Consider the following 57,671-nt stretch of genomic DNA (forward strand, 5'->3'; position numbering starts at 1 on the left):
ATTCTCGTTAAAAGTTCATCTGAATCAGAGCTTGACAGCGCAGAAGCGATGTTATTTGGAGAAAAACCTGATACCTCTTTTATTGGATTTGAGTTGGATTCTGCGTATCAAGGGCAAGACGGCATGGAGATGGTACAGAAGTCGCTGGATGCCAATTTACCCTATGCAATGGCTTTCATAGACATGCGTATGCCACCCGGCTGGGATGGTGTTGAAACCACGGAGCGTCTGTGGCAACTAGACCCAAGATTGCAGATCGTTATATGTACGGCTTATTCCGATTATTCCTGGGAAGAAGTATTAAACCGTCTGGATACACGCGATCGCTTATTGATTTTAAAAAAACCCTTTGACTTGATTGAGGTCCGGCAGTTAGCCAATACCCTAACCGCCAAGTGGGTAAGCGGCCAGCAAGCAGCATTAAAAATGGATCACCTGGAGCAGATTGTTCAGGAACGAAACAGTGAAGTATTGCTCGCAAACAGATTACTTGAAAACGAAATCAATGAACGGAAACTATTGGAAAGCCAATTGATTCAATCAGAAAAATTAGCGTCTATTGGCCAATTGGCAGCAGGCGTCGCACATGAAATCAACAATCCTATCGGTTTCATATTTTCAAATTTCAGCACTCTGGAACTTTATCTCGAACGTTTATTCGAAATGCTGACCGCATATGAAAATGCCGAACATCACATAACTTCGCCATCACTGATTACGGAAATAAGAAATCTACGTGAACGTATTGAATTACAGTATTTAAAGGAAGATATTCCATTTCTTATCAACGAATCCAAGGATGGAATAACACGTGTCAGTAAAATTATCCAGGACCTGAAGGATTTTTCTCGAACAGATACAGCTCAGAAATGGGAATGGGCTGACCTTCATCAAGGTATAGAGTCTACGTTAAATATAATAACTAGTGAAATCAAATACTCTGCAGATGTAATTAAAGAGTATGGCTCTATCCCCGAAGTGGAATGTCTGCCATCTCAAATCAATCAAGTGGTGATGAATCTCGTGGTCAACGCAGCGCATGCATCTGGATCGAAACGAGGCCAAATAACTATCCGCACAGGAACCGCGGACGAGCAGGTCTGGATAGAAATAGAAGACAAGGGCGACGGCATTCCTGAAGATGTTCTGCCACGAATTTTTGACCCTTTCTTTACGACCAAACCGATCGGTAAAGGCACGGGACTAGGTTTATCTTTGTCTTATGGAATCATACAGAAACACAAAGGCCATATCGACGTGAGTACGGCAGTGGGACGTGGAACAACATTCCGTATAATTTTACCAATCACACATATTGGCAATCTTGACGACTGACAGCTAGCTGTCGTACAAGACTTCTTCATCCAACGGTTGAACGTACAAATGCTAAGAAGCTGTTGAGAATCAGTAGCAATGTTCTGTCTTTGAGTGTATCGCAATCATCCAGAACTCATTTCATCAATAGGGGCGAGATGCGTTTGCCAAGGACTGACCACCGCATGGGTGGCCAAAGCAATTGGTACTGCCTATAAGGTCTCAATACAAGTTGATTTATTCAATGTATTTTCCTCAGAGCCTGCATATTCAATCCGATTGCGCCCCTGCTCTTTCGAGCGATATAACGCCTGGTCTGCGAGGTCAATCAATTCAGATGAGGTTTTTGGATGGCCAGGATTGAATGCAATCACGCCGAAACTGGCTGTCACGGTAATCGCTGGCTGTCCCTTGATCTGTATGGGCTGTGACCGTATGATCTGATGCAAAGCTTCAACACGCCCCTTTCCCTTTTGCAGGTCCAGGCCGGGCAATAACACCAGAAACTCTTCCCCACCGTAGCGCCCTACTGCATCGTATGGCCGCACGACGGTTTCCAGTCGCAACACCACTTCCTGCAATACGGTATCACCAGCGGGGTGTCCATACGTATCATTGATGCGCTTGAAATGATCCAGGTCCAATAATATCAATAGTAAGGATGTTTGTTGCCGTGAGGCTTTTACCAGTTCCTTGTCAAGGATTTCTATCAAGGCAGAGCGATTCCATGCTTTGGTTAATCCATCTCTTAGCGCACGCGCACGCAGCTCTTCCCTCGAAAGCTCAAGCTCCCGTGTGCGTTCGCTTACGAGTGCTTCCATTTCCAACTGTCGTGCTGTCAACTTGCTTAGCCGATAGCGATGGAGAGTGAGCAAGAAAACGACTGCCACAACACTGCATAATATATAAAATGAAATCGTCCTCCACCACGGAGGTTGTATCAGCAGCGCCTGCGACATTAACGGAGATACTGCTTGAGCCTCGGTATTGCTTACAAAATATTCCAACTGGTAATTACCCGGTGGTAAGGCGGTAAACCTTAGGTCTGGCGCAAACGACTCCGACCAGTTGTTCTCCAGCCCAGCCAAACGATAATGGAATTTGAGTGCTGCCCGGTTCTGGAAATTCAGGCTGGCCAATGTCAGCTCCAGAGGTTCGGGGGACCAGGGCAAGTACAATGAATTGTTTACCGGATATGATCTACCATCCCGACTGACGCTTTCGATTAACACGTTCAATTGTGGCGGCGTGAATAGTCGCTCTGGTTGAAGCAGGTGTGAGATCCCATTGCTGGTCGCAATCCACATCGATCCATCTGTATCTTCATAAAATGCCCGGCCGTTTATATCGTTCCACACCAGGCCATGATTCTGGTTAAAGATGCGCCATTGTTTTTTATTCCATACGGCAATTCCCGCATCAGTCCCCACCCACAGCCAGCCGCGAAGGTCTTCATGTAAAGAAATGATTCTCTTGCCATGTAATAGCGGGACATCTTGTCGAATGACCTGGATACCATTTTTACTGGTCACCACTTGCCACAGGTTTTGCTCACTACCCAACCACAAGGTCCCGTCTCTAGCACAATTGACGAATCCCATAGCCGCACCATCTCCTTCTATGCCCACACGAAAACTGTCCCAACGAACGCCGTCGAAGCGCAATAAGCGATGTTCGGAAACGAACCATATATCGCCGCTTGCATTCTGGCATAGGTCAAAAAACTGTTCGCTCTTAGGACCCAGCACCGCTTTGAGTGCTGCAGATTGCTGCACCGCTTTGCCAGGCGAATGCGTATCAAATGCAAATATCCCTTTTGCTGTTGCCAGCCAAAGCATGCCATTGCGGTCGGCGAGCATGGTCGAAATCAAAGACAGCGCTGTGACTTGAATATCCTGGTCAGTTGCAGCATCATATCGCATCAACATGCCCGAATAAGTGGAACCCCATACTGTCCCATCCTTGTCTGATACCAGGCTTGACCATTGGTGATTATTGTAACCATGCTCACTTTTGCCTGGTACAAATCGCCTTTCTCCTTGCTTCATACTTGCTGGTCCAGAACGTGTACCAATATGTAGCATGCCTGTCTGGTCCCGCACAAAAGATAGAACCGCATCATCCGGCACCCCTTCTGTGGTAGTCCAATTTTCCCAATTTCCATAACCCAGCCAATTGATCAGACCGTGCCCGCGTGCCCCCATCCACATACCGCCATCTCTGTCAAATAGCAAGGCATTGAGACCGCCTCCTGTTCTCAAACCATTCCGCGCGTCAAATACTTCCCAGTGGTCTTTATTCCAGCGAATTAAACCCTGGTCGGAATTGCTAAGAATTCGGTCTTCAGAATCTACCGTTAACGGTGTTGCCAGCACAATTTTTTGGAGAATATTGCCAGGTGGGGTACGGTCAATGAAGCGAACAGCCTGCGATGGCAACGAAACCATGTGATGACTTCCACGCACCCACAACTGTCCTCTGTTGTCTCGGACAATGCTGTTCCATTGGTCATCGGGTACACCCTGTGTACTGTCCCAGACTTTAAGCCCTTGCGGCCCATATTGACAAAGCGATTGCTGACACCCCATCCACAACGTCCCGTTCGCGTCAACATGGATGCCGAAAATATCCTTTAATGCCGGCTGTTGCCGAATCTGTTCATCTGTAAAAAAAGGATGTGCCTGCGGCTTGCCATCAAGCAGTGTGAGCGAATACAGGTGCAGATTGTCGATGAGAAGCAGTGCGCCATCAGGTAAGGATGCGAAATTTTGTCCAGGCCATATGCTCATTTTCTTTCCGGCATTCAAGACAGGAACAAAACGTTCGCCTGATCTGAGATATAAATTATCGTAACTTCCAACCCATAGCCGGTCTTGCTTGTCAATATGGACGTCCGTCACAAATGGCTCTGTCAGCCCGGCATCTTCCGAAAAGCGTTGAAAGCCAGCACCGTTAAAACGAAATAAACCATTTTCAGTACCTGTCCAGAGATAACCCGTTTTATCAAAAGCCATTGCACTAATCGACAGATTGCTGAGACCGTCGTGCTGCGTATAGTATCGCAAGGGCATTTGCTGCGCCCACGCAAAAACGGGCCACAAGATCAGACTGATGGCGAGAATGCGAAAGTTGACGAGCATATGAAAAACCATATCAAAAGGTACTCGAACGAGGCAAGGTATAAACAAGCCGCAGGCCCAGCTGTTTAGCTCGGCTAACATGGTTTTTTGGGAAAGGGAGAAAAATTGTTCTCAAGGATATTACAGGCGAGATTGCAGGATATTGCGAAGGTCAACAGAAAACTCAGCAAACTGACCAAAACGAAACAGTAATGGATATTAGTCTAGCATGTGGACATATTGAAATATGTTGCCATAAAGCATAATTTTGGAGATTTGCCACAAAAAGTAGCATTTTTTCACAAAAAATTTGTGCTCAAAAGTATATGAGTTTTTACAAATCAATTTAAACCAAATAGAACTTACGCAAAATTGCACCGGCAAGGTTATCGGTTTAGGAAACCGCCCTTGCAGGGGAGGTTTGTTACGTCGGCAGACAATATGTATAGTATGCAGCTCCTATTGGAGGAGCGGCAACGCAGCTGGGGCAGTTTTGCGTAAGTCCTACTCAAGCTTAATTATTGTGATACCGCTCCCCCATGCCAGGTACGCAATACCCTGAATATCCCATGGTATGAATCTACCCCAAGCAATTGCCCACCATGGCTACCATAGTGTTGATCGGGGCGAAAGCCAATTTCACCAAAATCTGGAACTGGAAAATCTCTGAGATTGTCCAGTCGCTGCAGTAATTCAGCGCGACCAAGCTGACGACCAGTGCGCTTGAGTGCTTCGACCAATACCTGACCTGAAGCGTAGGCGGCATCACTATAAGCAGCAGCCAGATCAAATGACGTGCTCGTCGTACTCCATGGCAAAAGCAGGCGCAAGCGCCCAGCTCGTGCCGGTGCCAGGCGCAATGCTGCCAGGCCAACGTGAATGGCGTTGGCATACACCAGTCCATTACCACCAGTCTCAAGCAACTCACGTAAATGGGTGCCGCTGCCGAGAAAAATCACCGCTTCACCTGGCTTGAATGTTTTGAACGGCCAGGCTCGTTCCCGCAGGGGTTGATGAAGCAATCGCGCCTGTTCGCGCAACGCGTCCACCAATCGCTGCAAAGCGGGATCATTGCCATCGTCATATACCAGCATCACATGTTTTTTTGCTTTTTTTCCCGGAAAATCAAGCTCTGCTTGAGTGAGCAAAGCCATGGCTTGTTCACGTATTGAGGGTAACAGGTGAAACCTGTCTGGCAAAGCAAGGTCTGAGAAATTGGCAATACCAGGGATGGGCATGGGGCCGATGACAGGTGCGTGATTACCTTCTTTAGTAGTATTGCTTGCAGTATCCGGTTGCAGACTGGCGACCTCGACCAACACTTCATCCGGCGGCGGATTGATGACCAACTGCAGCCGACGTCCATACACGACCTGATCAAGTGCCTTGTTCAAGCCTGCCTGTATCGCTGCGCCGTACTCTGTCGGCGGCAAAACAACACCGATACGCAGCACCGATTCACTGACACCTGGTGTATCCCTACCTATCACGTTCAGATAGGCGAGCAAATCATCCAGGGTCGCTGCATCAACTTGATAACGAGGCATCAGCGGATGCAGAATTTTCCCCGTACTGCCCAGTCCATCAAGCATGGCACGCTGCACATCCAGCCGGTCTGGATTGCCTGCCAGGGCGGGGGCACGCAAGCCCCCCTCTTCACGCCCTTCCCCACGACTACCGTGGCAGCGCAGGCAGGCAGCTTGTCCATTCCAACCATTGCGGTACAGAGCCTGTCCGCGTTGCCAGGCTTGATCATCTGCGGTTACAGCACTGGCAAGACCTGTGCATAGCAGCCACGACAGCCACAACAATTTGCTGAAAAAGTTAGTCCATGACCATGCCATCATCGGACTGGAAACAGTTTCCCTACGGCGACGGCAATTTCTTCCGGCCTGGCTGTTGCATGTAATTTTTTCCAGTCACCAGTCTGTAAATTACCTGCCAACAAAATAGTACTATGGGCGTCTTTATCTGCACCACCGCCCCCCAATTTTTGGCAGACTGTTGCAATATTTTCTGCGCTACCTGTCAGGAACAGCCAACCTGGGTGTACCTGAAATTTGTTGGCAAATTCTTTCAACACTTTCGGTGTATCGGTTTCAGGATCGACGGTGATACTGACCATTTGCACCCGGGGATCCAGCAAGGCCTGCACTTTGGCCAAATTGGCGGTCATGGGCGAGCATATACCCGGGCAAGAGGTGTAAATAAAATTAATCAACACCACTTTGTCTTTGATGACATCATCAAAGAAATGCACGGTTTTTCCGTCTTGCGTCTGTAAAGGTAAATTGGGGAAATAACGCCCATTCGCGACCTGCAAGGCAGGATCAGGTCCGGCCACCTGTTCTATGGCATTCAAGATGAGTTTGGCGTCAGGCAGGCTTGCTAATTGTTGCCAGGCGTTCTTTTTTTCATTGATGACCAATACCAGTCCACTGTGATTGCTTTTATCACTCACGCCAGCGTTTAATGAACGCAACAATTTATCGATGACAACCTTGTTCCCAGTCAAAAACTGCCAGCCAGGGCCAACCTCAAACTGTTGTGCAAAAGCTTTCAGGCGTGCCGGTTTATCAGTGTTAGGGTCAATGCTGATGGAAATGAAAACGACATCACGCCCGACACGCGTCCCCAGGTCACGTTGCACCTGGCGCAAGGTGGCAGTCTGCGTTGGGCAAATCATGGTGCAGGAAGTAAAGATGAAATTAAGCACGGCAGTCTTGCCTTGTACAAGATCACGATAAAAGGACACATTTTTGCCATCCTGATTGATCAATTGGGCTTCTGGTATGGTGCGGGTGGCTGCCTGCGCAGATAACGATGCCAGCAGCAGGAACGGAGCACAACACGCTACGAACCTCAGTGCCTTGCTCATCATGACAGACAGGTCTTTCATCACTTGTTTCATATTGATCCCGATTCTGGAAGAAACTATTTCACGGTCAACACCAGTTGTGCTGCCTGGTTCCAGCTCATGCCCAGCGATGTCGCTTGAAAGTAGACGTAATAATTTCCACTTCCTTGTGGAGCAAACGTAATGCTGTAGTCACCATTTTTTTGTTCATGCGCATCCAGTTGTAGTTGCTGGTTGTTTGTCGTGTTAAAAAGCAGGACCTGCAAATCGGAGACGCCAGACACGGCCTGCCCGTTGACAGCATCACGGATGGCAAATTGCAGATTCTGGTTCGTGCCCTTGCTCAAGGCAGGCACGCTACCAGCCAGTGTCACAGCATACCGAGTTGATGGTGGTTTGGCTGGATCAGTTTGCACATTAATGGGAAAGCAATGCAACATCTTGGGTGAGTCGAGATAAAACACCAGTTGGTAATTGCCAGCCCTTGGCAAGCGGGCATTGGCCTGATATTTGCCGGGCAGGTGTTCTTGCAGGCTATGGTCTAACACCAGCACAGCACGTGGTTCGTGGCCGTAATTGCGAAAGCTGCCTGCGGGTGCGCTCATGCCTTCCTGGTAATAATAAATGGTGCGGTCCGCTGGATTAGCCAGCAAGGCTGCTGCACCGTTGGGAACTATCACTGTCGTGTCTGCCAGACTACCAGTGCTGCGCCGCTTGTCAAAGGCTTTTTGCCCGTTGCTAACCGACGCTAGCGCCAATGGCTGCCCGGCCTTCCCTATTGCATCCAGCGGAACAAGTTGCACGATTTCACTATGACGTCGCCGGATGTATGCCAGGCGATCAGAAAACGTAACCTGATCCGGCCCATGCGAAATGTCCGCACTTTGCACGATCTGATTGGTGGCAACATCGAGCAAATCGAGCTTGTTTTTTTGCGGATTGAGAATAAAGCCATAGCGCCCATCGGGTGCAAACCGGATAATGGAGACACCCGGTAAGCTCTTGACACTTGCTGCTCGTTTTCCTGCAACATCAAAGGCAATAATCTGGCCATCACCTTCGTGGACAACATACAGCAATTGTGCTTTGGATGACCATGCCATGGCCACGGGATTCATGCCACCAGCCAGGTCAGCGGTTTTCCTGAGATTGCTCGTGTCTATCAGACTGATGTTGTTGTCAGCGGCATTACTGACAAAAACGCTCTTACCGTCATCACTAAAAGCGATAGTGTGTAAGCCTTGTCCAGTTTTGATCGTTGCCAGCAATTGACCATTTGATGCTGCCAAGACTGCCACACCATCGTCAGTTAATACCCATATCTGTTGTGCGCCTGGGCGCAAGGCCAATTGACCCGGGTGACCGGGCACAGGAACATACGTCTTGACTTGCCAGGTTTGGGTATCCACCAGCGCTACTTCCCCAACTTGCGGCTGGCTTACCCACAAGCTTTGCTCAGGTGTCAGCAACCAATCTTGCCCTACCCCATGCAGCATCACCAAGGTCAGTAATTTGGAGCCACCAAATCCGGTTTGCGGATTGATGACGGAGATAGAATTATCTTCATTCAATGCCAGCACGTAATACGCATTCAAGCTGAGTGCAGGCGCATGCAGCAAATCGCCACCTATGAAATTGGCTACCTTGCGACGGCAAGCCTGCTCGCTGTTTTCTTCTCCCTTGGTTTGCCCGTCGACCCAGGCAATCGGACGCGCATTGCGGATCGGATTTAAGCTTGCGGCATCGCGCAGGCTTAGAGTAAAGCGCGCTTCTGCCCCCTCTTGCATGAACTCAGACATCTCCAATTGCAAGGAGACACCATCCTTGATCACCTGATTTGGCGCGGGCTTAAGTTCTGCTGCCAATGCTGCACTGGCGCTGCCTGCAGAAATAGCTGGCTGTGCAGTGACCAGCGCAGTCGCCAGCACCAGCCCGGCCACGGCTTGATGCCAGCTATTACGTGCATAGGCAGGCTCGTTAAGTATCGCGTACCCCATTAACGCTTCCGTCGTTCTATTTTTTCCAGTGGCAGCACAGGTGGTTCGACCTGCTTGTCGACAGACTCTATCGCATTATTAGTCGCCGTCATGATAGTCGCCGCCGGTCTGATCTGTGCCAGTCCGCCAAAAGAAGAACGCACTTCCAGCATGGTGGGCTTTGCTGCATTGGCCTTGAATTTCCAGCGCCCGGTCTGGTCAACTGCGACCTTGCCCAGCTCTTTGCCGTCCACCACGATGGTGACAGTGTCAGCCTGCTCCCATTGCACACTGCCGGGGCGCATCGTGACACTACCGGAGACCTCAAGAATGCCTTCTATGGTCACTACCTTGTCAATCACGACGACATCGGCAAACACCTCCTGCACTGCCACCGCCGCTGTGACTGCTACGGTAGCACGCGCTTGAGCAGGACTGACACGGAACACCCCCCAGCCACCGGCACTATATTGGCCATTGGGCCAACTGCGGTATAAATAGTCGCCTGGCACTGCGAATGATCCACCAGCCTTATCGACAACAACATCAAAATGTGATGTCGTGCCATAGCCGGACTGCGTGCCCGTTGATAGTGATGCCGGGTTACTGCCTATCCTTCTGGAGTTATCGGCATACGGTTCAAACTGCCATTGATGACCAGTCAGCTCAAACACATTCTGGTTATCAGCCAGCCCCAGTGGGCCAAACAGGCGGAAGCGTACTGGCGTGCCTGCATTGGCGCGGAAGACAGGTGTCTGTGGATCACCATTCACCAGAGTATTTGATACCTCAGCGGTGGTGTCGATAGCGGCCAGTTTCAAATCGGTCTTGGTACCATAACGATAAAAGAAAGGCTCGGTACGGTAGTTGACTGCCATCAAAGGCAAGCCCGCGCTGTACAGTGATGTACCCTGATATTGCATGGCGATATCGGTTTGCATGAAGACCGCAAAATCACGGAAAAGCTTGCCAACCGCAGGTGATACCGTGCTGGAGATATGCGTGCCTGGATCGTCTTGCCATTTCGCGCCGATTGGCTCGATGATCATGCCGCCAAACAGGCCATGGTAAGCCTGCATCAACGGGTCGGCAGGTGCCAGGTTGAGGGCACCAAATTCTACCGGTGTAGCCCTGGTGACGCCGTTCTCGTTTTGCAGGGTACCGGCATACCAGGTGTAGATGATGGATGGCGGCGTGCCGGTGCAAGGTGCAGGGTTACAGGCGGCTACGGTTTGTACTGGATTGTTGCCGACGTTCATGCCATCTGCATTGCTGACATCCATCGCCAGCAATTGTGGATGCAAGCCTGCCTGGGTGGAAGGCAGCAGATTGATGTTGGCGTAAGCTGCAGTAAAACCAAGATTGGGCCGTGCGGCAGATTCAGGCGTGGTAAATACAGGTGCCTTGGCATTGACACGGTTGGTCAGTTGCAGCCGGATGACATCACCGGCAGCGGCGCGCAAGGCCAGTGGTTCAATATTGAGTCCGGCTTTCAGGGTGCCGTTGGGATTCAGGTCCTGGTCTTGCACATACACGATGGCATTGGGGTCGTTCAGGGTTTGATCCGAGAACTTGCCATTCGTCAGCTTGGCACCACGGCTGTTGTAGAGTAGCGGGCTATTGGAACCCAACAGTTGTTGTATGGTCGTGGCCGATACCTTGAACTGGCGCACGCAAGGGCCGCGCGCAGTGCAATCGGTGGGCAGGTTGGGCATGGTGGTGGCAACCGGCCTGATGTTGGAATTGCCTGGCAAAGGCGAGAGCCATGACACCTGGTTGTTATAACTGCGTATCAGGCTCCAGGCACCACTGACATTACCATCATAGGCATTGCTGGTGTTGACCAGATAATCGAGCGACTGGGCCTTGCCGGTTTGCGGGATAGTGAACAGGGTTTCAAAATGCTCGGACAAGCTCATGGTCTGGCTGTTGCGATAGCCAGAATTGGTGTCGAAGGGCTCGAACAACCATTTATTACCATTCACAGTGACGGTATGGTTGCCCACCAGTGCACCATCGATGACACGCAATTGCACAGGGTCATTTTCATAGACATGCAATATGGGCGTGAAAGGGTCTGTACCACCCATCTGTGCACTGACTGGCTGCCTTGGGAAGGTGAAGCAATTATTCGTGGCAGTTTTTACGCAAAGCGGATTGATGTTGGCACCGCCCGCGGGTTGCACGTTCAGTTGTGCATCATTACGTAAAATGGAACTGTATGAGCCTGCCAGGTCCGTGCCTGAATTGACTGCACCATTGCTGGACGCCACCCGTAAGGCCAGGGATTCATTACGGTAATTAAGTACCGATACACCGACACCAAAACCACCAATGATACTTGGCGTGGTGGTAGGCGGAGTCGGTGGATTGACCGGATTGCTGATTGCCACTGGCAAGCAGCCAACGCAGTTGATGCCATTGAGCGGATCAGCCCAGCCAGTGTAAGTGCCGTTCACACTGCGCTTGCAACCACTGTATATGGGGTCTTGGCCGGGGTAACAATCAAAGCTGCTACGGCTGGCAGGCAGATAAGCAAATTGTGAGTCTGCAACTGCAAGCGCAAATTCACGGTATGCCTTGCCCTGGCGCGGCACGATGTTGGCTGCATAACTGGTGGGGCCACCATCATTGCGGTTACCCAGCAAGGTTTTACCATCAATCGAAGTCCAGCGCGAGTCTGTTGGCTCTACCACCAGTCCGGCATACAGGCCCACCATCTGGTGGGTAGAAGGACCAAAATGGTCATGTGTAAATACCGTCAGCAGGGTGCGGTCGGCTTTTTGCTTATCCATTACCGGGTCAACCCACCAGCGCTGCACTGTCGCCTGTGCGCCCACCCATTGCATGCTGCCGGGTGTAGGGCCATTGCCAAAGGTGGGTATGGCTTTGGGGGTCAGTCTGACTTGTTTGCCATTCACGGCAATGCCACCAGCCTGGTTGATGCCAGTGATGCGGCTGCGTACTTCGTCCGGGCTGAAGGTACCGTCCTCATAATTGAAGCCATTCGCGGCACCGTCGGATGCAAGCACATCAAACTTCACCAGATGAATGTGCTGGCCGATGATGTCGGTGGGCGTGCGTACCTGGAAATCATCCAGCTCATAGTAACTGGGCACCAGGTTGGCATGCCAGTATTCAACCACGTCATTGCTATTGGCGCGGAAGAACAGGGGTTCAGGTGGTTTGTCACCATTCAATATCGGTTTCACATCCTGCCACAAGGCCAGTATGCGTTGCTGCGGGAAGTGCCAGCCTTTTTTATTGAGCACAACGTCAGTCTGCATGGCAGCGCCCTTGTAGATGCGTACTGGCGGCGTGACGGTGGCACCTCTGGCAGGATTGGCAAACGGCGCACCAGGCGCCCGTTGCAAACCATTCATGGCGAATTGTGCGAGGCTGCCGTCCGGCATTCTGGTGGCAACTGATTTTTGTTCATGCATGGACATCGCTGCCTGCTCTGTGGGCGTGCCCTGCTCTGGTAATTCTATGGCATTGATGCGACCCATTTCCTTGGTAAAGTCAGTCTGCGTGTATTTATCGATAGAAATCGTGCCGCCGGTAATCAGATGGCGTGGCAAGCCGCCATTCAGTTCTACGCCATTTTCCACCGCAAAATCATTCGGCGGATGCGGCGCACGGTGCCCGGCGACACCCGGTACAAAAAAGGGATAACCAGGGTTGCCCGCGCCAGTCACTTTGACCTGGCCTTTATCGATATGCACTGCCGCTGGCAATGGTGCCATGGCGCGAGTTGGCAAGGGTACTAAGCCGGGGATGGGTGTGCCGGCCAAAATCTCAGCATCAGGCAGCGCCCGTGAACCGGCCCTGGGCTTGCCATCTGAGCCAAGAGGCGTGCCCAGTTCCAGCACATCATGTACGCGGAACAAGGCCCACATGCCGCTGGCAAAATGAGGATAGAAATGGCAATGGAAGATAGAGTCACCCGGCGTCAGGTTGCGGTTACCGCTGCCCTCGTAGACCAGGTCCATGGTATAAGATGAACCCGGGCCTATGGTCTGGCTGTCGAGATAGCTGCTGGTATCACTGTCCGGCGAATACAGCCACTGATGTGCATGGTGGTGATGCACATGGAATATTCCCTGCCCTGCATGCAAGACACGGAAGCGCGCACGATCGCCCTGATAAGTGTGATACACATTCGATGGGTCATCCGGGTAGAACGCCACGGTTGCTTTGGCTGGGGTACAAGGCTGGGGTGAGCATGTCAGATTGGCTGGATTATCGACCACCATGGCAGGGTCACCACCCGCCCACGAGCTCAGGAAAAATTCTTCAAATTTGCATTCAGGGCAATCAGCAGTCGGCCCGACCTTGAGCCGGTTAGCAAGAATTTCGGCAGAAATGCCTGCTGAACCATAATTGATGGAAAACGCATCATTGGCACCGCTGAGCACATTATTTGAGTCCGCCACTTGAGAAAATGCCTGTACCAGTGTGAAAGACTCATGGTACATCACCGTCACTTCACGGTATGGTGATTCTGGATTGGGGTAAGAGGGGTTGCGTGCGCCGCTGACGGTGAAAGGGCCATGGTTGGGCCCGGTGACAATGGCCGTCAGATCGCTATGAACAATATTATTTCTCGCATCCAGCATTTTCAGCACTGGTTTGCTACTACCGGGTACCAGCGCATCATAATTAATCACTGGGTAACCCGTAGCACCGGTAACCGACGCCTGTTGCATTTCAGCCTGCGTGACCTGGCTGCGATACCATTCTGAACCACGTGGCTGCACATTGACGGAACCAAACAAGCCATATGTCAATTGCTCTTGCCCGGCCAGGCTATACAGCAGAAAACTGCCCTCTTCTGCCGCAAACAGACGATAGGTGATTGCTTTGCCAGGCTGGATAATGCCACTCGCATAGTTTGCTGTAGACACCGCATTATTACCTACAAAGCTGCCGTCATCGGCGATGGTCTGCACCAGCTCCATACCGGCCACATGCACCGATGCATTGCGCGTCGCAGGCGGGTTGGAATTGGAATGAGGACGATTGAGCCAATTCTGGAAATTGACCACCAGGCAGTCACCCACATTCGCCCGCAAGACCATGGGCCGCGGGCGTTTGCCTGGCCGCAATTGCGCATTGCCCGGCCCAGGCGTGCTGCCGCTGACAGCAACCACATCCCCCCGCAACGCGTACACCATGCCGCCCGGTTGCGCCGTGCCCAGGCGGTTAATCATCATGGCCTGCTCTATCGCCACCACGTCCGCCGTGACGGTGCGTTCACAACGTCCATTACTCTCGTTACTCTCATTACTCGCTGGCGCCGCATGAGCCTGAGTCACAAACATCAATGTCAGGGTACAGCCAATCCAAGGGAAGATTTTCATACCTGTTCCATATCAAGAAAGTGGGATGTCTCAAGCCCTGGTCGGGCAAATCAAGGCTGCTTGCCATGCATTTGATGGGGCAAGGGTTATGGTTAATATCGTGGAATTACTATACTCCTGATCATTAAATTATTGATAATTAAAGTAGAAATTTTTCCAACAAATTAAGCACATGTTGTGTTTTTAATACAAATTAGACAATACCTAATTATTGTCCTCAGTATCTATTTGATTCAACGCATTCAAGATGAAATTAAAGGTGAGCTTGAGCTGGATTGAAGTAGTTCGACGTGTTTATTGCCGTAACGAATGTAAAACCAAGTAAATCAAATTTTCATTTTTCAGTGAAGCGATAAGATTACTCAATGATATGAAATTCAAATGTGTTCAAGGCATGAGCAATTAACTTTTGATCATATTCATTACTGACACGGGCATTGAAACTAATTCTGCGTAAAAAATTTAAAATAATATGTCCTCTTTTACTTACTCAAAAAGACTCTTGCTAAGCTGGGCTTTCGTTTGTCTTCTGCTTAGCGCATGCGGCGGTGGCACAACATCAGAAAACACCGCGACCGTAAGCACATCAATCGCAAATACAAGCACTGCAACCACTGCTACAACAACGACTACAACAACCACGGCGACCACAACTACGGCAACCACATCTTCGAGTTCATCATCGAGCACGGCAAGTGCGCTTACCTGCAGTTATAGCCAGCTATCAATACTTACCGTAGGTGCCAATCCGCGTGCTATTGCCAGCGGCGATTTTAACAAGGATGGGTTTCTTGATCTGGTCACCGCCAATCTGGATGCTGGCACGATCAGTGTACTGACCGGCAAGGGAAGTGGCACCTTCGGTGACCCCGTCACTTACAGTGTGGGCAGTAATCCGTATCAAGTAGTAGTCGCTGATTTTAATGGCGACGGTTATCCCGATATCGCTACTGCCAATTTTGGTGGCAGCGAAATAAGTGTTCTACTGAATAAAGGTGACGGCACTTTCGCTGCTGCCGTCAGCTATATCACTGGAAGTAAGCCGCGCGCTCTGGTGGTAGCCGACTTGAATGGCGACAATATCGCAGATATAGCGGTAGCAAATTCCACTGCCAGTTCTGTCAGTGCCTTATTGGGAAATGGAAATGGCTTATTTAAAACTCAAATCGCTACGTCAGCAGGTTCCGTACCACATGGCATCGTCGCTGCCGACTTTAATGGCGACGGATATATGGATCTGGCCATCGTCAACAACGCCAGTACTGGCAAGGTTACGCTGTTGCTTGGTGCAGGAAATGGCAGCTTTACCAGTGGTACCACGCTGAGTGTCGGAGCCAATCCATTTGGCATTGCAACAGGTGATTTTAATGGCGATGGGCTTGCGGATCTGGTCGTCGCGAATCAGGGCGACAACAGTATCAGCGTTTTTCTGGGTAAAGGCGACGGCAACTTTGGTACGGTACAGACCTACGCCAGCTCAGGTCCGGCAGTCGCGGTAACTGTCGCGAAACTGCGCGGCAGCATAACGGACATCCTGGTTCCCACATTTACTGGCAATACTGTCGATATTTTTACTGGCACAGGTACAGGCACATTTACACGTAGCATCAGCCTTAACAGTAGCGGTGCTTATGCGGTTACAGCCGGAGATATCAACAATGACGGTGCGCTCGATATTATCGTAGCAGGCAGTGCCGGTGTGAGCTTATTTAAAGCTGCTTGCTTTTAATTCGGCATCGACTCACAAGTGTCACCAATTTACGCACGTAGGATAAATCGCGCCTGCTTCCATGGGTTCAGTTTTTTAAGGTAGAAAAATAGAAAATGCGAATTCGACGCAACAAAATTAGTTTAATTCTGTAGCAGCCCCATCTTATTTTTAAATTTTTGAGAGCTTTGTCATGACCGTCAGAAAACATTCAAGTCTTACAAAACAAAATAACGCGCCTGTGTCAGAACAAGTCAATGATATGCAGTTTCCACGACCATCACGTCGTGCTGCATTAACTGCATTGAGCGGCTTAGGTGCTTTGAGTGTCATGACCCTTACTTCTTGCGGCGGTAATTCCTCAACTACAAGTACAGCCTCTACCGATGCAACACTCAGCGGCCTGAGTTTATCTAGCGGCAGCTTAACGCCAGCGTTTGCCAGCACAACCATAGCCTATACCGCAGCGGTCAGCAACAGCACTACTCAATTGAGCCTGAGTCCGACAATTGCAACTGCAGGTGCCACTATTAAGGTAAATGAAGTTATAGTGAGCAGCGGACAAAGTTCGACTGTTTTTTCTCTCAATGTAGGAAATAATAATTTCAATGTCGTTGTAACTGCAGCAGACGGCAGTACTACCAAGAGCTACCTCATTGTGGTGACACGTGCAACAGCCAGCGTATCCAGTGACGCCACCTTGTCTGCACTCAGCGTATCCACTGGCAGTCTGTCACCCACTTTTTCAAGCTCGGTAACCAGCTACTCAGTCGTAGTAGGAAACAGTATCAGCGCAATAACCCTGACACCTACGACCACCAATAGTAGTGCTACTGTCAAAATTAATGGTACAGCCGTATCAAGTGGCAGCGCATCCGGCTCCGTCGCTTTAAACACTGGCAACAACACAGTTATAGTAACGGTCACTGCGCAAGATGGTGTCACGACGAATACAATCACATTAACGGTAGTGCGCCAGGCACTCACTTTGTCAGCAGATGCCACTTTAAGCAGTCTTTCCTTCTCGTCGGGCACTTTATCACCGGTTTTTGCATCTGGTACCTTGAGCTACAGTGTTACCGTACCCAATAGTGTCAGTACCGTCACTTTGACGCCCACCACCACCAATGCAGGTGCAAGTGTTAAAGTCAATGGGGTAACCGTGACAAGTAGTAGTGCGTCTGCATCACTGTCTCTCAATGTAGGCAGCAATACGATCAGTGTAGTTGTCACATCGCAAGACTCAACTACCAGCAGCACTTATACAGTAGCAGTCACACGTACTGCGACGCTATCCAATGTTGCCACGCTAAGTGGGCTGACATTATCAACGGGCAGCTTATCGCCGACGTTTAGCAGCGGAACTCTGAGCTATGCCACGTCAGTTGCGAACACTATCAGCTCCGTGACTATCACCCCTACCACTACCAGCAATGCTGCAACAATCAAAGTAAATGGTGCCACCGTCAGTAGCGGAGTTGCATCATCTGCCTTGGCGCTGGCAGTGGGAAGCAATACCATCACCATAGTGGTTACCGCCCAAGATGGCGCTACTACGAGCACAACAACCATCATCGTTACCCGCGCTGCCGTGAGTGTATCGTCAGATGCCAGTCTTAGTTCATTGAATGTATCTACTGGCACCTTGTCACCAAGTTTTGTAACTGCCACAACCAGCTACACAATAGCTGTCGCAAACACTGCCACTTCCATCACGCTAACACCAACCTCAACCAACAGCGCCGCAACGATCAAAGTCGCCGGGGCGACGGTCACCAGCGGCAGCACATCTGGGACACAGTCCTTAAGTGTAGGGAGTAACGCAATCACCGTGGTAGTGACTGCACAAGATGGAGCAACCACGCGCACTTACACAATAACAGTCACGCGCGCCGCAGCCAGCGCTGGTTCTTGCGTAATCACGGCACAAGAAACACAAGGCCCCTATCCTTTGCTGACGATACTATCAAACACCACCATGGTTCGTAACAACATTGCCGAGAGTAAGACCGGGGTTCCATTGACAGTAAAACTGGCACTTACCAGCGTGTCAAGTAGCTGTGCACCTATCTCAGGTGCTGCAGTTTATATCTGGCATTGTGATAAAGATGGCTTGTATTCCGGTTATGACGTCACCAATAATACCGGACAGACTGGGCTTACCTATCTGCGCGGTATTCAACTCACCGATAGTAATGGTGAAGTTACTTTCACAACGATTTATCCTGGCTGGTATGCGGGGCGTATCACGCATATCCACGTACAGGTATACCTCAATAATAATCTCGCAGTTACGGCTACAGCAACGACACAAATGGCACTGCCAATTGATGTAACGACAGCTGTATATAATTCGTCGTTATATACAAAGGGACAAAACAGTTCAGTGACGAGTTTTTCTTCAGATAATGTATTTAGCGATGGAACCAGTACCGAAATGGCTTCTGTTACCGGCAGCGTGAGCGCTGGTTATATTGCCACTTTAAATATTGGAATTGTTTAAAATTTGATCGATGATGGCACAGTCATGCGTGATGCAGAAATCAAAACGCTATGGCTGTGTCGTTTGAAGACATACTGGATTGGATAATTTCATGAAAAAGCCCAGCAGACAATGTTTGCCGGGCTTTCTTTGACTACATGTTAAATATCAGGCACCTAGCTTTTTATACTTTTAGCGAGCCACCCTTATATGGCTTAACTAAGTATTAAACTAAGCATCAGAACGATGTGCGCATTGACAAAGTATAAGATGCTCCTGGCTTGTACTCATCAAACACGGCATTGCTGAACTGTGTGTAGGACTGGCTGATTGCTTTGTTTGCATTCCATACACTCAGGGTCAGATCTGTGTTGTATGGGAAATTGAACAAGCGCTTCAGATTGGCACCTACTGACAGATCAACTTGCGTACGATCCGTTGTATAAGCATAAGCCCCACCAGGTACATTCAAACCTGTGCTGGTATTAACAACATGCGAAGCGGTATACTGGCGCGAAACACGGAAGTTCAGGCCATTACGCTCGTAGTACAAAGTAAGGTTACTGGTGCGTGGTGGCACGCCGGCTACTGGCGGTGCGTTGAGTGCTTCATCCTTTTGGTTTGTATAAGTGTAATTGGCAGTAAAACCAAAACCCTTTACCGGCAACATATCCAGCGGTTGTTGCCAGGTCAGTTCGATACCGCGTACTTTTAACTTGGTGTCGATATTGTAAGGTTCAGTAATTTCGACCAAATGCTTGTCGCGACCACCGCTGGCATCTACTGACTGCTGCTGTGCGGCTGTCAGCCCCACTGGCCCGTATATCGAATCCAGTTGTGACAGAGTATAGGTGACGATACGCTGCCCAGGGCGGCTCACAATATCTTTGGCAAAGACACTTGCCGAGACGTAGGCCTCGCGGGTCATGTAATATTCCAACCCCAAATCCAGATTATTGGCTCCGAATGGTTTGAGATTTGGGTTGGTCACGTTACCCTGGCGTGCACCCTGGTCACCAATGGTCAGCATTGTCTGCCTCAGGTCAGCCGGGTTGGCACGCGTCAGTGACTTGGACCCCGAAGCACGGAAAATCAACTTTGGCGTGATGTTATAGGCGATGGTTGCAGACGGCAATATATTGGCGTAGCTGGTGGTTTCATAAGCCCAGACGCCAATGTTGTCATACAAGCCGCCATTCTTCAAAGTGGCATTGCGTGGATCGGATACGATACTTAACGCACCAATCGTTTGTTTGGTATTGGCGTAGCGCACACCAGCGTTATAACGCAGCGTGCCATCAAACAATTTGAAACGACCATTGGCTTCGGTATAGAAAGCATCCACTACCTCACGAATATATCCTCCGCTGCCACTAGTGAAATCTTTGTAAATATTGTCCCGGAAATATTGATAATCCGTATCCTGAGCAAATTTAGGCCAATTTACACTGATAAATCCGTGGTTCGTGGCATAAGCATAATTCGGCACACCAGCATTGGTGACCACAGATCCCTGATAAGTCAACGGCGTCGTTGCCCCTGCCGTAGAACCAGTGCCATAACCAGGGTAGGCAGTGGCAGCATCCGTTACCACGCCTGGTGTACTACGACCGTCACAGCCTGGATTACGGATCTGTGTGTTCGGCGCGAAGAAACGATAGTTGACGTTATTGCCGCAAGCAACGTTCATCCAGGCATCCGCTGCAGAGTAGTCCTGGTAACGACGCTCAATATCGTCGTGCGACACGCCGGACTTGATACTGAAATTGCTATCACCCCAATTGACATTCAGACGTGAGCCCTTGGTCGTATTTTCCCGTTGATACAGGTCCATACGCAAGCCGGACAAACCCTGCCCTGCCTGATTCCAGCCGAAGTTTTTGGGGTCGTTGATATTCAGGTTGGCACCATAGGTTGGCGACTGTCCTGGAACAGAGTTGTCATAGGTAATGACAGAGTTTGGCGACGTAGTGGCCAACAGCACTGAAGGCATGTCGCGGAAGAACTTGCTGCTTGTAAAGTTAACATGTCCATCTATTGTCCACTTGTCGTTGGGACGGTATTCGAAGCCAGGATTGAAACTGCGAAACAGCGTCTTTTCTTCCATAGGCCGGTATTCCAGGGACCAGAATGTATTGGCGAAAGTAGCTTTTGTCAGTACACAACCTATCGTGCAATCACTGCGATCAAATTGCATGCCAATAGGGATCACGGTGTTAGCACGCGTACCTGCATTCATCCCTTCATAAATCATCTTGTTGCCCTTCTGGGCGAATATCATGTCCATATAGACATCCAGCTTGTCGCTTGGCTGCCATTGCAGACTGACGACCTCGCCGTAGCGCTTACGCTCACCTTCATAGATCAAATGTCGCCCAAGACGAGCCATCAAAGCATTGTCAATTTGCTGAATGGTGGCACCTGGATTCAGCGCCAACAACATGGCACGATCAATTTGCTTACCGGGCACCAGAATCGAACGCGCAAAAGCAGGCAAATCGTTAAGTGCCAGCCCAGATGGTACTGTGTCCGGGGTGGACTGTGAGCCGCCACCAGTACTATTAGGATTGTCAGCCGCATTGGCCTGGAAGGACTTTAACTGGAAGTTACGCATGTCGACCGATTGGAAACCTTCAGTCTTATACTTGGTATCACCAAAAGCAGCGCCGATCAGAACACCGAATTTACCAAGGCCGGTATTCCAGGTGTTGCTAATCAAACCTGAGCCCGTAGTACCTGTTTTACCACTTTGATCGCGATAGTTGCCGCTGAGCGTAATCGCTGAACGCAAACCATCTTTGTCGAAAGGCCGCACACTGCGCATGTCCACTGTGCCTGCAATGCCGCCCTCAATCACACTCGCCAGTTGACTCTTGTAGACGCTGGCACTACGGAACAACTCCGACGGCAGGAAGTCCATATCAACTTCACGATTGGCACTGATGTTGCCACCCCAGCTACCAGCCGAGGCAGATGCCATAGGAGCGCCGTTCAGCAGCACACGAGTGAAAGCCGGACCCATGCCGCGAATGGAGACGTTCAGGCCTTCGCCATCGATTTCTGCACGGGTGACTTTAACCCCGGGAATCCTGCCCAGTGCATCAGCAATATTGGGGTCTGGGAATTTACCCATATCTTCAGAGAACACCGTGTCACTCAAACCCACGTTCTCGTACTTCTCGTTGGCAGACAGGGCGAGCGAGCTTCGATAGCCGCTGACCGTCACCGTCGGAGTTGGTTTTTCTTTCTCCTTTTCTTTTTCCTGCTCAGCGGTTGTTGCTGGGGCCGGAGCCGGGGTTGGTACTGATTGCGCGTAAGCGCTGGAAATCAGGCCGGCAAGAACGGTAGTCACAAAGACCTCGCTCCCTGTACCCAATCGACGCCGTACGGCCCCTTTCGTTTTTTTGTTCATGCATGTCTCCTGTTATGCGGCATCTTGTGCCATTGTTGTTTGCACCTTTATTGGTGCTTCGATATTTATTTATTACGAGAAACAGATTGTGGTAACGCAAACAAAATCCTCATATTCAACATATGATTTGTTGATAAAAAACTGCCTTATCAATGAGCATCTCAGCTAGATTTTCCCTCTGACTTCGTGTCTGGATGCTCTATTTTTTGTTTGCGCATAACAACGATGATACTGCAATAAATAGCGCTACCATTTGCATGGTCGCCCTTTTGTAATTGCGCGTCAATAGCCTTTATCACTTGCGTTGTTACGCGGATACGAATTTCCATCATAATTGTTTGCGCTAACATTTTTACTTGCTGAACAAGCAATAAATAAAGTGGCATCTATTCACCAGCCAATTGCAAAGGGACTGCAGTCAATGCAAAAAAAGCGAAACTGCACCAACCTGCGAAGATTGATGCAGCTCAGGAACCGCCCTTTATCAGATTCATCTAATTATCGGAATAATCTAAGGTTGATTAGTAAAGCGAAACGCGTCCACATCGATGTAACCCTGATCGGGTCGCGGGTTGTAGCAAAACAAAGCGAACTGCTGCCCTTGGAAAGTTCCAGTTCGCCAGTCATAACCCATTTCAAAATTACCGCCAAGCACCTTCCAGACCTTGCCATCCAGACTATAGGCAAGCTCAGCCTGGTTCTTTATAAAATCCATATCGGTGCGCAAAAAAATCTTGCTGACGTTAATTTGCAATGAGGGGACCCGCACTTCAGTCTGCCGCCCAATCGCAGTATCTTCAATGACCTCCATACTCAGGAACAGTTTATCCGTCGCATCACGCTGAACCGTAATATGACCGTTGAATTTACCTAACGTACCAAACCCACATACGTCGCCAGCCTGCACGTTACTGACATCAATTTCAACTTCGCCTCGACTCCAGGGGCCTTGCCCCTTCTGAGTCAAGGTGTTTCGCGCAGCCCAGAATTCGTTGGCCTTAGTCGCCTCCAGTCGCAAGAAACCACGTCTCTCGCGCAGCGACCAGTGATCATCGTCGGGATTGTGATTCCATTGCCATTGCATACCCAAAGTCGTTGCGCTGAAGTCGTCCGAAGTTGCCAGCTTCATGACAGGTTTGCCCAAGATGGGTTTGGGAGCAACTGACGGCACTGAACCCGGAACTTCTTTGGTACCCCACACTGGCCAGTCATCGTCCCAGAAAATCGGACTGATATTGGTGACGCGACCGACCGGACCGGCATCGCGCATTACAAAGCCATACCAAGTACCATCCGGCAAATCAACGATCCCGCCTTGATGCCCGCCACTACGATCGCCAATTTGCGTATGCGATTCCCACGGACCGAACAAGCTCCTGGCACGTGATACGATCAAAGTCAGACTGCCCGGTAGCGCGTTAAAGAGATAATAATATTCCCCACGCTTGACGAGCTTCGACCCCTCTGCTCCTTTGTAGTAATGAATCTTGCGTGCATCAGTCACCTTCGAATAGTCGCCATTCAGACTTAATAAAGTGATCGTACCGTCCCAAGCACCAGATGTCGCAATATACCCTCTACCATCTGGCTCAATGAACAAGGCCGGATCAAACGCCGCGCGATCAAGCTCACGGTAAGCCCACGGCCCCTTGATATCTTTACTATAATATATGCGCGTATTCTGCTTGACTGGCGTGACCACTGCGTAGAAAGTACCCTGGTGATAACGCAGGCTGGCAGCAAACAAGCCACCTCGATAGGCGTTACCATTCTTCAGATCATATTGCTCCATCCCCTCCAATTTTGGCACGATGTGAGAAGCAAATTCCCAGTTGACCAAATCTTTTGAATGAAGGACAGTCAAGCCCGGACTATTGGCAAATGTTGTGCTGACAAAATAAAAATCTTCCCCGACGCGGATAATATCCGGATCAGGATAATCGGCGTACAGTGGTGGATTGGTATACGTACCATCACCATTGTCTGCAGGTCTGGCTTGCGCCACAACAGATACGACGGAACCAAACGCACATAAAGCCGCAATCAATACTTTTGCTATGCGCCACATGAAGTGATTTCGCATGAAGTGTCTCCTTCTTTTTTAATTGGCACTTTGCCTTTTATTGAAAACCCATCACTGTGACTGACTGCGGTGCCAGTTTCAATATCATCTTATGATTGGAGACAGCAGCTTTCACTGACCTCAGACTGACTGTCTCAGGCGCGTCAAACGTATTGACAGCATCAATGCGCGGGGCCGTCAAGGTTTCGCCCAATGCCACGCTGTCAGTCGAGCCGGACAGGTTGACCGTGATATCGACCGCAGTATTTGGATCAATATTGGTCAGCGCCAGCCACAGCTTGCCATCCTTGTCTCTAGCAGCAATAGCATCCACACGTGGCAAACGTATTTCGCCAAAAGCATAGGTGCCGCTATCGATACTGACAGGTACCAGATGCGCGTCCTGAAATGGCACATACATCTTAAAGACATGGTAGGTTGGCGTCAGCAACATGCGCTGCTTGTCAGTCAATATCATGGACTGCAACACATTGACCATCTGCGCGATATTAGTCATCCGAACCCGGTCTGCATGTCGAGCGAAAATATTAAAATTGAGCGCGACAAGGATGGCATCCCTCTGTGAATTTTGCTGCACCAGGAAACCTGGCTTGCTGCCCGGTGTAGGCGCGAGCCACGAACCCCACTCATCAACCACCAGCGCAATTTTCTTGGCCGGATCATATTTATCCATGACGGCCGAATGCGTCTTGATAAGATCATCCATGCCCATCGTCTCTTTGATAAAACTGGCATACTCCCTCTCACCAAAACCAGTTGCTTTCATTGCGGGCGGCCAGCCATTGACTGTATATGAATGCAGGGACAAACCATCAATATCCCAGCTCCACACCTTGTCGCGCCACGCCTTCATGATCGTCTCGGTGTATTCGGTTTTAGCGCCGTCCGGACCGACGGCAATCTGCTGCATTTTCTGGCCCTTGAAATAATTCCGGCTGAAGCGGGAATAGACTTTGAGCTGATTCACGTAGTAGTCAGCACTCATAGCGCCACCACAGCCCCAGCTTTCGTTACCTATACCCCAGAACGCCACCTTGTATGGCGCAGAATGCCCATTCAACGCCCGCTCCTGTGCCAGCGCAGTGTTTTCAGCAGTCAGGTATTCCAACCATTCCGCAGATTCTTGCGGCGTGCCGGTACCAACATTGGCAGAAATATAGGCATCAGCCCCAATTTGCTCAACGAAATCCATGAATTCATGGGTGCCAAAGGTATTAGGCTCCACCACACCACCCCAGTTCGGGTTCAAACCTGCACGCCGCTTATCAATTGGCCCTATTCCATTGCGCCAGTGATATTCGTCTGCAAAGCAACCACCCGGCCAGCGCACCACCGGCACCTTGATCGCTTTCAATGCGGCCACCACATCTTTGCGAATGCCACGGGTATTAGGGATTGATGAGGTCGGCCCGACCCAAACCCCTTCGTAAATACCATGTCCAAGATGTTCTGCAAATTGCCCAAAGATGTGTCTATCTATATTAACCCCGGGTTTGCTGGCATCTATATTGAGAGATGCCAGCTTTGTCGCATCAGCAGCACTGGCCGCCATCGACAATAGAACCAACACCAGCGCAGTGAGGCCGGAATAAAGATGTTTCATTAAGTCTCCTGTATTTTTTATATTGCATTACCTGATCAGAATGCAGCATCCTCATTTTTAAATGAGTCAGCCTATATGGTAGCGCAAACAATTATAGTTGCCTGAAGTATTGGCTGCCATGAAATCTTGAGCGCTTAAACAAAAATACAAAAAACACGGCCACAACGATATGACGCCAAAAATAAACAGATTGACCTATCCTGACGCCTCAGCATTGGAAGCAGACAAAGCAAAAATACAAGCGCCTTTTTTAAGAAACGCGAGCCATTATATACTTCCATCACTCTACGTAAATTGGATTTCCACGAACCAAATTCATTGAGCGTTTTCAGTCAAAACTCAATCAGAATTTTGCGTAACGAGTGATCACAGAAACGCCAGTCATGAATGATTTCGCAATATCATGACCAAAAAAATCCATGAATCGATAAAGTTGCAACAATGCAACTTTATCGCGTTACATTAAACGCTATATTTTCATTGACACTAACTTTGCATATCCATTAAACTAAAAATGATCGCGCTACCATTTACTTTTAACATGGTCGGCCAACGCAAAAACTACAAAAAAACGACTCAGGAGGCACAAATGTCAATAATAGAACTTACGCAAAATTGTCCCAACAAGGCTATCGCTTTAGGAAACCTCCCTTGCAGGGGAGGTTCGTTTCGTCGGCAGGCAACATGTTGCCTGAAACCCCGACTAAACCGCAGAGACGAAAACAGTACTTCAGTACGCGGCTCCTATGAGAGGAGCTGGAACGCTTTGGCGCGGTTTTGCGTAAGTCCTAAATAAAACACGCTCTGCTTCGCCATAATCTAGGCTGACTCTAATCTGCTGTCGTAAAACACCCCCCGAAAGTGACCCATGACCTTTTAATCGCAACCGGCCCCACCTCTCCGCCTCACTTGCCGCCAGCTCCTGATCCGATCTGGCGGATTCGCCACCGTCTGATTCTGTCAGCGGTGGTTTTTTCAATAAAACGCAAGGATGGTATGAAAGCATCGAAAAACAGCTTCCGTCTTTTCATCTGTACTCTGGTACTGCCCCTATTGGGCTGCTCAACAGCAATCGCTGCGGACAGCATCCCTTATTTGCGCAAGCAAGGTTCAGCCACTCAACTCATGGTCAACGACCGGCCCTTCCTGATTCTGGGAGGAGAGCTGCATAATTCATCAGCATCCAGCCTGACCTATCTGGACAAGTTGTGGCCAGCATTGAAGACGGCAGAAGTCAACACTGTGCTGGCACCTGTGGAATGGGACCAGATCGAGCCTGCAGAAGGCCGCTTCGACTTCACGATCCTTGACGGCATGCTGCAACAAGCCCGTGCCAACAACACCAGGTTGATCTTGTTGTGGTTCGGGGCATGGAAAAATTCCATGTCAACTTATGTCCCTGCGTGGGTCAAACAGGATCAGCAGCGCTTCCCACTTTCGCGAAGCCGTAATGGTGCAACCCAGGAGATACTCACCCCCTTCAGCACAAATACTTTGGCGGCGGATACCGCGGCCTATCAAGCCTTGCTTGCTCACCTCAAGCAAGTCGATGCACAGCGTACGGTCATCATGATTCAGGTCGAGAACGAAATCGGCATGTTGCCAGACGCACGCGACTTTGGCACGTTGGCCAATGCTGCATTAAAGGGACAAGTACCAACAATCTTAATGGACTATTTACAGGCAAATCATACCAGCCTGCATTCGTCGATCAAGACACTGTGGGCCGCCAATGGCAATCGTATGACAGGCAATTGGACCGAAGTATTCGGCACCAGCGTTGCTGCAGAAGAGATTTTCCAGGCATGGTCATATGCCCGCTTCGTTGAAGGGATGACGGCCGCCGGCAAATCCATCTACCCATTACCTATGTATGTCAACGCTGCACTGAATCGCCCCGGCAAGAAGCCTGGCGAATATCCGAGCGCCGGGCCTTTGCCACATTTGTTTGACATCTGGAAAGCAGGAGCCCCCTCTATCGATGTGCTGGCTATAGATACCTATTTTCCCAACTTTACCGAATGGGCTGTACAGTTCAAACGTCCCAATAACCCGCTCTTCGTGCCCGAGGGAAACAATGCGGGCCGGCACGATGCCGCTGCCAAGGCTTTTTATTCAATAGGTGAACACGATGCCTTTGGGTTTTCGCCTTTTGGCATAGAAGACAGTACGGCTAAGGGAGACGACATGCTGCCACAAGCTTTCCGCTTGCTGAAACAACTGGCACCAATAATCGCCCAGTACCAGGGTAGCGGCAATATGCGTGGCTTCAAGGCTCACGTCTCTTATGACGGCACAATAGATTCCACGCCTCAAAAAGTTACCATGGGTTCCTTTGTGTTGCAGGTCGACCTGAACAATCGCTGGAGCAAGACAGAGAACAAAGATCTGGAGGCACATGGTGGTTTGATTATTCGCCTGTCTGACAATGAATTTCTTGTCGCGGGAAAGGGGTTGACTGTTACTGTCAAGGACGCCAGCGACATAACCACCATGGTTGGCTTCGAAAAAATTACCGAAGGCATTTATGAAAACGGCCAATGGGTAGAAGGACGCTGGTTAAATGGCGACGAAAGCCATCAGGGCAGACAAATCATGCTATCGAACAGAGAATTTTCGATACAAAAGTTTAAACTTTATCGTTATCGATAAGTCCTGCCCTCCTGTTTCCCGAAAGCGGAAGCAGGGTGAAGAAGCAATTGCCATCTATGTGTGTTAGCCATACATCAGGCCATTGTGGTAAAGTTAGCCTGTAACATTAGCTCACTTATTAGCTCACTTTTAAACGGATTCCCAAGGCAGATGACAAAAAGCAAGGTGAGGAAAGTTCCGGTGCCAAAAATCGACAACCGGCTGCACGCCCCTACCATGTCCGACGTAGCAAAACTGGCGAATGTATCGTCAATGACTGTGTCGCGCGTGATGAATGGCGACACCAAAGTACGAGAACAAACACGCATGCGTGTCGAAGCAGCTATCGCTGAATTAAACTACATTCCCAATCAGGCTGCACGTCGTCTGGCTGGCTCGCGCACCATACGTTTTGGTTTTTTGTATAGCAATCCGAGTGCGGGCTACTTAAGTGAATTTCTGGTCGGCCTGCTGAATCAAGCCAGCCCCAACAATATCCAGTTGGTGGTAGAAAAATGCGAAGCCGATGAACACGACGTTGAACAAGCACAGCGCCTGATTGCCAATGGTATCGATGGCATCATCCTGCCTCCTCCTCTATGCGATTCTGCACGACTGATTGAGTTGATTGCCATCTCGGGCACGCCAGCGGTCACTGTTGCTTGTGGCAAGCCTGACCCGCGCATGGGTAGCATCAGCATCGACGACTTCCACGCAGCCTACGCCATGACCAGCCATCTGATTTCATTAGGCCATCATCGTATCGGTTTTATCATTGGTCACCCGAATCAGAGTGCAAGTGCGCGCCGCCTGGAAGGTTTCAAGGCTGCCATTACCGAAAAACATGCTGACGCCTCACCAGAATTGATCGCACAAGGAATGTTTACCTATCGCTCTGGCCTTGATGCAGCAGAAGCCTTGCTGGGGCTGGAAGAGCGACCTACTGCCATCTTCGCCAGCAACGACGATATGGCTGCTGGCGTGGTTGCCATCGCCCACAGACTGGACCTCGATGTACCCGGAGATCTGACCGTTGCCGGCTTCGATGATACAGCACTGGCAACCACCATCTGGCCAGAATTAACCACCGTGCGCCAACCAATCGCCGACATGGCAGAAGCTGCAGTACAGCTGTTGTTGCGCCAAATTCGCGCTCTGCGCAATGGCGCACCTGAAGCGACTGAACACGTCCACATAGAACATGCACTGGTACGTCGGCAATCTGACGCGGCCCCGCGCTTGCGCCCTCGTTCAAAATTGTTAGCCAAAGTAAGACCCTAGGTTGCGGTTACATCAGGCGTTCAGAAATCCGGCGCAGTAATCTATTGATCAATGCCTGATACCTTCCGCTCCCCCCCCGCACACCCTTCGCATAAAACCCGTCCACAGTCGGCAAACAGATTGTTTGTGCCATCAAATGCCGCTTTGCAATTCAAATAAATGGAAAAGGGGTCGTTACTGAACTTTTCCCTCCTTTCCACTGTCAGCATTTCTGCAATTCGCGCTTATTGATGTCTGAATGCATGAAATCTTCCATTGGATCTTTATTAGGATTTACGTAGCTGGGGTAATTTTGCGTACGTCCTATTTATATGTTGTAGCATGCGATTTCCATATCGCGGCTGTAGATAAATCAGAATAATTTGATTTTTCGTTTCAATAAGCATTAAAACAATACATTAAGTAACATTAGCGATACCATCTACCCGCCATAATTCAGTCATGGATTAGCCACATGGCAATACAGCTATTAGCTTCAGAGTTTACGGGTGTAAACTGAAAATATTAATAATTTAATACCATTGATAAAATGAATAACAAAATCACTGACTTACTTACGCAACGCATCCAGTCCCATCATGCACAATTTTTGCGTCGTCAGGCAGGACTTGGCCGACCTCGTCTGCTGGCATTGTTGTTGATCGTGGTAATAAGTGTCGGCGGTGCCTGGTGGTGGAAATCGCGCACCGACACAACAGGCGATGCCGCCAGCGCGACAGCCAAACCTCCCGCTGGCAATGCAGGCGGCCGGCGGTTTGGTGGTGCCAATACCGTACAACCTGTATCCATACAGACTGTACGCAAACAAGATATCAAAGTGATGGTGAATGCTATTGGCAGCGTAACGGCTTCAAATACGGCCATCGTCCATGCGCAGGTAAACGGCGTGCTCCAGCGTCTGAATTTCATCGAAGGTCAACAAGTCAGCGCTGGCCAGTTGCTGGCCCAGATAGATCCGCGCGCCTATGAAGCGACTCTGGGGCAAGCGGAAGGTGCTCTGGCCCGTGACAAAGCACAACTGGATAACGCCAATATAGACCTGGCACGTTATCGCGACCTGCTTGCTAAAGATGCAGTCCCAAAACAGCAACTGGACACCCAGCAAGCTCTGGTTCATCAGCTCGAAGGCACGGTCAAGGTAGACCAGGCTGCTGTTGCCAGTGCAAAACTGCAATTGTCTTACACCCGCGTGTTGGCCCCCACCGCCGGCAGGGTCGGCTTGAAGCAGGTTGACATTGGTAATGTAGTGCAGGCATCTGACGCCAATGGCATTGTCGTCATCAATCAAACCCGTCCAATTGCGCTGGTATTTGCCGTGCCGTCCGCCAATGTACCCCTGATCACTTCGCGCCTGCGTTCGAACACGGCAATGACAGTCAATGCATGGGACCGTGGCGGCAAACGTTTGCTGGCTACTGGCCGCGTCGCCACGGTAGACAATGCCATCGACACGACAACTGACACCATTAAGGTCAAAGCGGTATTTGCGAATGCGGACGATGCTCTGTTCCCCAATCAGGCCGTTAGTGTCACCCTGCAAATGGATACATTGAACGATGTTATCGCCGTTCCACCAGCTGCCGTATTGCGCGGTACCCAAGGTTTCTACCTCTACGTTGTCAATGCAGATAATACTGTCAGCACACGTGTCATCACACCAGGCACAGTCGATGGCGACTGGATGGCCATAGAAGGCCCCTTGAAAGTCGGTGAAAAAGTGGTGATTGATGGTGTCGATCGTTTGCGTGAGGGCGCGAAGGTGGAAGTTATTGCCACCGACCCCAAACAGCGTGCTGGTGCCAATGCACCCGCTGGTGGCAAACGTGGCAGAAATAAAGATAAAGGGGCAGGCTCATCTGCATCTGCATCGGCGTCGGCATCTTCATCGGCATCGACCTCCGACTCTGCCTCAGTTACTTCTTCGGCTTCTGCAAACCAGTCCGCCAGTAGTGCTGCTGCATCCAAGTAAAGCCAGATAGCCACCATGAATCCTTCAAGAATCTTTATTGAACGCCCCGTCGCCACGTCCTTGCTGATGCTGGCGATCATGCTGGCGGGCATCCTGGCGTATCGCCTTTTGCCATTATCAGCACTACCTGAAGTTGATTACCCGACTATCCAGGTAACGACACTTTACCCGGGAGCCAGTCCGGACGTCATGTCAACCACCGTCACCGCGCCCCTGGAAAGGCAGTTCGGCCAGATGCCAGGCCTGAATCAAATGACATCAACCAGTTCAGGCGGTGCATCCGTTATTACCTTGCGCTTTTCTTTAGGTTTGTCACTGGATGTAGCAGAACAGGAAGTACAGGCAGCCATCAATAGTGGCAGCAATTTGCTGCCCAGCGATTTGCCCATGCCCCCCATCTACAGCAAGGTCAATCCTGCTGATGCACCAGTGCTGACGATTGCGATTACCTCCCCTTCTCTGCCGGTCATTAAATTGCATGACTTAACGGAAAACCGTCTGGCTCCCAAATTGTCGCAGGTGGACGGTGTCGGTCTGGTCAGCATTGCCGGTGGACGACGCCCTGCCGTGCGTATTCAGGCCAATCCGCAAACATTGGCATCACTGGGCTTGTCGCTGGATGACATACGCTCGGCCATTGTCTCAGCCAATGTGAATCAGGCGAAAGGCAGTTTTGACGGGGCGCAACGCGCCTCCACCATTGATGCCAATGACCAGTTGAAATCAGCCGCTGAATACCAGAATCTGGTGATTGCCTGGAAAAATGGCAATCCCTTGCGACTGAAAGACATCGCCCAGATAGTCGACGACGCAGAGAACTTGCGTCTGGCAGCCTGGGCTGACAATGTGCCTGGTGTGATTTTGAACGTACAGCGCCAGCCGGGGGCGAACGTTATCCAAACGGTGGATCGTGTCAAAGCCCTGCTCCCCAAATTGAAAGCCTCGCTGCCTGCTTCGGTCGATGTACAGGTTATCGCTGACCGCACTACCACCATACGTGCATCAGTTGATGACACCGAATTCGAGCTGCTGCTCTCCATCGCCCTTGTGGTGATGGTGATCTTCCTGTTCTTGCGCAGCGCCAGTGCAACCATTATTCCCAGTGTCGCGGTACCTCTGTCACTAGTAGGTACTTTTGGCGTCATTTACCTGGCCGGTTTTTCCATCAATAACCTGACATTGATGGCGCTGACAATTTCTACAGGCTTTGTCGTCGACGATGCCATTGTCATGATAGAAAACATTGCCCGTTTCGTTGAAGAAGGCGATTCACCAATAACGGCGGCCCTAAAAGGCAGCAAGCAAATTGGCTTTACCATTATCTCGCTGACGGTATCACTGATTGCTGTGCTGATACCGCTGCTATTCATGGGTGATGTGGTTGGCCGGCTGTTCCACGAATTTGCTATCACGCTGGCAGTCGCCATTTTGATCTCTGCATTTGTGTCGCTGACGCTGACACCGATGATGAGTGCACGTCTGTTACGTCCAGAGCATGAAATCAAACATTCACGTCTTGGTGCATGGAGTGCACGCAGCTTCGATGCACTGGTCAGCCGTTACGGCAATGCCTTGAACTGGGTACTTGACCGGCCAGCTACCACGCTGCTGGTATTCGCCTTCACCGTGGTACTGACAGCGGTTTTATATGTCTGGGTGCCAAAAGGCTTCTTCCCTGTGCAAGACACAGGCTTGATACAGGTGATTACCGAAGCGACACAGACCACCTCTTTTGAAGCCATGTCCAGCCGTCAGCAGGCGGTAGCAGAAGCCATTTTGAAGGATCCCGATGTTGATCATCTGGCCTCATTCATAGGCGTGGATGGTGCCAACCCCACGCTCAACACCGGGCGCATGCAAATTACTTTAAAACCTTTTGCGCAAAGGCAGGCATCAGCAACCGAAATCATTCGCAGGCTGGATGAAAGCACTTCCCATATCCCCGGCATCACAGCATATATGCAGCCCGTGCAGGATCTGACAATAGAAGACCGTATTTCAAAAACACAGTACCAATTCTTGCTGAGCTCCCCCAATTCTGCCGACCTGACATCCTCCACCACCAGACTGCTGGCACGCTTGAAAAAATTGCCGCAACTAGCGGATGTCGCCAGCGATCTGCAGGATGAAGGTCAGCAAGCCTATGTACAGATTGACCGCGAAGCAGCTGGCCGATTGGGCGTAACCGTCGCGAATATTGATACAGCCCTGTACAACGCATTTGGTCAACGACTTATCTCAACCATCTATACCCAGTCCAGCCAGTATCGTGTGGTATTGGAAGCAGCAAAAGATGTCAAAACGGGGCTGGTCGCCATTGAAGGCTTGTACGTACCAGGGACATCGGTATCGGCCAGCGGTGGCTCCAGCACTGTGCAGGTACCATTGACATCGGTTGCCCAGGTAATCAGCAAATCGGCAGCACTGGCGATCAACCACGTGGCGCAATTCCCTTCCGTCACTATCTCCTTCAACCTGGCGGGCGGAGCTTCTTTGGGTAGTGCCGTGGATGCCATCAAGGCCGAAGAAGAAAAACTGGATTTGCCACCCAGCGTAGAAACCAGTTTCCAGGGTGCCGCCGAAGCCTTCCGGGCCTCGCTCAGCAGCAGCCTGCTGCTGATCCTGGCAGCAGTGGTCACCATGTATATCGTATTGGGTGTGCTGTATGAAAGTTATATTCACCCTATCACCATTCTCTCTACCCTACCCTCTGCAGGCCTGGGTGCCTTGCTGGCGCTGCTGATAGCGGGGCAAGATCTGGGGGTGGTCGGCATCATCGGTATTGTGCTGCTGATCGGCATCGTCAAAAAGAACGCCATCATGATGATCGATTTTGCGCTGGATGCCGAACGTGAACAAGGTATGGAACCGCGTGCTGCCATCCATCAGGCTTGCCTGCTGCGTTTCCGCCCCATCCTGATGACTACCATGGCCGCCTTGCTGGGCGCGTTGCCGCTGATGCTGGGTACCGGTGCCGGCCATGAATTGCGCCATCCTTTGGGTATCACCATGGTCGGTGGCCTGATTGTCAGCCAAATGCTGACCTTGTTTACCACTCCGGTGATTTATCTGGGGTTTACCCACCAGGCACAAAAACTTGCCGAATGGCGCAACAGGCGCGAAGCCGCCAGACTGGCAAAAGAAAGCAGTCTATGAATATCTCTGCGCCATTCATAGCAAGGCCGGTTGCCACCACCCTGATCACCCTGGGTGTGGCACTTGCCGGTATCATCGGCTTTCAATTGCTGCCTATCGCGCCTTTGCCGCAGGTTGATTTTCCGACGATTTCGGTGAATGCCTCGCTGCCAGGTGCCAGCCCGGACACCATGGCGGCAACCGTCGCCACGCCGCTGGAACGGGCACTTGGCAGCATTGCCGGTGTCAGTGAAATCACTTCACGTTCCTCACTGGGCTCGACCAACATCACTTTGCAATTCGACCTGAATCGCAATATTGACGGCGCTGCCCGCGATGTGCAGGCCGCCATCAATGCAGCACGCAGCCTGTTACCCAGCGGCCTCCCAAGCAATCCCACTTACCGCAAGGTAAACCCTGCGGATGCACCAGTGATGATCTTGTCACTCACTTCGGAAACACTGACACGCGGTCAGATGTATGATGCCGCCTCCACCGTTCTGGCACAGCGCCTGGCACAGGTAGAAGGGATAGGCCAGGTATCAGTGGGTGGCGGAGCCTTGCCAGCCGTACGCGTGGAACTGGACCCGGACAAGCTGTCACAAAAAGGTATATCACTGGAAAACGTGCGGCTGGCGCTGACAGCCACCAATGCCAACCGCCCCAAAGGCTCGGTGGAAGAAGATGGTCGTAGCTGGCAAATCGGTGCCAACGACCAGGCGCGCACTGCTGCTGAATATGCACCCGTTGTTGTGAGTTATCGTAACGGCGCAGCAGTCAGGCTGCGCGACGTGGCCGAGGTAGTTGATTCGGTGCAGGATGTACGCAATTACGGTGTCGCCAACGGCAAACCAGCCATCGTCCTGTTTTTGTTAAAGCAACCTGGTGCCAATATCATAGAAACCGTAGAGCGTGTGCGCGCCCTGTTGCCTCGTTTGCAGGCATCCATTCCACAGGCTATCAACCTGAATGTCGTCAGTGACCGGACGCCGACAATCCGGGCATCGTTGCGCGAAGTTGAACGTTCACTCTCCATCGCCGTTGGCCTGGTGATATTGGTGGTGTTGCTGTTTTTGCGCAACTGGCGCGCCACCATGTTGCCCGCTGTTGCCGTACCAGTATCTCTGGCCGGCACTCTGGGTGCCATGTATTTGTTTGGCTATAGCCTGGACAATTTATCTGCCATGGCATTGACGGTGGCAACCGGCTTTGTGGTCGATGATGCCATTGTTGTTTCCGAAAACATCAGCAGATACATAGAACAGGGATTAAGCCCGCGCGAGGCAGCACTAAAGGGGGCACGTGAAATCGGCTTTACTGTGGTCTCCATCAGCCTGAGTCTGGTTGCCGTGTTCATACCCCTGCTCTTGATGGGGGGGGTGGTTGGTCGCCTGTTCCGCGAATTTTCGGTAGTGCTGTCAATCGCCATTTTAATCTCCATGTTGGTGTCGCTGACCACGACACCGATGATGGCGGCAGTGTTACTGAAGCAGCATGTAGTCAGACGTCCTGGAAAAATTGGCCGCGTGATGGCAAAACTCAATCGCCTGATGATGCGTGGTTATCGTCATTCGCTGATGTGGACATTGCGTCATCAACCCGTTGCTTTGATTGCGTTACTGGGCGTGATTACCCTTAATGTTTACCTGTATGCGGCCATCCCGAAGTCTTTCTTTCCGCAACAGGATACCGGTGTGATTGTGGGTGGTGTGCAGGCAGATCAGGGCAGCTCATTTCAAATGATGCAACAACGGCTCAACACTTTTGTGACCATCGTCCGTGCCGACCCGGCTGTAGCGAATGTCAGTGGCAATACTGGCGGCGGGCAAAGTAATTCAGCCAACTTTTATATCACACTCAAACCCATTCTTGAGCGCCAGGTGTCGGCAGATGTGGTCATCGCCCGCTTGCGTACCAGGTTGTCGCATGAACCGGGTGCCAACCTGTTTCTGGTGCCTGCCCAGGATATACGTATAGGTGGCCGTCAATCCAATGCGCAATACCAATATACTTTGCAAGCCGATGATCTGGATGCTTTGCGCACCTGGGAACCGCGCATACGCAATGCCCTGGCACAATTGCCTGAACTGGCTGACGTCAACAGTGACCAGCAAGATAAGGGCATGCAGACCTCACTCGTGATTGACCGCGATTCGGCGGCACGCCTGGGTATATCGATGAGTGCCATCGACACCACCCTGAACGATGCCTTTGGGCAGCGCCAGGTTGGTGTTATCTACAACCCGCTCAATCAATACAGGGTGGTGATGGAATTGGCCAGTCCTTACCTCCAGGGACCGTCAACGTTTCAACGCTTATATGTCACGAATAACGCGGGCAAGCAAATTCCGCTTTCCACCCTCGCCAGGTTCGAAACAACCAATACACCGTTATCGATCAACCACCAAAGTGGCACGCCTGCATCAACTGTCAGTTTCAACCTGCCTTTGAATGTGTCCTTGTCCGAAGCTACGCTAGCCATCAATAATGCGATGGCCGAACTGGGTGTGCCGGTATCGGTACGGGGCAGCTTTCAGGGAACAGCTAACGCATTCCAGCAATCCTTGTCATCACAGCCTATCCTGATCGCTGCGGCCATCATTACGGTGTATCTGGTATTGGGCATGCTGTATGAAAGCCTGATCCATCCGGTGACCATATTGTCCACCCTGCCCTCTGCCGGCGTAGGTGCACTGCTGGCATTGATCTTGTTCAATACCGACTTTTCCATCATTGCCCTGATCGGTGTGATTCTGCTGATAGGTATCGTGAAGAAGAACGCCATCATGATGATCGATTTCGCCATCACCCGTCAGCGTGCGTACAGCGCAACTGCCGGTGCGGCCATCTTCCGTGCAGCATGCCTGCGTCTGCGCCCTATTCTGATGACCACATTTGCTGCCATCTTTGGCGCCGTGCCGCTTGCCTTGGGCAGTGGCGATGGTGCCGAGTTAAGGCAGCCTTTGGGCATCGCCATCGTTGGCGGTCTGATACTCAGCCAATTACTGACTTTATATACCACGCCTGTCGTCTTTGTCATGATGGACAGACTGCGCAGAAAACGTTTGTCACGTCCGGGGAAATTCCCTGGCATTGCCGGTGAACCTGCAATGACTATTACTCATAGGTAGCATTTCATGAAATTTGACCTTCGTCACACATATAGTGTCCCTCTACTGACATCCCTGCTTGCACCCACGCTGTTGGCGGGTTGCGCAGTCACCAAAGTTGATCCACCTGCACCAGTGGTCGCCACTGCCCAGTTCAAGGAAAGTGGCGCATGGGTACAGGGGAGCGCGGTTGCCACACCTGTACCAGACAATTGGTGGACCCTGTTCAAGGACCCTGTATTGGATGACCTGGAACACCGTCTGGTTATCGACAATCAAAATCTCAAAGCATCTGCCGCCCAGGTCGCCAATGCGCGCGCCGCGCTGGAAGCCAGTCGCAGCGCCATGTACCCCAGCCTGTCTGCTGGCTTGAGCGCGACAAGGGACGCCAGCCCGACTGCAACCACTTCCGCCAATGCCAGCAACCCCAGTAACAGCATGTCACTCGCTGCCAATGCCAGTTGGGAAATCGACTTGTGGGGGCGTCTGTCGCAGGCAAGTGCGGGGGCACAATCCACCCTGCAAGCCAGTATGGCTGATTTAGCTTCAGCCCGGCTTTCAGCACAGGCTACTTTGGCGCAAAGCTATTTCTCCATGCGCACAATTGATGCCCAGTTGTCGCTCAGTGAACGTAGCATTCAAGCGTATGAACGTTCTTTGTCGCTGACGCAGGCACGTTATGAAGGTGGAGTGGCAGGTCGCACCGATATTTTGCAGGCACAGACCCAACTCAAAAATGCCCAGGCACAACGCGCTGACCTGACGGCGCAACGTGCCGTGCTGGCACATGCCATTGCAGTGCTGGTGGGCACTCAGCCGGCTGAATTGACGATTACGCATGATGAGGTCTTGCCAACAGCACCTTTGGTGCCAGCCATGTTGCCATCAAATCTGCTGGAACGCAGGCCAGACATCGCGGCAGCACAACGGCGTGTCGCCGCCGCTTACTCTCAAATTGGTGTAGCCGATGCGGCTTACTTCCCGTCGCTGTCGCTGTCTGCCAGTGCCGGGTACCGTGGTACGTCCCTGGGACAATTAATCAGCGCACCACATTTTCTGTGGTCACTGGGCAGCAGCCTGACGCAATCCATCTTTGACAGCGGCCAAAGAAAACTGGCCAGCGCCCAAGCCCGCGCCAGTGCCGAGCAACTGACTGCCAATTACCGACAGGTGGTGTTAACGGCCTTGCAGGAAGTGGAAGATAACCTGATTTTAAATGCCCAATTGCAGCAAGAGGCGCAATTCCAATCAGAAGCATTGCAGGCAGCCCAGCGCAATCTGGAAATCACGCTCGACCAATATCGCGCAGGTACAGTCAGTTATCTCAACGTCGTAGTCGCACAGGCATCTGCATTCAGCAGCGAAAGCAGCTTACTTAGTGTACGCAATCGTCAACTGGCAGCGATCAGTCAGCTATTAAAAAATATCGCTGGACGATGGGATGCCTAAAACCAGACATATAAAAAACGTCTATGGAAAATACTGTATTTTCTGAATTCAAATTCTGGCTGATGATGCTGATCTCTTTCGTACTGCCGTTTGGTTTGTGTAGAACTCATTTCATCAATAGGGATGAGTGCGAGCAAGGCGATTCGGGATGCGGTGCAAGGTCCAAGGTGTGTACCCTGTGCAGCTAAGGCTTGTGCCTTAGCAAGCGTGACGTAACAACCTCGCGCTGCAATGCGCCCGAAAAGTGTCAATGCGGCCAGCTCCCGGAGGGTTTGCCTCATAACGCATCTCACCTCTATTGATGAAATGAGTTCTAGTGTATATCGGGACGTAAATTGAAAAGCGCCTTCCATGTCAACAAACCCCATTGTGGTCACACGAAATCGCGGCGCTGCTTCTTACAATGCATGGCGGGAAGTGCACTAGGCTTTAGTCTTCCAGCATCATCATTCTCTGTAGAACAGGGCGTTGAATCGCGCTTGCATGAACGGGCAACAGCCCTGCTTGACTCAGTTCTTTCTGTTGATATACATAGCCATGCCGGCGGCCTCCTCGGCCGCAATGCCATTGCCCAGGACATTTCCTCTCCCATGAAACAGGGAAGCTTGTCGGCTATCTGTCTTTCATTGGCTTCAGACAGCATTCTTCTGTCTACTAATAGCAAAAATAAGCTCGTTGCCCGACGCGAACCCAAACCCGGCGAATTACATGCATACATGGCCAATAGGCTGGATTTTGTCGACCGCATGATTGCTCAACAAGGCCTTAAGCGGGTTTTGACCCTGACAGATTTACAGGCCAGCAAAGAAGAAAATTCAGCCGGCGTGATTCTTGCTGTTGAAGGAAGCGATTTTCTTGAAGGAAAAATCGAACGCCTGCAAATCGCCTACAAGAGAGGAATACGCCATTGGCAACTTGTGCACTACCGCATGAATAATGCACTGGGCGATATCCAAACCGAAGCACCGTTCTACGGAGGTGCAACGCCGTATGGCCTCGATGTAGTGCGGGAATGCAATCGACTAGGGATGATTGTCGACGTGGCACATGCTACCTTCGCTACGGCGAATCAGATCGCGAACGTCTCCAGCACCCCTTTGATACTTTCACATACCGGTTATTCCGCCGAGCCAAAATTTCAATCGCGCTGGATTAGTGCCGACCATGCGAAGCTGGTGGCTGATACCGGGGGTGTTATCGGCATCTGGGCGAACGCGTATTCATTTTCCGGGTTCGCAGACTACGCGGTGGGTATCGCAAAATTGGCGGATTTAATTGGCATCGACCATGTGGCCATCGGCACCGATAAAGAAGCAATGCATCCACCAATATTTTCTTCCTATGGAGAGTTCCCCGAATTTGTCGGCCAGCTACTGCTACATTTTAATAATACGGAAGTTGGGAAAATAGTAGGTGGAAATTATTTGCGCGTATTCGATCAAGTTACCAGGCACGGCAAGGCAGGTTGACTAAAGAAAGCACAAGCATTCATCGAAACCTTCATTGAACGCTCTGCCGATCCATATTGTTAAACCTTGCGGATATTGTGCCGATGTTATTGGGCGCTGAAAATGACGCCACTCAGGAATCGGTTACTTGCAAACGAAGATTTTTTTCATGGGTATCCAATTAATGCCTGATGAAGTTACGGACATTTATGCAAACAGCAAATGATATACAAATTACAAAAATCAGATAGAAAAAATGCTTAATAGGCATTTAATTTCATATTTCTCCCTAAGCTCTGCTTGCGTTGGATCAAATCAAGTAGCACTACACGCTATGATGATTGAAACAAAATCCGTATTGATATATATTCTCATTATCATTTAGGTTCAGCATTTATTCTTTACGGGAACTTTATCATGCATGACTTATCAATTGAACAAGCAAGTGCAGTGACTTTGAATCAGATGAAAGTCGGTGATTCAGGGATAGTGCTTGATGTACAAGATCAGGGTCATGCAAAAGGCGACGGCACTTTTAATATTACCCGTCGCTTGAAAGAATTGGGTTTTGTGAAGGGCGAACTGGTGAAAGTCTTGCATAAAGGTTATTTTGGTGGCGAGCCCCTTGCTGTCAGAATTGGCCAATCCACTTTTGCATTAAGAAACTTTGAAGCAGCGTTGATCGGCGTTACAAACTCAGGAAAAGTAGGAAAATAGTGAAAGAATTGTTTTCTCCGCGTATCGCTCTTGTCGGCAACCCCAACTGCGGAAAAACTGCACTGTTCAACAGATTGACTGGTGCACGGCAAAAAGTAGCCAATTATGCTGGCGTTACCATAGAACGCAAAGAAGGCAAGTTTCGCTCATCTGTCGGGCGCGACTGGCAGGTACTGGACTTGCCAGGCACTTATAGCCTGCATGCAGCCACACCTGACGAAGAAATCACCCAACAAGTAGTTACCGGCAACCATAGCGATGAAGCCATGCCCGATGCCGTGGTGTGCGTGGTAGATGCCACCAATCTGCGACGGGGCTTGCGCGTAGTTCTGGAATTGATGGCGCTTGGTCAACCCATGGTTCTGGCAGTCAACATGATGGATATCGCAAAAAAACGCGATATCCATATCGATATCAATGTACTCAGCAAAGCACTGAGTATACCTGTCGTTGAGACAGTAGCCGTTGATCCGCAAGGGATTGATGCCTTGCTGACTCAACTCGAAACGCTGGCACAGCAATTAGTGCCCTCTGCCAATATCACTCCACATGCTTTGACGGATCAAAGTCCGGAAACACTGCAGGACAGAGTCAATGCAGTGTTGCAATTAAGTGTCTCGCAAGCTACTGATGCAGCCAATGATGTCAGTCTCAGTTATCGCCTGGACAGCTGGGTATTGCACCCAGCAGCTGGCCCTTTGATTTTTGCCACACTGATGTTTCTGGTATTCCAGGCAGTCTTTGCCTGGGCGCAGATGCCCATGGATATGATTAAATCCGTTATTGATGCGACTGGTGCCGCTGTGGAAGCGGCCTTGCAGCCTGGTATATTGCAGGGTTTGCTGGTCAAGGGTGTGATAGGTGGTGCAGGCAGTGTGCTGGTATTTTTACCGCAGATTGTCATCCTGTTCTTTTTCATCCTGGTGATGGAAGATTCCGGCTATCTGCCGCGCGCTGCATTTTTGCTGGATAGAGTCATGGGCAAAGTCGGTTTATCCGGGCGCGCCTTTATTCCCCTGCTGTCCAGCTTTGCCTGTGCCATTCCCGGCATTATGGCGACCAGGACCATACAAAATCCGCGTGATCGTCTGGTGACGATCATGATCGCTCCTTTAATGACCTGCTCTGCACGTCTGCCAGTGTATGCGTTGATTATCGCCGCCTTCATTCCTGACAAAACCATATGGGGCATACTCAATCTGCAAGGTCTGGTTCTGTTTTTTCTGTACCTGGCGGGCATAGTCTCTGCAATGCTGGTAGCTTTTTTCTTCAAGAAAAAATGGGGAAGCCAAATCCATCAGCAAGCACTGATGCTGGAATTGCCTGATTACAGATGGCCGAATCTGCGTAATCTAGTGCTGGGCCTGTGGGAAAGAATCAAAATTTTCACAACACGCGTTGGTACCATTATTTTGTCGTTGATGATACTACTGTGGTTCTTGAGCAGTTTTCCTGATGCGCCGGCGAATGCTGATCAGCCAGCCATTTATTACAGTATCGCCGGTCAACTGGGGCGTTTACTGGAAATTGTTTTTGCCCCGATAGGCTTCAACTGGCAAATCTGCATTGCTTTGGTACCTGGTCTGGCCGCACGTGAAGTAGCAGTGGCTGCGCTGGGAACTGTCTATGCCTTGTCACAGTCTGGCGAAGAACTGAGTCGTTCGCTGGAGCCCCTGATTGCCCAGTCCTGGAGCCTGCCAACTGCACTGTCACTGCTTGCCTGGTATGTGTTCGCGCCGCAATGCGTGGCGACACTGAGTGTGGTGAAACGTGAGACCAATACCTGGCGTTATCCAGTCATGATGGCAGCTTACTTGTTTGGTCTGGCTTACCTGGCATCTTTACTGACTTTTCATATTTCCACTTACCTGCTGGGGAGATGAGAAATGCAAAACTTGATTGCTAGCTTGTTATTGCTACTGGCCAGTGCATACCTGCTTTTGAAATACATGCCCAAGGCCACAAAAAACAGGATCAAGACTTATTTTCAAAGTCGTCACCCTGCTCTTGCACCTGTGATCGATGGCCTGTCCAAACAAACTGAAGGCTGCGGCTCTGGATGTGGTGGTTGCTCGTCCAACAATAACTGCTCTACGCCTCAGGTCTCAGAACAACCGATCAAATTGATCAAAACCTTGTCTACCCCCAAATAGCTCTTATTTCATACTCTGCTTGCCGTTGGCAGTCAGCCAGAATTGATGTATCCTCAAAAAAGAATAAAACAAAAACAATTTCTGCTTTTTTGAGAACACAAGGGTTTTAGCTGGATATGACAGTAATCATCTACGACAAGACCGAAAAGGGGCGTGAAGAAATCGCGACCCGCAAACATCATTTGGCTTCGCGCTTGCGTACCTTGTTAGTGATGGTTGACGGCAAACATACAACTGACGACATCATAAAAAAAGTGTCTGGCCTTGGCCTCACTGAACAAAACATGCAAGAGCTGCTGGAACAGGACTTCATCATTGAAATTGCAGTGCAACCAACATCTGTTCCAGTCGAAACTCATGTCACTGCGCCAGCGGTAACAGCGAACAATCCCAACGAAGAAGTTGCCACCCCGGCCACCAGTCTGCCTGCAATGACAGACGCAGAACGTTTTCAGGCACTTTATAACTTTTTCAATGAAACCATTAAAAGCGCTATAGGCTTGCGAGGTTACGGTCTGCAATTGAAGGTGGAACGCGCATCGACCGTCGACGATTTCCGTGGGCTCAGACAAGCCTATGTAGAAGCCGTGCAAAAAGCCAAAGGCCCAGAAATGGCACGCAGCCTGCGTGATCGGCTGGACCAGTTATTAAACGACGGCAAAGCTTGATGCCAAATCACCTGTGAATCACGATTGAATCAGAACATGCGCAGATAGGCATCAAGACATGCAGATAAACAAAAAGCCAGGTTACCCTGGCTTTTTGTTTTGCTATTTGCTGCAATTGGCAGTACTTATTCAATACCCTGACTACTCAGGTATTCTTCATACGTACCTTGGAAGTCTACGATTTTATTTTCCTTGATTTCCAATACACGCGTCGCCAAAGATGAAACAAATTCGCGATCATGCGATACAAAAATCAGGGTACCTGCATATTTTTCCAGCGCGATATTCAGCGACTCGATAGATTCCATATCCATATGATTGGTAGGCTCATCCATCAACAAGACATTATGGCGACCCAGCATCAGCTTGCCATACATCATGCGACCCTTTTCACCGCCGGACAAAACCTTGACGGATTTTTTGACGTCATCACCACCAAACAGCAAGCGGCCAAGGATGGAACGCACTGCCTGGTCATCATCACCTTCCTGTGTCCACTGACCTATCCAGTCAGTCAGGTTTTTATCGGATGCAAATTCTTCGGTAGGATCTTGCGGCATATAGCCGACATTGGCATTTTCTGCCCATTTGACGGTACCGTAATCTGCATGCAAACCTGTGATGTCATCACCACCTATGCAACGCAATAGCGTGGTTTTACCAATACCGTTGGCACCGATAATCGCGATTCTTTCACCTGCTTCCACCATCAAGTCCACATTCTTGAACAAGGGTTTATCGTAAGCTTTGCTCAGAGATTGCACTTCTACAGCCAGGCGATGCAATTTCTTCTCGCCATCGAAGCGCACGAAAGGATTTTGACGGCTGGAAGGTTTAAAATCTTCAATCTTGATTTTGTCGATCTGCTTGGCACGTGAAGTTGCCTGACGCGCCTTGGATTTATTAGCTGAAAAGCGACGGACGAAATCTTGCAATTCTGCGACTTTTTCCTTGGCCTTGGCATTATTCGCCATTTGCTGCGCACGCGCCTGAGATGACGCCAGCATGTAATCATCATAATTTCCCGGATACACTTTCAAGGTACCGTAATCCATATCGGCCATATGCGTACATACCTGATTCAGGAAATGGCGATCATGGGAAATGATGATCATGGTGGAATTACGTTCGTTCAGAATATCTTCCAGCCAGCGTATGGTATTGATGTCCAGGTTATTGGTCGGCTCATCCAGCAACAAAATATCAGGATTGGAAAACAGTGCCTGGGCTAGCAAGACCCGCAGCTTCCAGCCAGGTGCAACAGCACTCATGACGCCTTGATGCTGGTCAATTGGGATGCCCACGCCCAGTAACAGTTCACCCGCACGCGCTTCAGCGGTATAGCCATCATATTCGGCAAACTTGGCTTCCAGGTCAGCAGCCTTCATGTAGTCGTCATCAGTTGCTTCAGGGTTAGCATAAATCGCATCCCGTTCCGCCATTGCCGCCCACATTTCCGTGTGGCCCATCATGACCACTTCCAGGACGCGCATGTCTTCAAAAGCAAACTGATCCTGGCGCAATTTACCCAGGCGCTCATTCTGGTCCAGCATGACAGTACCAGAAGACTGCTCAAGATCGCCCCCCAGAATTTTCATAAAGGTGGATTTGCCACAGCCATTGGCACCAATCAGGCCATAGCGGTTACCTTCGCCAAATTTGACTGAGATATTTTCAAACAGTGGCTTGGGGCCAAACTGCATGGTGATATTTGCGGTAGAAAGCACAGAAAACCTTTTGCAATAATGATGAGGATCAACCTCACATTATAGCATTGTGGTTTTAGCTGCCCGCTGGCAAGCCCATGATTTATAGAGAAATTCTTTAAGAATAGCTGTTTTTGGTATTTTTTTAGACTGGTAAATTGGGTGCTTGGCAGAATAAATATAAAAATGCCTTTTTTGCTTACGAAGTATTTTACGAGCGAATAACAACCCGGGTAACCTCAAAGACTGTTGTTTTTTTATATCACCCGTCTTTTTTGCGCTACAGCAACCCTCATTATTTCCCTATGGACATAAGTCAAAAGTAAGCTTTTCTCACTCTGAAGCGCCACTAAAACCAAGCTTCAGCTATACCAAATTTGCATACACTAATCAGAAATTATCATAATATTGCATCAAGCTACATGTGCCCCCTACTATCGTCTCAGGTAATAGCAAACGCAAAATTGCCGCAGAATCAATAACCCCAGGGATGATTATGAAAATGAAGAACAGGAAGGCGATAGCGGCGCGCAGTGCGGTCGCGCTCAGTTTGGCTGTAACGCATTTCGCACATGGACAAGAAGCACCTGCTGCGGCCCCGGCCAGCACAATGCCTGCAAAAGACGATGCATCAGCTCCGGTTCAACAGGTTGTGATGACGGGATCACGTATTGCACGCAGGGATACGGAAACCAGTGGCCCCATGTTGACTCTGACCAGAGATGACCTTAAATTCGCGGCACCGACCTCGCTTGGCGATATCATGCAGGCACTGCCAAACACCGGCGTCAGTCTCAATTCCAACGGCACCCAGGGCACATCATATGGTGTCAGTTCCATTAATCTGCGCTATCTTGGCAGTGCCGAAGGCAGTGGCAACCGCACCCTGGTACTGGTCGATGGTCACCGCTGGGTGAATGCAGCAGGCGGTCGCGGCTTCCGTGACTTTACGGACCTGAACACCATCCCGTTGGGCATCATTGATAGTGTTGAAGTGCTGAAAGATGGAGCCTCAGCCATTTATGGTGCCGATGCGATAGCTGGCGTGGTCAATATTCATACCAAGCGCAAGCTCGACGGTTTCGAAGCCAATATGCGCCTCGGTGCCTCATCCCGCAACGATGATGAGAATTACAATGGTTTCCTGAACTGGGGCAAGAGTTTCGAAAAGGGTTCGGTATTGCTGTCCGGTAGTCTGAACGATTCCCGCCCTATCTTGTCGGCAGACCGCGAGTTGACCAAAGTGGCATTGTCGCCGCTGACTGCCCCTGGCACCAGTCCGCAAGGTCTGTATGTATTACCTGGCCTGTCCAACAATTCTTATTTCGGTACCCCGACTGGTTTCGCGTCGAATGCAGCCAATGCCGTCACCCGCAATATTGGCGTCACCAGCATAGGCGCTGGTTCTGCAGCAGACAACAGCTTCCACACCGCGACCCTGCCCGGCGACTATTACAATCAACTGACCCAGGGCCTGTATGCTACTGGCCCCAGCAAAACCGCCGGCCTGTTTGGACGCCTGACCTACGAGATCACCCCTGATCTGACGGCACATGTCGAAGCCACCTATACCACACGCCAATCATCACAATTATTCTCACCTTTCCTACTGGACATTCGCGGCAGCAACGGTTATTCGATTTCCAAGGATCAGGCGTATAACCCATTCGGTACCGCCAACGGCGTTCCAACTGCCAATGCACTCGCTTTCTCCGGGTCCACCTTCCGCATCCAGCGCGTACCGGTCGAAGTCGGCAACCGCGAAGTGCTGCAAGATGTCAAGATGAGTCGCCTGCTGCTCGGTCTGGAAGGCACCGTTTCGCTCTGGGGTGACTGGAATTGGGATGCAACACTGTCCTATTCGAAAAACAAAGCCAGCTTCGATCAAAAGAATGGCATCAATTTCGATAACCTCTACCGTGCCATGACCTCGCCAGCCACCTGCTCCGCAGCGCCGGGTTGCGTACCTATCGATCTGTTTGGCACTATCACACCAGCCATGGCTGACTATATCCGCTCATATTCGCATGATACCAACGGCACCAGCCAGACCGACTTCAGTCTGAATGCCACGCGTAGTCTGATGCAACTGCAAGGCGGCCCCCTGGGAGTTGCCACCGGCTATGAATATCGCCGTGAAATGGCATTTGATAGCCCCGATCCTTTTGTTTCACAAGCTTCCACCGTGTTGCCACTGGTATCAGGTGCGGCCCAGGCCACCACCTCTGCAGCAGCACGCAATCCAACCGCCGGCTCTTACTACCTGAACGAAGCCTATGCCGAACTGAGCGCCCCGCTGCTGGCCAATCTTCCCTGGGTACAAAAACTGGAACTGGACGCGGCCGTGCGCTATTCCCGCTACTCTACCGTTGGCGGCAAGGCAACAACCAAGCTTGGCGTGTTGTATCGCCCATTCAATTCACTGCTATTGCGTGGCACCTATTCTCAGGGTTTCCGTGCACCTTCCATCCTTGAACTGTACCAGGGGGTGAAACAAACCAGCTTCCCGGCTGTTGATCCATGTAACGGTGGTGGTGCCGGATTGCCAGGTTGTGCCGGCATCCCCACCAGCTACAATCAGTCACTGTACAGCAGCGGCATTCCGCGTGGCGTTACCTCCGGCAATGCTGACCTGAAACCTGAAAGCGCAGATACCTACTCTGTGGGTTTTACCTATTCACCGGAACAACTTAAAGGGTTTAGCGTAACAGTTGATCAGTTCAAGATCAAGATCAAGGACGCCATCGCCTCGCAGACTGCGACCCAGATCCTGAACGCCTGCGCCCAGACCGGTACCTTCTGTAATCTGGTACAACGCGCCAACACAGGTGAGATACTGCAACTGACGCAAGCACTGGTCAACCTGTCACGGATTGAAGTGCAAGGTGTCGACGTAACACTGCGCTACCTGTTCCCGGTTGCTGGTGCCAAGATCGACGCAGCGCTTGACCTGGCTTATCTGCAACACTACAAATCTTATGTGCCGCAACCGGATGGCTCTATTGTGGTTGACGAACGTGCTGGCAAATCCGACCAGCCACGTTCAACCTTCCCTCACCTGAAAGCCCAGGCCTCACTACGTTATATAGGCACCAGTATCACCGCTGGATGGAAGGCACGTTACATCGGCGCTACTGCTGATGTACCAAATAATGCAGTCAATGGCGGCAACGTACCGGGTACGCTGTATCACGATATGCAGCTTTCGTATAACTTCAGTGATGGAAAAACCAGCGTCGGGTTGGGCATCGACAACGTCTTTGATAAGCAACCACCGGCATCAGCGGCCAACAATCCCATCAATTTCGATATCTATACCTATGATGTACGCGGCCGCTACTTTTATACACGTCTGAACACGAAGTTCTAAATAACCATGTCCAACATGATAGACAAGCCAAGCAAGGCAGATGCCGACGAGACCATGACGGATAATATCGTCAAGCGACGCTGGGCACTGGAACCGGTCATGATGATGTTTATCGCGCTGGCCATAGGCGTGCTGCTTACCTGGGTCTTACCATCCGGCGAGTATCAGCGCAGCGGTACGACTGAGGCGTCACCTGTGATACCGGGAAGCTATCACATCATACCCAAAACCATCAACGCTACTGCATTGATACAGCAACCGCAAAGTAAGACAGAGGCAGCACCGCTGTCACCGGGCGCCATCTTTACCTCGGTGCCGGCGGGGCTGGTGAAGTCGGCCAACCTGATCTTCATGATCCTGCTGCTGGGTGGTCTACTGGGAGTGTTTCGCGCCACCGGCGCCTTCGATGCTGGTATTGAGCGCTTGCTGGGTTTAACAGGGGGACGGGTGGTGGTATTGACGCCAGTTGTGATGGTGATTTTATCGGCAGGCAGTACCTTCCTGGGTATGATCACCGAGTATCTGATCTTCATCCCGGTGGTGATTGCGATTGCCGAGCGCCTGGGCATGAGCCGCTTATATGGCTTTACCCTGCTGACCCTGGCTGCCAAGGTCGGCTACCTGGCATCAGTATCAAATCCTTTGGCATTGCTGATTGCCCAGCCCATTGTTGGCGTGCCGGTATTCAGCGGGGCATTGGTGCGCTTGACGCTGTGGGTGATCTTCCTGACGCTCGCTATTCTGTTTGTGCTGCGCATGGAACCACGTCCAGCCAAGGCTGCTGTGTTTGAAAGCAAGCCTTTGTCCAAACCACACTTTCTGGTGATCGTGATTGTCTGCATCGCCCTGGTGATACTGGTGTATGGATCAACCGCACTGGGCTGGCGAGATTCGCAGTTTGCCACGCTGTACATGGTGACAGCATTGTGTGTCGGACTTGTCTATCGCATGGGGGCGCGTGCCGGCGCTCATGCCTTTGTCGAGGGGATGAACTCGATGACACTTGCTGCATTGTTGCTGGGTATGGCACGGGGTGTAGAAATCGTGCTGCGCGAAGGGCGCATTCTGGACACCATCATCGCCTACGCTTCCACCCAGGTTGAACATCTGTCACCGATACTGGTGGCACCCATCATCATGGGTCTGGAGATGGTTCTGACGCTGCTGATCCCGTCAACCTCGGCCAAGGCTGCACTCAGCATTCCCATCCTGGGACCTATTGGGGAAAGCGTGGGCGTCAGCGGACAGACCACGGTGCTTGCCTTCATTCTTGGCAATGGTCTGGTGAATATGTTCTCGCCGACATCAGGCATGCTGTTGGCGTTTCTGGCCGCTGGCAGTATATCTTACGGTCGCTGGTTCCGCCTGATCCTGCCACTATTCGGCGTGTTTACTCTCATTGCCGCGATCGCCACCATGTTGGCCGTGGTACTACATTACTGATCGCCATGAACGAAGACCTGCTCAATTTGAAAGCCCTGCGGGCATTTTACGAAATTGTCCGCACGGGTTCTGTGACTGCTGCTGCCACTCGCATAGGCATGTCGCAGCCAGCCGTCAGCCGCCAACTGGCACAGCTGGAAGCATTGATCGGTTTCGATCTATTCCATCGCGATCATGGCCGGCTGGTGCCAACACAGGATGGGCTGCTGCTGTACGAAGAAGTTTCACTGTCACTGAATGGATTTCAACGCATCCAGAGTCTGGTCAGCGATATTTCCGGTTTTCGTATCGGTCACTTGAAACTGGTGGCACCACCGAGTTTTTGCGAAGGTATCTTGCCCGATATCGTGGCTACGTTCAGCGCCCGTTTTCCCCGCGTGCGCATTTCAGTCGATTCGCACAGCCGTGAAGTGGCGAAGTCAATGATCGCTACACGGACCGTTGACGGCGGGTTCCTGATCGTGCCAGTCAATCGTGATGACTTGCGTGAGGACCCGGTCTGCACCAATGAAACGGTATGCGTACTGCAGGCAGACAATCCCCTGGCTAGCCACCGCACACTGACGCCAAAACTGTTACGTGGCGAACCGTTGATCTTGCTGGGTTACGGGCAGAATTCCCGCGCCACCATAGATTCGACATTTTCCCGTGCTGGTGTGCAACCAGATGCCCGTATCGAAACGCACACGGTCAGTTCTGCCTGCGCCTTTGCCGCACGCGGACTAGGTGTAGCGCTGGTCAACCGCTTGCTCGCCGCATTTTACATGCGGCCAGGTCTGGTCATGCGTCGCTTCGAACCGATACTGAGCAATGAATATGCGTTCGTCACCTCGTCGCTGTCAACACCCAGCCGCCTGGCTACAGAATTTCTAAAAGAGACCAAGCACTATTTTGCCAATAAGAATTTGCCGGAACTGTGATGCTCCGCCGTCCTCCGTAATTTTCGTGGCTTTGCTGTACTCGGACCGAAACAAATATTTGAAAGTAAGCTATGTTATTCAGATCCACCCATACCGCAGCCGACAATACTGTCGTTGATGCGGTGCCGGCTGCCATCCATACCGCTGCCGACGCAGTCACCGTGATACACAATGTCATGGTGAGCATGCGCGACGGTATCCAATTGGCAACCGATATCTATCTGCCGAAAACCGCCGACCGGACACAGCGTTTCCCGGTAATACTGGAACGCACCCCCTATGGAAAAACCGAGCCCAGTCGCAGCGAACGCACGTTGACTGAGTCGCAACCCATGAGCCGGTCGACCATTGCCGAATTCTTTGTGCGCCATGGTTATGCAGTGGTCTACCAGGATTGTCGCGGGCGCTACGAGTCAGAAGGTGTATTCGTCAAGTACACCAGCGATGGCGAAGATGGTTACGACACCTGCGCCTGGATCGTTGAGCAGCCGTGGTCGAACGGGCGTATCGGCACCAAGGGCCTGTCGTATGCTGCGCATACTCAGGCGGCATTGGGCAGTATGAACGCACCTGGAGTAGTCGCCATGTTCCTGGATTCAGGTGGCTTCTCGAACGCTTATCAGGGTGGCATACGCCAGGGCGGCGCATTTGAGCTGAAACAAATTACGTGGGCCATCAAGCGGGCAATGGAAAGCCCTGGCATACTCGGTGACAAAGAAAAATATGATGCACTCGCCTCACTGGATATTGAAGACTGGTTCCGCCGCATCGCACAGTGGCAACCAGGTGCCTCACCGTTAAGCCTGGCGCCCGAGTATGAAGATTATCTGTTCGACCAATGGCGGCGCGGCACATTTGATGCCTACTGGCGACAACCTGGCCTGTACGCTGAAGGCTATTATGCGCAATTCCCAGAAGCTGCCACGGTGCATATGTCATCCTGGTACGATCCCTATTCGCGCACGGCCTGCACCAATTACATGGGTCTGATGGCAGCAGGCAAAGGCCCTTCCTGCCTGATCCTTGGTCCCTGGACACATGGCAACCGCTCGCAGACTTATGCCGGCGATGTCGATTTTGGCCCTGCCGCCACATTGGACAATAATCTGGCACCAGATTTCCTGACGCTGCGCCTGCATTGGTTCGAACGCTATCTGAAAAACAATGTATCAGGTGATGACAATGCCATTCCCAAAGTGTGCATCTTCGTGATGGGTGGTGGCAGTGGCCGCAAAAATGCGGCAGGACGCATGGAACACGGTGGCAACTGGCGCGTTGAATCTGAATGGCCGCTGCAACGAACACACGAAACTGTCTACTACCTGCATCGGGACGGCATGCTGTCGTCGGTCTTACCACAACAAGAACAGGCACAACTGGAATATGATTACGACCCGCGACAACCGGTGCCGACCATCGGTGGTGCTGTTACCTCAGGCGAACCATTGATGGTGGGCGGCGCCTACGACCAGCGTTGTGGCCCGGGTATCTTTTTTTGCGATGCATCCGACGCACCACTCAGAGAGCGTGACGACATACTGGTATTCCAGACGGCACCACTGGGTGCAGATGTTGAAATCACTGGTGCTATCAGTGCGATGTTATGGATAAGTTCAGACTGCGTGGATACTGATTTCACAGTCAAGTTGATCGATGTCTACCCACCAAATGCCGACTATCCGGACGGCTATGAAATGATACTCACGGATGGCATACGACGTGTCCGCTATCGCAAATCCTGGGAGCGACCAGAAATGATGGTGCCTGGCACGGCCTATCAGGTCACGGTTGATGCATTCCCTGTCAGCAATATCTTCAAAGCCGGACACAAAATACGCATCGATATTTCGAGCAGCAATTTTCCCAAGTTCGACTGCAATCCCAATACCGGCGCAGCAGAAGGTGTAAGTGGGCCATTAAAAATTGCTCATAATGTGGTCTTTTGCGGCGGTGCGCGACCTTCGCATGTTGTACTGCCCATCATTCCTGCGTATAAAGGTGAGTCATGAGAAAACATGCGCGCGTCACCCGATCCGCCCTTTCCGCTCTGGCACTTGTTCTGATCTGTCAGACCACCCCTGCTCTGGCAGAAAACAGACACATCTTACTGACTGGCCAGGTCATGCTACAGCATAACCTGAGCAACTATGACGCGCCAGAGTTTGCCAATAATGTGGAATTGCAAAAGATCAGGCGACAGCTGGACAGCATATTCGCAGTCATGCGCAGCAGCGAAACTGTGATTCTGGAGTTGGAATCAGCACTGAAAATCGGCGCAGACCAAATAGCAACGCCTGGACGCGACAAAGACAGCGATTTTTTTCATGAAGTAGATCGCGATAGCATCGTCAATCTGATTACACAGAAAATCCGTTTCTCCCCCAATCAAGTCATGTTCGCGGCTGCCAACAACCATGTCAGCGACAATGGCTCGCGGGGTATCACCGCGCTGATCGCCCTGTTCCGGGATTTGAACATCCCTCTGGCCGGTGTCGGAGATGAAACTGCGGCGAGCGCACCTCGCTATCTGCCAATCAATTCCAGCAAGTTGCCTGCTCAACAGCTTGCCTCAGTTGCCTTGATTGCCTTTGCCACCGACAAGGTAAAACTGCAGGCAAAGAAAACATCCGTGGGAACAAATACCCTGTCCGTCAAGGATGATACTGCCAACACTATCGATCGCGAAGATCAACAACGCATAGAAGACAGCATAACCGAAGCACGCAAGCAACAAGCAGTGGTAGTCACCTATCACCACAACCACCACTGGAATCAGAAACAGGTCAACACAGCCGGTGGCGTCGAGCAATGGCGCATTGACTTTGCGCATCGCTGCATAGAACGCGGTGCCGACGTGTATTTTGCGCATGGTGAACCACGCTTGCAAGGCATAGAAATTTACCAGGGAAAACCAATTTTCTACGGTTTAGGTAATTTCATTTTTCAGACAAGGAAAGTCAATTTTTATCAGTCTGAAGTGTGGGAATCGGTGATGGCCGAACTGGAATATGACAGCGCAACCCCACAAACCATCAAGTCCATCAAACTGACACCCGTTGCTCTCAATGAAAATGGTGCCGAGCCAGCGTTCATGCAAACACGAGGCTTGCCCGCGCTGGCCGACAGTACCCATGCCAGAAACATCCTCATCACATTACAATCGCTGAGTGAACAATTTGGTACGCGCATTGACATCGACGACCAGAACCCGGCGGCCATCGTGGGGCGTATCAGCATAGCCAACTGATTTTTATGAGTAAGCGCAAAGCCAGCATTGTCAGCACAGTTTAGCCTACACCAGGCATGATCGAACATAGGCTTGTGGAAAGTTGATCCGACGCTTACCTCACCGTAAGAGCGCCGAAATCACCAACGACAATCCCTGCGACAACAACGGATAGCACCACCACACCAGACCCATTCAATCACCAGATCATCCAACGCCCCTTAACGCAAGTTGCCAGTGTGACCCACCGAGTACCTGCCAGGTTGTGGCCATACGGTCAAACCGTGCGGTTCCTGGCCAACCTTGACCTGCTGCACGTCGCCACTGCTGGTGTTGAAACGGTATACCACGTCATCGAAACGGCCAGACAGCCAGAGATATTTACCGTCGGCACTGACGTTGCCCATGTCGGGACTACCACCACCGGGGATGGGCCAGTTAATGACCACTTTGTCGGTAGCAAAATCGACCACACTCACACTGCCCTTCCCCTTGCGCTTGCCGTGGATAAGATGAGTGCCACGGTTAGCCACATACAGTTGCTTGCCATCGCGGCTAGGGTAGATTCCGTGTGCACCTACGCCCGTTGAAATGAAGCCAGTTTCTTTGAACGAGGCAAAGTCGACGACGTGCAAGCCGTCAGCTTCCATGTCAGCGATGTAGAACTTTGTGCCGTCCGGTGAAATGCGTATGTCTTGCGGCATACCTTTTGCGCTGGTACAGATTTCAGTTGCAGGCCCACCCACCGGCACCGCCTCGGAATAACGCGAAGATGGCATCTTGAGCTTCAGATAACCCAGTACCTTGCGCCCAACCAGGTCAATCTTGGCGATGCTGCCTTCGAATTCGCAGGTAAAGATGGCGTAGCGACCATCGTTAGAAAAATCGGCGTGGTTGATGCCACCACAAGACGGCACGTCAATAGAGTACTGCATCGCCATGGTCTTTGGATCGCGGAAGTCGAGGCGGTGCACTGCCTCGGCGACCACGATGGCGGATTTGCCGTCCGGTGTGAAATACATGTTATACGGATCTTCCACCGGCACCGACGCGCCCGGCTTGCCAGTAAGTGGGTCTATCGGCGTCACACTACCCAGTTTGGTACGCTCAGCATTGTTGGCCACCCAGAGCGTCCGCAGGTCATACGCAGGTACGACGTGCTGAGGACCGATGCCCACCTTGAACTTGTCAACCACCTTGAGCGTCTCCGGATCGATTACATAGACATCGTTCGAACGCAGGTTAGGTACATAGACGCGTGCCAGATGATCCTTGACGACTGCGCTCATGTGACCAGACCCGGTGTCACCATAGACGTTCTTGGGATCACTCAACAGTGGCATGCCTGGCAAAGGGGAATAGACTCCTGGCACAGTCGGCGCACTGACCGCAGTCGCCGCCTTGGCGACAGCATGGTAGCTGCACAGCCCCACGGCCGACAACGTGATTATGCCCAGACTGGTAATAACCAGGTGCTGTGTGTGGCTGCCAAAGCGCGCCGTATTGATGGTATTTAAGGTAGCTTTCATATGGTGTCGTTACTCTATTCGATTAATCTTTTTGATGAAATGCCTGCATGGCTGGTCGCTTAGTGGTGGCGTTCGTGAAGGATCGTTCTAATGGCATTCACAGTAGTATCAACCTGGCGCTGAACACCCAGCCGACCCAGCTCAGCAGTGGCGCGCGTGGCATCGCCGCGTACACCATCAGCTACACCTGGCTTTGGGCCGTGAACCATCGCATCGACACGCACCATCGACGGCGCGGTGGCGAGCATTAGAGAGGCATCACTCAATCCTGCGTGCAGGCCGATTTCGGCGGCGCTGAAGCCTTGTTTTTTCAGGTCGTCGATAAACGCAGTCTGGGTAATATCGTAATAGTCGAGCAGCGCGTAAGCGCGGGCAGGATCATCCTTACCCCAGGCGCGGTTCAGCTTTTGCGCCACATTCACTTCATTTTGCTGATAACCGCCATGGTCGCCAATGAAGATGATGTCACGAAAGCCGTGCTGACGAAAACTTGCTGCAGCCCCCTCAAGCAGCGCTTCGAAGGCTGCGGGCGGAATAGAAATCGTACCGCTAAATCGCATGTGACCGGTCGGTGGATTGACAGCACCTTCCGGCACATAGGACACCACTGGCGCGACCATTGTATTACCGAGTTTCTGGGCAATCATGGTCGCGATAATCCCGGCACGGACGTTGTGTTTGCCGAGCGCAATATAAGGGCCGCTCTGCTCTACGCCGCCAATGGGGATCAAGATAGTGGTCGCACCGTGCTCGATGCGACTTCGCAATTCAGTGCTGGTGAGCTCTTCCAACATGACGCTGGCATTAGCCCGTGCAGTGCGGTCCACTCCTTCACCGCGCTCGCCGGAAGTGGCCGCCAAAATCGACGCCACTGGTACTATCAGCAATGAAACAGCGGCTACAAAGAGACCGGCAAACCTGCCAATACCCTTCAATGTCCCGCCCTGCGTATTTCCATCATTCAACTTATTCTTCACAATATCTCATTCTGCAATCTAG

The 57,671-nt window shown here is 51.0% G+C and carries 31 protein-coding genes (1 of these 31 running past the window's edge); 19 read left to right on the forward strand and 12 right to left on the reverse strand.

Annotation, left to right across the window (positions count from 1 at the left end; all coding sequences use genetic code 11):
• Positions 1 to 1,335, forward strand: partial view of an ATP-binding protein gene (locus tag AC1RVX_RS18675; RefSeq protein WP_493218105.1) — the 3' portion only. It extends 72 nt beyond the left edge of the window; 1,335 of the gene's 1,407 nt are visible here — the last part of the coding sequence; its start codon lies off the left edge, out of view; it ends in the stop codon at positions 1,333 to 1,335.
• Positions 1,336 to 1,526: 191 nt separating this feature from the next.
• Here the strand turns inward: AC1RVX_RS18675 and AC1RVX_RS18680 are convergent, their stop codons facing one another.
• The 5 genes from AC1RVX_RS18680 to AC1RVX_RS18700 form a co-directional block, all read right to left on the reverse strand.
• The gene (locus AC1RVX_RS18680) at positions 1,527 to 4,535 is read right to left on the reverse strand and encodes a ligand-binding sensor domain-containing diguanylate cyclase (protein WP_493218106.1); all 3,009 of its coding nucleotides are present in this window, start codon (positions 4,533 to 4,535) and stop codon (positions 1,527 to 1,529) included.
• Positions 4,536 to 4,951: 416 nt separating this feature from the next.
• On the reverse strand, positions 4,952 to 6,280 hold the full coding sequence (locus AC1RVX_RS18685) for a hypothetical protein (protein ID WP_493218107.1): 1,329 nt from the start codon (positions 6,278 to 6,280) through the stop codon (positions 4,952 to 4,954).
• On the reverse strand, positions 6,277 to 7,332 hold the full coding sequence (locus AC1RVX_RS18690; protein ID WP_493218108.1) for an SCO family protein: 1,056 nt from the start codon (positions 7,330 to 7,332) through the stop codon (positions 6,277 to 6,279). Before AC1RVX_RS18690 ends, AC1RVX_RS18685 begins: the two co-directional genes overlap by 4 nt.
• A 35-nt stretch (positions 7,333 to 7,367) precedes the next feature.
• On the reverse strand, positions 7,368 to 9,287 hold the full coding sequence (locus AC1RVX_RS18695; protein WP_493218109.1) for a YncE family protein: 1,920 nt from the start codon (positions 9,285 to 9,287) through the stop codon (positions 7,368 to 7,370).
• Positions 9,287 to 14,629 carry a hypothetical protein gene (locus AC1RVX_RS18700; RefSeq protein WP_493218110.1) on the reverse strand — a complete coding sequence of 1,781 codons (5,343 nt, stop codon included), beginning with the start codon at positions 14,627 to 14,629 and terminating at the stop codon, positions 9,287 to 9,289. Before AC1RVX_RS18700 ends, AC1RVX_RS18695 begins: the two co-directional genes overlap by 1 nt.
• Positions 14,630 to 15,101: 472 nt before the next feature.
• Between AC1RVX_RS18700 and AC1RVX_RS18705 the strand changes: the two genes are divergently transcribed.
• Both AC1RVX_RS18705 and AC1RVX_RS18710 read left to right on the forward strand, forming a co-directional pair.
• Complete coding sequence (locus AC1RVX_RS18705; RefSeq protein ID WP_493218111.1) at positions 15,102 to 16,358, forward strand: FG-GAP repeat domain-containing protein; 1,257 nt, start codon at positions 15,102 to 15,104, stop codon at positions 16,356 to 16,358.
• 310 nt (positions 16,359 to 16,668) lie between these two features.
• Positions 16,669 to 18,840: a cadherin-like beta sandwich domain-containing protein gene (locus tag AC1RVX_RS18710; protein WP_493218112.1), complete on the forward strand. Its 2,172-nt coding sequence runs from the start codon at positions 16,669 to 16,671 to the stop codon at positions 18,838 to 18,840.
• A gap of 217 nt (positions 18,841 to 19,057) precedes the next feature.
• Here the strand turns inward: AC1RVX_RS18710 and AC1RVX_RS18715 are convergent, their stop codons facing one another.
• The 4 genes from AC1RVX_RS18715 to AC1RVX_RS18730 form a co-directional block, all read right to left on the reverse strand.
• Positions 19,058 to 22,231, reverse strand: coding sequence for a TonB-dependent receptor (locus tag AC1RVX_RS18715; RefSeq protein WP_493218113.1), 3,174 nt, complete (start codon positions 22,229 to 22,231; stop codon positions 19,058 to 19,060).
• A 161-nt stretch (positions 22,232 to 22,392) separates the two neighbouring features.
• Positions 22,393 to 22,617 (reverse strand): hypothetical protein, encoded by a 225-nt coding sequence (locus AC1RVX_RS18720; protein WP_493218114.1) that lies wholly within the window; start codon positions 22,615 to 22,617, stop codon positions 22,393 to 22,395.
• Between the two features lie 125 nt (positions 22,618 to 22,742).
• Positions 22,743 to 24,314, reverse strand: a complete 1,572-nt coding sequence (locus AC1RVX_RS18725; protein ID WP_493218115.1) for a glycoside hydrolase family 43 protein — start codon at positions 24,312 to 24,314, stop codon at positions 22,743 to 22,745.
• A 37-nt stretch (positions 24,315 to 24,351) separates the two neighbouring features.
• Entirely contained in the window at positions 24,352 to 25,917 is a 1,566-nt protein-coding gene (locus tag AC1RVX_RS18730) for an alpha-N-arabinofuranosidase (RefSeq protein WP_493218116.1), read from the reverse strand.
• Between the two features lie 996 nt (positions 25,918 to 26,913).
• Here AC1RVX_RS18730 and AC1RVX_RS18735 point away from each other — a divergent pair.
• The 11 genes from AC1RVX_RS18735 to AC1RVX_RS18785 all read left to right on the forward strand — a co-directional run bounded on the left by AC1RVX_RS18735 (position 26,914) and on the right by AC1RVX_RS18785 (position 44,478).
• The gene (locus AC1RVX_RS18735) at positions 26,914 to 28,569 is read left to right on the forward strand and encodes a GH35 family beta-galactosidase (RefSeq protein ID WP_493218117.1); all 1,656 of its coding nucleotides are present in this window, start codon (positions 26,914 to 26,916) and stop codon (positions 28,567 to 28,569) included.
• 180 nt (positions 28,570 to 28,749) lie between these two features.
• Positions 28,750 to 29,829 carry a LacI family DNA-binding transcriptional regulator gene (locus AC1RVX_RS18740; protein ID WP_493218118.1) on the forward strand — a complete coding sequence of 360 codons (1,080 nt, stop codon included), beginning with the start codon at positions 28,750 to 28,752 and terminating at the stop codon, positions 29,827 to 29,829.
• A 529-nt stretch (positions 29,830 to 30,358) separates the two neighbouring features.
• Positions 30,359 to 31,798: an MdtA/MuxA family multidrug efflux RND transporter periplasmic adaptor subunit gene (locus AC1RVX_RS18745; protein WP_493218119.1), complete on the forward strand. Its 1,440-nt coding sequence runs from the start codon at positions 30,359 to 30,361 to the stop codon at positions 31,796 to 31,798.
• Positions 31,799 to 31,813: 15 nt separating this feature from the next.
• Positions 31,814 to 34,954 (forward strand): MdtB/MuxB family multidrug efflux RND transporter permease subunit, encoded by a 3,141-nt coding sequence (locus AC1RVX_RS18750; protein WP_493218120.1) that lies wholly within the window; start codon positions 31,814 to 31,816, stop codon positions 34,952 to 34,954.
• Positions 34,951 to 38,064 (forward strand): multidrug efflux RND transporter permease subunit, encoded by a 3,114-nt coding sequence (locus AC1RVX_RS18755; RefSeq protein WP_493218121.1) that lies wholly within the window; start codon positions 34,951 to 34,953, stop codon positions 38,062 to 38,064. The genes AC1RVX_RS18750 and AC1RVX_RS18755 overlap by 4 nt, the downstream gene beginning before the upstream one ends.
• Positions 38,065 to 38,070: 6 nt before the next feature.
• Entirely contained in the window at positions 38,071 to 39,492 is a 1,422-nt protein-coding gene (locus AC1RVX_RS18760; RefSeq protein WP_493218122.1) for an efflux transporter outer membrane subunit, read from the forward strand.
• A 335-nt stretch (positions 39,493 to 39,827) separates the two neighbouring features.
• Positions 39,828 to 40,961, forward strand: coding sequence for a dipeptidase (locus AC1RVX_RS18765; protein WP_493218123.1), 1,134 nt, complete (start codon positions 39,828 to 39,830; stop codon positions 40,959 to 40,961).
• Between the two features lie 396 nt (positions 40,962 to 41,357).
• A complete protein-coding gene (locus AC1RVX_RS18770) occupies positions 41,358 to 41,657 on the forward strand; it encodes a FeoA family protein (RefSeq protein WP_493218124.1) in 300 nt (99 codons plus the stop codon).
• Complete coding sequence (feoB, locus tag AC1RVX_RS18775) at positions 41,657 to 43,540, forward strand: ferrous iron transporter B (RefSeq protein ID WP_493218125.1); 1,884 nt, start codon at positions 41,657 to 41,659, stop codon at positions 43,538 to 43,540. The genes AC1RVX_RS18770 and feoB overlap by 1 nt, the downstream gene beginning before the upstream one ends.
• Positions 43,541 to 43,543: 3 nt before the next feature.
• On the forward strand, positions 43,544 to 43,810 hold the full coding sequence (locus tag AC1RVX_RS18780; RefSeq protein WP_493218126.1) for a hypothetical protein: 267 nt from the start codon (positions 43,544 to 43,546) through the stop codon (positions 43,808 to 43,810).
• A gap of 116 nt (positions 43,811 to 43,926) precedes the next feature.
• Positions 43,927 to 44,478 carry a hypothetical protein gene (locus tag AC1RVX_RS18785; RefSeq protein ID WP_493218127.1) on the forward strand — a complete coding sequence of 184 codons (552 nt, stop codon included), beginning with the start codon at positions 43,927 to 43,929 and terminating at the stop codon, positions 44,476 to 44,478.
• Between the two features lie 125 nt (positions 44,479 to 44,603).
• On the opposite strand, the gene AC1RVX_RS18790 is transcribed toward AC1RVX_RS18785, so the two are convergent.
• Complete coding sequence (locus AC1RVX_RS18790) at positions 44,604 to 46,205, reverse strand: ABC-F family ATPase (protein WP_493218128.1); 1,602 nt, start codon at positions 46,203 to 46,205, stop codon at positions 44,604 to 44,606.
• Between the two features lie 475 nt (positions 46,206 to 46,680).
• On the opposite strand from AC1RVX_RS18790, the gene AC1RVX_RS18795 reads away from it, so the two are divergent.
• The 5 genes from AC1RVX_RS18795 (at position 46,681) to AC1RVX_RS18815 (ending at position 55,164) form a co-directional block, all read left to right on the forward strand.
• Positions 46,681 to 49,554 (forward strand): TonB-dependent receptor, encoded by a 2,874-nt coding sequence (locus tag AC1RVX_RS18795; protein ID WP_493218129.1) that lies wholly within the window; start codon positions 46,681 to 46,683, stop codon positions 49,552 to 49,554.
• 6 nt (positions 49,555 to 49,560) lie between these two features.
• Positions 49,561 to 50,997 (forward strand): YfcC family protein, encoded by a 1,437-nt coding sequence (locus tag AC1RVX_RS18800; RefSeq protein ID WP_493218130.1) that lies wholly within the window; start codon positions 49,561 to 49,563, stop codon positions 50,995 to 50,997.
• Positions 50,998 to 51,002: 5 nt separating this feature from the next.
• Entirely contained in the window at positions 51,003 to 51,917 is a 915-nt protein-coding gene (locus AC1RVX_RS18805; protein ID WP_493218131.1) for a LysR substrate-binding domain-containing protein, read from the forward strand.
• Positions 51,918 to 51,988: 71 nt separating this feature from the next.
• Positions 51,989 to 53,926 carry a CocE/NonD family hydrolase gene (locus tag AC1RVX_RS18810; RefSeq protein ID WP_493218132.1) on the forward strand — a complete coding sequence of 646 codons (1,938 nt, stop codon included), beginning with the start codon at positions 51,989 to 51,991 and terminating at the stop codon, positions 53,924 to 53,926.
• Positions 53,923 to 55,164 carry a CapA family protein gene (locus tag AC1RVX_RS18815; RefSeq protein ID WP_493218133.1) on the forward strand — a complete coding sequence of 414 codons (1,242 nt, stop codon included), beginning with the start codon at positions 53,923 to 53,925 and terminating at the stop codon, positions 55,162 to 55,164. Before AC1RVX_RS18810 ends, AC1RVX_RS18815 begins: the two co-directional genes overlap by 4 nt.
• A gap of 200 nt (positions 55,165 to 55,364) precedes the next feature.
• Here the strand turns inward: AC1RVX_RS18815 and AC1RVX_RS18820 are convergent, their stop codons facing one another.
• Both AC1RVX_RS18820 and AC1RVX_RS18825 read right to left on the reverse strand, forming a co-directional pair.
• Positions 55,365 to 56,672 (reverse strand): YncE family protein, encoded by a 1,308-nt coding sequence (locus AC1RVX_RS18820; RefSeq protein ID WP_493218134.1) that lies wholly within the window; start codon positions 56,670 to 56,672, stop codon positions 55,365 to 55,367.
• A gap of 59 nt (positions 56,673 to 56,731) precedes the next feature.
• Positions 56,732 to 57,649, reverse strand: coding sequence for a creatininase family protein (locus AC1RVX_RS18825; protein ID WP_493218135.1), 918 nt, complete (start codon positions 57,647 to 57,649; stop codon positions 56,732 to 56,734).
• Between the last annotated feature and the right edge of the window lie 22 nt (positions 57,650 to 57,671).

This window comes from Undibacterium sp. GW821-FHT11B02 (genome assembly GCF_058808955.1).

What these genes read in the sequence shown, in the direction of transcription:
- AC1RVX_RS18715 (WP_493218113.1), bottom strand. Translation starts at nt 22,231, where the DNA reads ATGAACAAAAAAACGAAAGGGGCCGTACGGCGTCGATTGGGTACAGGG.
- AC1RVX_RS18780 (WP_493218126.1), top strand. Translation starts at nt 43,544, where the DNA reads ATGCAAAACTTGATTGCTAGCTTGTTATTGCTACTGGCCAGTGCATAC.
- AC1RVX_RS18680 (WP_493218106.1), bottom strand. Translation starts at nt 4,535, where the DNA reads ATGTTAGCCGAGCTAAACAGCTGGGCCTGCGGCTTGTTTATACCTTGC.
- AC1RVX_RS18770 (WP_493218124.1), top strand. Translation starts at nt 41,358, where the DNA reads ATGCATGACTTATCAATTGAACAAGCAAGTGCAGTGACTTTGAATCAG.
- AC1RVX_RS18705 (WP_493218111.1), top strand. Translation starts at nt 15,102, where the DNA reads ATGTCCTCTTTTACTTACTCAAAAAGACTCTTGCTAAGCTGGGCTTTC.
- AC1RVX_RS18755 (WP_493218121.1), top strand. Translation starts at nt 34,951, where the DNA reads ATGAATATCTCTGCGCCATTCATAGCAAGGCCGGTTGCCACCACCCTG.
- AC1RVX_RS18750 (WP_493218120.1), top strand. Translation starts at nt 31,814, where the DNA reads ATGAATCCTTCAAGAATCTTTATTGAACGCCCCGTCGCCACGTCCTTG.
- AC1RVX_RS18710 (WP_493218112.1), top strand. Translation starts at nt 16,669, where the DNA reads ATGACCCTTACTTCTTGCGGCGGTAATTCCTCAACTACAAGTACAGCC.
- AC1RVX_RS18745 (WP_493218119.1), top strand. Translation starts at nt 30,359, where the DNA reads ATGAATAACAAAATCACTGACTTACTTACGCAACGCATCCAGTCCCAT.
- AC1RVX_RS18735 (WP_493218117.1), top strand. Translation starts at nt 26,914, where the DNA reads ATGAAAGCATCGAAAAACAGCTTCCGTCTTTTCATCTGTACTCTGGTA.
- AC1RVX_RS18810 (WP_493218132.1), top strand. Translation starts at nt 51,989, where the DNA reads ATGTTATTCAGATCCACCCATACCGCAGCCGACAATACTGTCGTTGAT.
- AC1RVX_RS18800 (WP_493218130.1), top strand. Translation starts at nt 49,561, where the DNA reads ATGTCCAACATGATAGACAAGCCAAGCAAGGCAGATGCCGACGAGACC.
- AC1RVX_RS18700 (WP_493218110.1), bottom strand. Translation starts at nt 14,629, where the DNA reads ATGAAAATCTTCCCTTGGATTGGCTGTACCCTGACATTGATGTTTGTG.
- AC1RVX_RS18695 (WP_493218109.1), bottom strand. Translation starts at nt 9,287, where the DNA reads ATGGGGTACGCGATACTTAACGAGCCTGCCTATGCACGTAATAGCTGG.
- AC1RVX_RS18795 (WP_493218129.1), top strand. Translation starts at nt 46,681, where the DNA reads ATGAAAATGAAGAACAGGAAGGCGATAGCGGCGCGCAGTGCGGTCGCG.
- AC1RVX_RS18720 (WP_493218114.1), bottom strand. Translation starts at nt 22,617, where the DNA reads ATGCCACTTTATTTATTGCTTGTTCAGCAAGTAAAAATGTTAGCGCAA.
- AC1RVX_RS18805 (WP_493218131.1), top strand. Translation starts at nt 51,003, where the DNA reads ATGAACGAAGACCTGCTCAATTTGAAAGCCCTGCGGGCATTTTACGAA.
- AC1RVX_RS18760 (WP_493218122.1), top strand. Translation starts at nt 38,071, where the DNA reads ATGAAATTTGACCTTCGTCACACATATAGTGTCCCTCTACTGACATCC.
- AC1RVX_RS18730 (WP_493218116.1), bottom strand. Translation starts at nt 25,917, where the DNA reads ATGAAACATCTTTATTCCGGCCTCACTGCGCTGGTGTTGGTTCTATTG.
- AC1RVX_RS18725 (WP_493218115.1), bottom strand. Translation starts at nt 24,314, where the DNA reads ATGCGAAATCACTTCATGTGGCGCATAGCAAAAGTATTGATTGCGGCT.
- AC1RVX_RS18820 (WP_493218134.1), bottom strand. Translation starts at nt 56,672, where the DNA reads ATGAAAGCTACCTTAAATACCATCAATACGGCGCGCTTTGGCAGCCAC.
- AC1RVX_RS18815 (WP_493218133.1), top strand. Translation starts at nt 53,923, where the DNA reads ATGAGAAAACATGCGCGCGTCACCCGATCCGCCCTTTCCGCTCTGGCA.
- AC1RVX_RS18685 (WP_493218107.1), bottom strand. Translation starts at nt 6,280, where the DNA reads ATGATGGCATGGTCATGGACTAACTTTTTCAGCAAATTGTTGTGGCTG.
- AC1RVX_RS18785 (WP_493218127.1), top strand. Translation starts at nt 43,927, where the DNA reads ATGACAGTAATCATCTACGACAAGACCGAAAAGGGGCGTGAAGAAATC.
- AC1RVX_RS18690 (WP_493218108.1), bottom strand. Translation starts at nt 7,332, where the DNA reads ATGAAAGACCTGTCTGTCATGATGAGCAAGGCACTGAGGTTCGTAGCG.